Source organism: Brucella sp. HL-2, from assembly GCF_025846885.2.
GTDB classification, from domain to species: domain Bacteria; phylum Pseudomonadota; class Alphaproteobacteria; order Rhizobiales; family Rhizobiaceae; genus Brucella; species Brucella quorumnocens.
This window is the reverse complement of the sequence record NZ_JAOYTK010000006.1, coordinates 114,803-172,473: the sequence shown is the minus strand read 5'-3', so window position 1 is coordinate 172,473 and position 57,671 is coordinate 114,803. Positions and strand designations below refer to the sequence as shown.

Genomic DNA, 57,671 nt, shown 5'->3' with positions numbered 1-57,671 from the left:
CCATGGTCTGACTGTGGTTGAAAATGCCCTCACATCCAATGGTATAGCGAGTTTCTGGTCTGCAACGGCATCCTCAGAATTTGAAAAAACACTCGACACCTTGGAATGGGAGTGGAGCCGTCAGGACATCTGCTTGATTGGCGGAAGAGCTGATGCTTTCCATTACATCTACTTCGTCATTCGGAGTCAGATGTCTGATAATTTCGGCTTCAGAATTGGAGGGAACCGGGAGATCAGACAGATGGTTGGTGTTTAAACAGACCAATTTGGGAGACGGTCTTAAGATCGCCTCCCAAATCCGTTTCCAAAAGAAAATATCGTGCGATCACAACGGTCGTATTCTCGCATGCTCATAGACACTGGCGATCCGCATAGAATGCGGATAAATGCACTTTGATAAATATGAGTATGAGGGGTCTATGTCTTACTTCCCGAAATGGCGTCTTACAAATAACAGCGTAGTTTTGCCTGATGAACGGCTTCCAACGGCTGCGGCTGTGCCGATGGGCATCCAGCATCTGTTAGCAATGTCCGGCTCGACGATCGTCGCACCCCTTCTTATGGGGTTTGATCCGAATGTTGCGGTGTTCTTCTCAGGTATCGGAACATTGTTGTTCTTCCTGATGACCGGTGGCCGGGTTCCGAGCTATCTCGGCTCTTCCTTTGCCTTCATTGCGGTCGTTATTGCTGTGACCGGCTATTCTGGCAGCGGTCCCAATCCTAATATTGGCTTGGCACTTGGGGGCATTATTGCCTGTGGCGCGCTTTATGCCGTCATCGGACTGGTGGTTATGACGATCGGCACAGGCTGGGTTGAAAAACTCATGCCCCCTGCCGTCACGGGTGCGATCGGTGTTGCTATTGGCCTAAACCTCGCCCCTGTGGCAGTTGGTCAGCTCAAGGGCACAGGCGCGCATATGAGCATCGCAATGCTGACGGTCCTCTGCATGGCGATAATTTCGGCCTATGGTCCGCTCGCCACCAAGCGTGTCGCTGTGCTGCTGGCACTTTTGTTTGGCTATTGCCTTGTGTTGATTTTCGGCAATGGCTTGGGCATGGTCCCTGGTATCAATTTTGGGGCTGTGAGTGCAGCCCCATGGTTCGGTCTGCCCGCTTTTGCAAAACCTGTTTTCACCTGGCCCGCTATCACACTGATCGCGCCGGTTGCGATTGTTCTTGTTGCTGAAAACCTCGGGCATATCAAAGCGCTTGGTTCGATCACCGGTCAGAACATGGATCGTTATATCGGTCGAGGCTTTCTGGGCGATGGCCTTGCAACCATGATTTCCGGTTCTGGCGGCGGCACAGGTGTAACCACCTATGCCGAAAACATCGGCGTCATGGCCATGACCAAAGTCTATTCGACGCTGATCTTCGTAATCGCAGCTGTCGTTGCCATTGCGTTGGGCATGTCACCAAAGTTTGGTGCAATCCTGCAGACGATCCCGGCTCCAGTTCTCGCAGGTCTTGCAGTCTCTGTTTTCGGGCTTATTGCCTCCGCGATGGCGCGCATCTGGGTGGTGAACAAGGTCAATTTCGCCGATCCGCGTAATCTCTTCACCGTGGGCGTAGCGCTGATTTTTGGTGCCGGTGATTTCACCGTCAATATCGGAGATTTTGCGCTGGGCGGAATTGGTACGTCCACCTTTGCAGCTCTGATCATTTATCAGCTGCTTAGCATTGGTCGTCTAAGCGGCGACGAAAAAAGCTAAATATAGCGTCGCGCAGAACCGTTATGGCTCTGCGCGACACTCCCCCGCCCGACATCCAGCGCCCCGCTCTTATCAAGCGCGACGCGTACCTGACGAAACGATATCGAGATAAACCGCCAACACCAGAATGCTACCCTTGATGATCTGCTGCCAGAAGGTATCGACGCCCAACATCGACATGCCGTTGTCGAGGCTCGACATGATCAGCGCACCCACCAGCGCACCAATGACCGACCCCACACCACCGCGCATGGATGTTCCGCCGATAAAGCAGGATGCGATGGCATCCAATTCACCGCCGAAACCTGCCGATGGTGTTCCTGCCGCAAGGCGCGCCGTTGTCGTCAACCCGGCGACTGCAGCCATCAAGCCCATCAAAGCAAACACCGCCATTTTGACGAAGTTCACATTCACGCCCGAAAAGCGTGTGGCTTCAAGGTTGGATCCGACCGCATAAATATGCCGCCCGAAAACCGTCTGGCGTGAAATGACTGTGAAAACACCCAGAATGACCAGCAGCACCAGAACCGGCACCGGGACGCCCTGATAACTGTTGAGGATCAGGATAAAGCCCAGGATCAGGATGCCTGTGCCAAGAAGGCGAGCCGTTTCCATCGCGGGTGACAGCGTTTGCAGACTGTGCTTGCGTTTGCTGGCGCGGGTTCGCAATGTGATCAGAATGAGCACTGTAAAGAGCACCATGGCGCAGACATTGCCGAGCCAGCCGGGAAGATATCCCTGCCCGATATATTTGAAATCCGCCGAAATCGGCGCAATTGTGACGCCGCCCATGATGCCCAGCACAATGCCGCGAAACACCAATTGTCCACCAAGCGTGACAATGAAAGACGGTATACCGAGATAGGCTGTGAGCCAGCCGTTAAAGCCGCCCAATATTACACCGAGAACCAGAACCGTGCTGACTGTAGCCCATAACGGCCAGCCATAGACCACGTCGAGCACCGCGGCGACGCCGCCAAGAAGCCCGAGCAGTGCCCCGACAGACAGGTCGATTTCACCGGCGACGATGACAAACACCATGGCTGACGCCAACATACCGGTAATTGCCATCTGACGCAGAAGATTGGAGAAGTTGCGCGCCGTCAGAAACTGCGACCACCCCATTTCCGGATCATAGGTCATCACGGCAAAGAATGCCCAGATAAGGGCAACCACAATCAGCAGCGCCACAATCTTGTATTCTGAAAGGAATTTTCTGAGGCTTTTGCCTGTCAACGTCATGTCATGCACCAGTTCAGATTAGCTGCGGATTGAGCATTTCCAGCAAAAGTGCCAAGCGGCTTTTGCGTTGGAGAATGCGTAAAAACAAATAATTAGAGCCGCTCCAGATTCCAGGAAACTAGGCCGCATTGGTTGCAGGCTTGCCGATTGCAGCGGCAAGAACCTTCTCCTGGGTGAGATTTTCATTCGGGAAATCGCCACGCAATTTGCCCTCGCCAATCACCAGAACACGATCGCTGATGCCAAGCACTTCAGGCATTTCCGACGAAACCATCAAAATCGCGACGCCCTGTTTGGCAAGCGCGAAAATCAGTTTGTAGATTTCATATTTTGCGCCGACATCGACACCACGTGTCGGTTCATCGAGAATGAGAACCTTGGGGTCTGGCAACATCATTTTAGAAAGCACAGCTTTCTGTTGATTACCGCCTGAAAGCGAGGCAATAGCCAACATTGGATCTGCGGTTTTCACTTTAAGCCGCAAAATTTCACGCTGAATCGTTGCGAGCTCCGATTCCTTATCGATCAGACCGCGCAGCGAAAAGCGATCCAGCACAGAGATCGTCATATTATGACCGACCGGCATGATTGGAAGGATGCCGTCACGCTTGCGATCTTCCGGCACCATACAGATGCCCTGTCGCACGGCATCACGCGGCGTGCGGATTTTGATTTCTTTGCCGTCAAGAAAGACCTGGCCTTCATAGGCACCAGGCCACACACCAAACAGGCTCGATACGAGTTCGGTGCGCCCCGCACCTACAAGACCCGCAATGCCCAAAATCTCGCCGCGTCTGAGCGCGAAGGAAACATTATCGACCACCTTGCGGTCGGGATTGGTAACATCCCAGCAACTCACGTTACGGGCTTCAAACATCACCTCGCCAATATCATGCGGCTCACGCGGGAAAAGGTTCTTCATCTCACGTCCCACCATCATGGTGATGATGTCAGGCGTGGTCAGTTCAGCCATTGGCCTCGTCGCGATATGCGCGCCGTCACGAATGACTGTCACTGTGTCGGAAATCTCCGCCACTTCATCGAGCTTGTGCGAGATATATACGCAAGCCATGCCTTGCGCTTTAAAGTCTTTGATCAGATCAAGCAGGACCCGCGTTTCGGATGCAGTCAGCGCCGAGGTTGGCTCGTCAAGGATCAGAAGCTTGGCGTTCTTGTTGATCGCTTTTGCGATCTCGATCAGTTGCTGCTTACCGCCGGAATAATGATAAACGGGGAGCGCAACATTGATGTCGTGAATCTTAAGGCGTGCGAGCAACTCGGTCGCCCGCGCATTCATCTGATCGTAATCGATGAAGCCACCATTGGTTGGCTCTGAACCCAGAAAGATGTTCTCAGCCACTGACAGATGCGGAACCATCATCAGTTCCTGATGAATAATGACGATGCCGGCGGTTTCCGTGTCGCGAATTCCAGCAGCCTTCAGCGCCTCGCCTTCCCAGAATATCTCGCCGGTCCAGGTGCCATAGGGATATACGCCAGAAAGCACCTTCATCAGCGTCGACTTGCCCGCACCATTTTCACCGCAGAGCCCGACACATTCTCCCGCGCGCACTTTCAGGTAAATGCCATCCAGCGCCTTCACGCCGTTGAACTCTTTACCGATGTTTCGCATTTCCAAAAGATATTCGGACATCAACAATGACCTTGCAGTATTTACATAGGAAATTAGCTTCGGGCTAAGCCCTGAAGCGGCTCCTGAAAGCCGCTCATCTGGAGAATTTTAGTCGACAACGCTGTCAGAAGCATACCTGGCTTGCCTTATGTGAGGCCAGACACTGGAAGCATAAGTTTCCAGCATCCGGCCCCGCAATTTATTCTCAAGTCTGCATCACCGAAGGGCTTTATTTTCCTTCGATCTGCTCCTTGGTGTAGAAGCCATCAGTTACATAGATATCGATATTGTCCTTGGTCACGGCCGTAGGCGTGAGCAGAAGCGTATCAACTTCCTTGGAACCATTGTCGATCTTGCCGTTGAACTCAGGCTTTTCGCCCTTGACCATTTGCACGGTAAGCTTTGCAGCTTCTTCAGCGATCAGCTTGAGTGGTTTGTAAACCGTAACGGTCTGCGTGCCATCAACCAAACGCTTAACGGCGGCCAGATCGCTATCCTGACCCGAAACAGCAGTCTTGCCCGCAAGGCCCTGCGCTGCAAGTGCCTGAATTGCACCACCAGCGGTGCCGTCATTGGAAGCAACGACTGCATCGATCTTGTTCTGCGCAGCAGTCAGCGCGTTTTCCATGATCGAAAGCGCTTCAGTCGGGCTCCATTCCTTGACCCACTGCGAGCCAACGATTTTGACCTTACCTGAATCAACAGCTTCTTTCAGCGCCCGTTCCTGACCAGCGCGAAGCAGCTTCGCGTTGTTGTCGGTCGGCGAACCGCCGAGCAGGTAATAATTGCCCTCTGGCTTTGCCTTCAGCACAGCCTCAGCCTGCATGAAACCAACGCGCTCATTATCGAACGAAATGTAAGCGTCGATATCGGCATTGAGGATCAGGCGGTCATAGGAAAGAACTTTGATGCCGGAAGCCTTTGCATCGGCAACCACTGCGTCAAAAACCTTTGAATTCATTGGTACGATCACGATGGCATCAACGCCCTGCGAGATCAGGTTTTCGACCTGCTTGACTTGCTTTTCTTCGTTGCCGTCAGCCGACTGAACGTTGACCTTGGCACCCAGCTTTTCTGCTGCCGCGATGAAATAATCGCGGTCGCGCGCCCAGCGCTCAACGCGCAGATCATCAATGGAAAAACCGATAACCGGATTTTCCGGCGATGCAAACGCTGGTGTTGCGCTCATTGCCCCAATGCCGAGAGCTGCTGCAACCAGCGCGCCAGTTAGAAAATTACGACGTTTCATGCACTGTTCCTCCAATCACCGCCGGCATTATGCCGGTTGATACAAATCCTCGCCCCGAACGAACCCGCCCCCGGAGTCTGGCACGACAAAGCAGCCCCTAACGAAGCTGCTTGATTTCATATCTGGTTGATCCTCCCTGCGGTGCTATGCACCAAGATCACTCCAGTGAGTCTTGCGCATGAAGGTGCAAGATCTCATCCTCGGATACAATTGATACGTGAACAAAAATGAATAGCAAGCATTTTTTGATTTACGTACCTCATTTTTGATCCTATGTTCCGCTCCGAGGAGTGAAAATGAAACCCACCGTGCATGATATAGCCAGAACTGCGGGCGTCAGCCTCGCCACGGTAGACCGTGTGCTGAACGATCGCCCCGGTGTGAGAGCTAAGACGCGCGACCGTGTGACGGAGGCGATGAACACGCTCGGCTATGTGCGAGATGTCGGTGCCGCCAATCTTGCACGCGGCAGGCTTTATCAGTTCGATTTCATTTTGCCGGATAATGAAAACACCTTCATGCAGAGCCTTCGGGCAGAGTTGGAAGCAGCGACAGAGCGCGGACTTTCCGAGCGTGTTCTGATCAATCTCGTGCTGGTTCCGGCATTTGATGAAGCAGCTCTTGTTAGGGCACTGGACGCGAGTGCGGAACGCAAACCCGATGGTGTCGCGTTTGTTGCGGTCGATACCGACCCAGTGCGCGACGCCTGCTTGCAGCTTGCAGAACAAGGTATTCATGCAATTACTCTCGTTTCAGACCTCGGCAATTCATCCCGCGCGCATTATGTCGGCATCGATAACGGCGCTGCCGGACGTACCGCTGCGCGCTTACTGGGCCTTTTTGCAAGCGGCACCAATGGAGCCATTGCCGTTATCGCTGGCTCATTGAAAGTGCACGACCATCAGGAGCGCTTCGAAGGTTTCAAAAGCGCCATGGAAACCGATTTTTCCGGGCGGGAGATTCTGCCGGTTCTGGAAGGTTTCGACGAAGGTGCGCGCGTTGAAAAGCTCGTTCTGGAATTGCTTGAAAAGCGCAAAGACCTCGCAGGAATTTATAGTTTAGGTGCGGGCAACAGTGGGCTTGTACGAGCGCTTGCAGCCTCCCGACATGACAACCAGCCACTTGTCATCGCCCATGAACGTGACGATGTCACATCGCAAGCTCTGAAAGACGGGCTCGTTCACGCAGTCCTTGCACAAGATGCGGGCCATGAAATCCGCAGTGCAATTCGTGTTCTCAAAGCAACGGCGGATCGCCTGGCCATCGTGCCGGGACAGGAACATATCCGCATCGAAATCTTTCTCAAAGACAACCTGCCCCAGCTCGACTGAGGCGCAGGCGAAACGACAACTCCACAGGAGCGACTATGTATCTCGGCCTTGATCTTGGAACATCCGGCGTAAAGGCGCTTCTGATCGACAGCGACCAGAAGTTGGTTGGCTCTGCCCATGGTGAGCTTGATGTTTCCCGCTCTCACCCCGGCTGGAGCGAACAGGACCCGGCACAGTGGATCAAGGCATGCGAAACAGCTATTGACGGTCTGCGCGCGGCGCATCCAAAAGAGTTCGCAACCGTTGCAGGTATTGGCCTTTCCGGCCAGATGCATGGTGCGACATTGCTTGATGAACACGATCGGGTGCTTCGCCCCTGTATCCTGTGGAATGACACGCGCAGCTATAAGGAAGCGACTGAACTTGATGCTGATCCGGCATTCCGCGCGATCACCGGCAATATCGTTTTTCCGGGTTTCACAGCGCCGAAGCTGGTCTGGGTTGCCCGCAATGAACCGGATATTTTTGCACGCACGCGCAAGGTTCTTTTGCCGAAGGATTATCTGCGGCTCTGGCTTACCGGCGAATATGTGTCCGACATGTCGGATTCGGCAGGCACCAGTTGGCTTGATACCGGCGCACGCAAATGGTCAAGTGAGCTTCTCGCAAAAACCAGCCTGACTGAAAACCATATGCCGAAGCTCGCTGAAGGCAGCGATGCAACTGGTACTTTGCGTGCTGAATTGACCGCGCGTTGGGGCCTTACAAATGCGCCTGTCGTTGCAGGTGGGGCTGGTGACAATGCGGCGTCTGCCTGTGGCATGGGTACAGTCCAGCCCGGACATGCCTTCGTTTCGCTCGGAACGTCGGGAGTTCTGTTTGCAGCCAATGGTGCTTATCAACCAAAGCCTGAAAGTGCCGTACACGCCTTCTGCCATGCGCTTCCCGGCACATGGCACCAGATGGGTGTTATCCTTTCAGCGGCCAGCGCGCTTGACTGGTTTTCCCGCATTGTTGGGGCAACTCCGCATGCGCTCGACACGGAACTTGGTGACACACTCAAAGCACCCGGCAGCGTGACATTCCTGCCTTATCTTTCTGGCGAACGCACGCCATATAATGACGCGAAAATCCGCGGTGTCTTCAGCGGCCTTGAGCATGAAACCGACCGCAACGCGATGACTCAAGCCGTGCTTGAAGGCGTGGCATTTGCCATCCGTGACAATCTCGTGGCGCTGCAATCGGCTGGCACAGAGATCAAATCGCTCATTGCCGTGGGGGGTGGCTCGCGCTCAGCCTATTGGCTGAGATCAATCGCGACCGCATTGAATGTGCCAATCTCGCTGCCTGAAGAAGGCGATTTCGGTGCTGCATTCGGCGCTGCGCGCCTTGGGCTGATCGCCGCCAGCGGCGTTGATCCATTCGCAATCTGCTCACCGCCTCGCACAGCCCGCACCGTCGAACCCGAACAAGCGCTGATCTCTTCTTACAACGAGGCCTACCAGCGTTATCACGCACTTTATCCGGCGCTGCACCCACTCGCCTAAAAAGCGAAGCGACAGCGTCACCAGCATCAACATTGGAGGAGCATGATGAGCACCGGATTTTTCGGCGACATCCAGAAAATACGTTACGAAGGACCTGACAGCGACAACCCGCTGGCGTTCCGTCACTATAATCCGGACGAGATCGTCTTTGGCAAACGGCTGGAAGACCACCTTCGCTTTGCTGTCGCCTATTGGCACACATTTGCATGGGAAGGCGGCGATCCTTTTGGCGGACGCACGTTTGATCGTCCCTGGTATAAGGACGGCCTCGAGGCAGCAAAGCTGAAAGCTGATGTGGCGTTTGAATTCTTCTCGCTTCTTGGCGCGCCTTACTATTGCTTCCACGACGCCGATGTGCGCCCCGAAGGCAATAATTTTGCTGAAAACACAAAGAACCTTGAAGCCATCGTCGATGTTTTTGAGCAAAAGCAGGCCCAAACCGGCATCAAGCTTCTATGGGGCACAGCCAATCTCTTCTCGCACCGCCGCTATATGTCGGGTGCTGCGACAAATCCTGATCCGGAAGTCTTTGCTTTTGCAGCAGCGACTGTCAAAACCTGTCTCGACGCAACCAAGCGTCTTGGCGGTGACAATTACGTGCTTTGGGGTGGTCGTGAAGGCTATGAAACCCTGCTCAATACTGACCTGAGCCGCGAACTCGACAATATGGGACGTTTCCTCAATCTCGTGGTTGAGTACAAGCACAAGATCGGCTTCAAGGGAACAATCCTGATCGAACCAAAGCCGCAGGAACCAACCAAGCATCAGTATGATTATGATGTCGCAACGGTTTACGGCTTCCTCAAGCGCTATGGTCTGGAAAATGAGGTGAAACTCAACATCGAACAGGGCCATGCAATTCTTGCCGGTCACTCGTTCGAGCATGAGCTGGCGTTGGCCCGCAGCCTTGGCATTCTCGGTTCCATTGACATGAACCGCAATGACTACCAGTCGGGTTGGGATACAGATCAGTTCCCGAACAACGTGCCGGAAATGGCGCTTGCCTATTATCAGGTGCTGCTCGACGGTGGCTTCAAAAATGGCGGCACCAACTTTGATGCCAAATTGCGTCGCCAATCAATCGACCCGCAAGACCTGCTGATCGGCCATATCGGCGGCATGGATTGCTGTGCGCGTGGCCTCAAAGCTGCCGCTCGCATGTTGCATGACGGCGCATTGAGCAAACCACTTGATGAGCGCTACGCCGGTTGGTCTGGCAATTTCGGCAAACAAGTCGCGACCGGTCTTTCGCTTGAGCAGATTGCGTCTGAAGTCGAAACTAAAGACATCAATCCGCAGCCAAGATCTGGTCGTCAGGAATATCTGGAGAACGTGGTCAATCGCTACGTTTAATTATTATCAAAACACAAAACCCCGCTCAATGAGCGGGGTTCTCATTTTAGTTCAACGCCACACTACGCGGCATCCGACAGGCCGCAAAACGATCCAAACTTTGATCATAGGCCGAAGTCTTTACCGCCATCATGCCAAGCACTGTGTGAAACAGATTGTCGTGGGATGATGGTTCAGCTGTCGTCTTGCGCAGGCAATCGAGATTAAGACCGGTGTCCGCTGCATATTCCGTCCCAAACCAGGTGATGAACGGTATATGGGTCTGCTGCGATGGCGCGATGAAATAAGGTGCCGCGTGAAGATAAAGACCATCCTCACCAAGCGACTCGCCATGGTCAGACATATAGATCATCGCCGATGCAAATTTATTCTCATGTGCTTTGAGAAGATCAATCACCTCAGAGAGAATGTGATCAGTGTAAAGGATCGAGTTGTCATAGGCGTTGACGATTTCTTCCTGTGAACATTTGGCGAAATCATTTGAACGGCAATCCGGTGTGAACCGCGCATATTCAGCCGGATAGCGGCGATAATAGGCCGGGCCATGACTGCCGGTCATATGCAGAACGATGGTTGCATTGCCAGTAACTTCGTTCAGCTCCTTGGACAGACTGTTGACCAGTATCTGGTCAATGCACTCACCGCCTTCGCAATAGCGTTTGTCCTGAGCACCCTGCAAATCAATCAGCTTGATCCGTTCGGCAACGCCCTTGCTGCCGGTATTGTTCTCGTACCAGCTGACCTCAACGCCTGCATGTTTAAGAACGTCCATGAGATTTTCAGACCCACGGAACTTGGTGTTGGAATAGTCCTCGCGAGTGAAGGGTGAAAACATGCAGGGCACGGATACCGAGGTTTCGGTTCCACAGCTGGTCGTATCGGTGAAAGCAACAACGTCGCGTTGCTTCAATTCCGGATTGGTTTCCCGCGCATAGCCATTGAGGCTGAAATTCTGGGCACGCGCTGTTTCGCCTACAACCACCACTGTCACCAGCTTTTTGCCTGCTGGCAATTGCGTCAGCGCTTGCTTGGCATCCAGCCCAAGCGGCTCCATCGGAATGTCGCGGTTTTTGACGATGTGCGAAACATATTGGACCGTGCTGGTGATCGGAGTGCTTGGCATAAGCTTTTGCATGATATCGGCTCCATGCTCACGGAACATGGATGAATAGGCAGCATAGTTCGTGCCGAGTATGGCGATAGCTGCAATCAGACAGGTGAGAATGACGCCTGTGTTCACCATCAGCTTTCCGAGCAACCGGCGGTGTTTGACGCGCACCCATGCGATCAGCAACGATGGAATAACGCCATAAAGCAGTATGTGCCAAAGGAAGCTCGACGTCAGCAATGCACCGGACTCAGCCTGTGTCGTGGTCAACGCTGCCTCAACGACATTCTTGTCGATGATGGTGCCAAATGTGTCGGTGAAATAGGAGCCACCTGCAGCAATGATCACGAAAAATATCAGTATTGGCTTGATGATATATTTTGCCGAGAACAGAATAAACAGAGCCACGTGCAGCAGCAAAAGCGTGGCTACTATGCCCGCGAGTCTCATCGGCGCATCAGCATAATAGGTGCTGATCGCGTGCCAGAAGGACCTGTTTGTGAAAATGAGGATGTAGAGAGTTGTTAAAACGCACAGCGGCCCGCTGGCAATTGTGGGACGAAATTTCTGCATGACACACGCTTTCGAACGCTTTGAATTTGCGCCTTACAGGGCCGACAGATGCGATGGGTCAGCTATATCAGGCACATCTCAGTCAAACATGAAATCATGATGGCTTTTCTACGGCGAACGAATTGGGCCACTTGCAAGCCTTAACGCACAAACAAAACGCCGCCAAAATTGGCGGCGTTTTCGAGTTTGAATTTATTTTAGAGACTAACCCACCCACCATTTTTGTTGGAAGATCTTACGCAAGCATCGATGAACGCGACGCCTTTTACACCGTCGTCCACGGTTGGATAGATGACCGCACCGTCAAGTTTACTGTTATCGCGCTTCGCCTGAATGGCATTAGCGGCTTCCACATAGATAGTCGCGAACGCTTCCAGATAGCCTTCCGGATGACCGCCCGGCACACGTGTAACACGAGTTGCGGCATCTCCAACGCCTGAACCACCACGGGTAATCAACCGCTTCTGTTCTCCAAACGGCGTAAACCAAAGCCGGTTCGGGTCTTCCTGCGCCCATTCGATGCCGCCCTTAGTGCCATAAACGCGAAGACGCAGCGCATTCTCATTGCCCGGTGCGACCTGACTGCACCACAGCATACCCTTGGCACCGCCAGCAAAACGCAGCATCACATGCGCATTGTCATCAAGTCTACGCCCAGAAACAAAGCTATCGAGATCCGCCGCGAGACTGTCGAGCGTCAGACCAGTCACGAACGACGCAAGATTGAAGGCATGGGTGCCAATGTCACCTGTTGCACCACCGATGCCAGACTGGGCCGGATCGGTACGCCAAATGGCGCCCTTGGCACCAGTTTCCTCAACCGCTTCCGTCAGCCAATCCTGCGCATATTCAACCTGAACCACACGCAAATCACCCAGCTCGCCATTCGCAATCATTTCGCGTGCCTGACGAACCATCGGATAGCCGGTATAATTATGGGTCAGCACAAACAGCGCGCCGCTCTCGTCGGCCACTTTCTTGAGCTTCTTTGCGTCAGCGAGTGTCGAAGTCAGTGGCTTGTCGCAAATCACATGAATACCGCGGCGCAAAAATTCCTTCGCTGCATCGTAATGCACATGGTTTGGCGTTACGATGGCCACGGCCTCAATGCCATTCTTGAGGCGCGCTTCGCGAATTGCCATTTCCTTATAGCTCGAATAGGTGCGATCCTCCGCAAGGCCAAGCTCGCGACCCGAGGCTTGCGCTTTTTCAGGTGACGAAGACAACGCCCCCGCCACCAATTCAAAGCGATTGTCGAGCCGTGAGGCCATACGATGAACACCACCGATGAATGCCCCTGCACCACCGCCAACCATGCCTAGCCGAATGCGCGGGTTTGCGGTTTCTTTGGTTTTTGCTTCAATGGTCATAGTGTCTGTTTTCCCTCAGAGCCCCAGCATGCGCCGATTGGCTGCATCATCGGTTCCGCCAGCGGCAAAATCATCGAATGCTTTGTCGGTCACGCGAATGATATGGTGTTTAACAAACTCAGCGCCCTCACGCGCTCCGTCTTCCGGATGCTTCAGTGCACATTCCCATTCGACCACTGCCCAGCCATCGAAATCATTGGCGGCCATTTTCGAGAACACAGCACCAAAATCAACCTGTCCATCGCCCAGTGAACGGAAGCGACCAGCGCGATTAACCCAGCCCTGATAACCGCCATAGACGCCCTGACGTCCGGTTGGATTGAACTCCGCATCCTTGACGTGGAACATCTTGATGCGGTCTTTATAGATATCAATATTGTCAAGATAATCGAGGCATTGCAGCACATAATGCGACGGATCATAGAGCATGTTTGCGCGCGGATGATTTTTAACCCGCTCCAGGAACATCTCAAATGTCACGCCATCATGAAGATCTTCGCCCGGATGAATTTCATAACAAATATCGACGCCATGCTCGTCGGCATGATCAAGGATCGGCGTCCAGCGGCGAGCGAGTTCATCGAATGCCGTTTCAACCAGACCGGCGGGGCGCTGCGGCCATGGATAGATGAACGGCCATGCCAAAGCGCCTGAGAAGGTCGCATGTGCGCCAATGCCCAAATTGCGAGATGCCTTGATGGCCATCTTCACCTGCTCAACCGCCCATACCTGACGCGCTTTGGGATTGCCGCGCACTTCTGGCACTGCAAATCCGTCAAAAGCTTCGTCATAAGCCGGATGCACGGCAACAAGCTGGCCTTGCAGATGCGTCGAAAGCTCTGTCACCTCAACGCCATTTTCGCGCGCGACACCGGCAAGTTCATCGCAATAATCTTTGGATTCCGAGGCCTTCTTCAGATCGATCAGCTGGCTCGCCCATGTCGGCACCTGAACACCGGCATAACCCTTTTCTGCGGCCCATTTGGTGATGCCGTCCCATGTATTAAACGGCGCTTCATCGCCCGCAAACTGCCCGAGAAATATCCCCGGCCCTTTGATCGTCTTCATCAAAAGTCCTCCAACTGAAAATTCGACCCGATATCGGGAATAAGGGCTTAGAGCGTTTTCAATTTTCTTTGAATCAGAGGAAACGCACTAAGTATCTGTTTTAGAGTCATCTTGTCCGAAAACCGTTTCACACTTTTCGGGATGCGCTCTAAATCAAGCGACAAACTACGCGTCCGCCAAAGCGGACGCGTATATGAATATTAGAACGGAGAATCCGGGAAGTAGAACTGCTCGGCGTTATCCTTGGTCACCAATGTGGCGTCGAGGATATAGTTGCCGCTTACTGGAATCTGGTCGTAGAAGTGACCGGCAGCAAGCTGCATAGCAGTTGAAACCATCGCAGGTGGATAAAGAACATCGACAGGCATTAGCTTGTCGCCATCCATGACCTTCTTGATCATATCCTTGGAACCAGCACCGCCGATAACATACTGGATATCTTCACGGTTAGCCTGTTTGATTGCTTCAAGCACGCCAACGGCCATGTCATCATCCTGACACCAGACAACATCGATCTTCGGATATTTCGTCAGGAAGTCCTGCATCACACGGAATGCATCGTCGCGGTTCCAGTTGCCATACTGGCGATCAAGAATCTTGACATTCGAACCCTCGATACCCTTGTCAAAGCCGTCCTGACGCTGCTGATCGATAGGGATCGGCAGGCCGCGAATGACGACGACCTGTGCGTCTGGCGTGGTCTTCTTGATGTATTCACCAGCAACCTGACCAAGCGCGGGATTGTTACCCGCCACATAAAGATCACGGATGGTGTTGTCGTTGTTGCTTGGTGCGCGATCGACCAATGCCACAAACGTACCCTTATCCTTGATCTCCTTGATAGCATTTACCAGTGGATCGGGATCGGATGGCAGAACGACCAGACCGTCCAGGCCCTGAACGGCAAGATCCTGCAATGCGTTTGCCTGACTGGCCGCATCCGGCGATGTCTTGACGATCACGTTGAGGCCCGGATGTTCCTGCATCAGAAGCTTGGCCACACGTTCGGCATGATAGACCACACCAGCAGTCCAGCCATGGTCGGCTGCTGGAATAGATACGCCGATCGTGACCTTCTTGTCCTGCGCGCCTGCAATGCCTGTAAAGGCCAGCGCACCGGCCGCCAATGTTGCAAAAGCAACGCCTAAAAGTTTTCCTCGCATTATTTCCTCCCAAATGTTCAGGGGGCTTTATCCCTCTGTGACCGGACCGCCCCTTCAATCCCGTCAAACTCATTGTCCAAAGCGCGATGAAGTTACCTATCACGCCTTGGATTTTATCGTCGCGACAGCGACCGTTGCACCAGCATGGCTATGATGATGATCGCCCCCTGAATGGCCCCGATCAGATATTCGCTGATGAAGTTGGAAAGCAGCATGATATTGCCGACAATTTCCAGAATGAATGCACCGCAGATCGTGCCCCAGACACGCCCCACACCGCCCCGCAACGCCGTACCGCCGACAACGACTGCCGTGATCGCCTGCAGTTCCCATAACATGCCGGTTGTTGCCGATGTGGACCCCAGTCGCGGTACATAAAGAAGCACTGCAACTGCCACGCAAAGACCCTGCACAATATAGGCAATAGTGCGAACACGCTTGACGGAAATACCGGAATAACGCGCAACATCTTCACTGGAACCCACTGCAATCACATGGCGACCATAGCGGGTGCGGTAGAGTACGAACGCCGCTATCGCTGCCGTTACAAAGATCGCAATAACCGGGATCGGAACACCAAAAACGGAACCGAAATAGACAGGTCTGTAAAGCGCCTGAATGTCAGGATTGCGCAAGGTGATTGCTCCGCCCTGCGACAGCCAAGTCGTCAGACCACGGTAGATACCCATCGTACCCAGCGTAGCGATAAACGGTTCTATACCACCAAGCGTTGTGATCAATCCATTTGTCAGACCGCAAAGCGCGCCCACTACAACGGCCAGAAGCACAGCTGCGATCAGCATCATCACAGGATCGGCAATAACGCCGCTGTTCATGAACATGATCATGATACTGCCAACAAAGGCCGCCATAGCACCGACCGACAAATCCAGCCCACCCGATGAGATTACATAGGTGGCACCAAGCGCGATGATTGCAATGAAGGCGCTACGCGTCGCAACATTCAACAAATTGTCTATGCTGATAAAATTTGGATTGGCAATTGTCCCCAGAACAAGCAGCAAAAGCAGCGCAATAAAAGGCGCAACAGCCCTCAGATCCCAATCTTTGGACGTTTTCGGCACTCTACTTTTATCGGTAACTACGTCAGTCATTTACTCCCCTTTTTTATTTAAGCCGCTGCTTCTGTGCTGACGCCAGTTGCTAAGACAACGATGTCATTTTCGGTCATGCGTTCGCCTGTCACTTCGCCTGCAACTCTGCCCTCGCGCATGACGACGATACGGTCGCATACGCCAATGAGTTCAGGCATTTCAGACGATACGACGATGATCGATTTACCCTCGTCGGCCAAATTGGCAATGAACTGATAGATTTGTTCTTTGGTGCCCACGTCGATGCCTCGGGTCGGCTCGTCAATGATGACGATAGACGGGTTGAGCATCATCATCTTTGCCAACAGAAGCTTCTGCTGATTGCCGCCAGAAAGCTGCCCGGCAAGAATATCCTTGCGGCCAGTGCGGATATCGAACTCTTTGATTGCATCGTCGAGTGCCGTGCGTTCTTTACGCCGATCAATCTGCAAGCCCCGGACGAATTTGCTGATCGAAGCGAGCGTCAGATTGATCCCGAGGTCCTTGGCAAGCAACAGCCCCTTGCCTTTGCGATCTTCGCTCAGATAGGCGATGCCAGCGGAAAGACTTTCTTGAGCATTGCGGAAATTTGCAGGCTTTCCATTATGACGGACCTGACCCTTGCCAGACCGCAGCCCAACAATGCCTTCCATCAATTCCGTTCGACCCGCACCGACCAACCCTGCAAAGCCCAGGATTTCGCCTTTGCTCAACGTAAAACTTGCTGTTTTAACATAGCCAGGAACGCTGAAATCATCGACCTCGAGCACTGGCTCCTGTCCGTGACGTGCAGCGCGATCAGGGTAAAGCTTAGCAACATCGCGCCCAACCATCAGCCGGGCCATGTCGTTTGGCTGCAGCTCAGATGCCATATGCGCAGCCACCAGCGTACCATCGCGCAAGACTGTCACGCGATCCGAAATCTCTTTCACTTCCGGCAGTCTATGCGAAATATAAAGAACCGCGACGCCTTTGGCGCGAATGTCACAAATGACTTTCAGAAGCGCCTCAGTTTCGACCGGAGTAAGCGAAGCCGTTGGCTCGTCAAAGATCACCACACGATGCGGCACGAGCAAAACGCGAGCGATCTGCACAAGCTGGCGCTGTGCGATGGAAAGGCTACCCACGATGGCATCGGGATTGATATCCGCACCAAGATCATGAATAGCTTTGCGTGCGCCTTCGCGCATGGATTTGTCATCAACAACAAGGCCTTTGGAAACTTCGCGTCCCAGATAAATATTCTGGGCGACAGTCAGATCAGGCGCCAACAGGATTTCCTGATGCACCAGAACAATGCCCTGCGCTTCTGCTTCCACTGGACCCGAAAACAAGATCGGTTTGCCATCGATGTGGATTTCACCGCTGGTTGGGCGCTCATTACCCGCAAGCAGCTTCATCAGCGTCGATTTACCCGCACCGTTTTCACCGATAATTGAGTGAACTTCGCCGCCATAAATGCTGAGATTTATACTTTTCAGAACCTGAACAGGTCCGAACGATTTCGACAGCGAAACCGCCTCCAGAAGCGGCACGCCATGCTCGTTTCGGCTCGCGTTCATACGCGCGCACCAGTGCAAGCACTAAAGCTTAAGCGCCTGTCGAGACTTCTGATTGTTTGAATTTCCAATTGCATGTGAACTCCTCCCAAAGCTTCACTGTGCAACCTTAACGTCGGCTTTGAGGTACGTAAAGCAAAATTCTGCACAACATAAAAGTCATTGACAATTAATAGCGGTCCGATTCACGTAAAATGCAAGGCGACAGTTGGAGGCATTCAACTAAAGGGGTATACTCAAATCATAATTTGGGCTGATATTCAGCGTACCGCTCGTCACTCAAAAATGAAAAGACAAAGCGCAAAGCATTATGTTGAAAGGCCGTAAATTCGATGTACGACGTCCCTTGCCGCGTTACAGGACCAATAGAGCGCATTTGATCTGACGCGAATCTTATCCAAAAAACGGTCGCACACTTTTCGGAGTGCGTTCTTAAACGAGTGGTTAATTACGCCTCGGCGATCACCAAATAATACAATCTTAAATTAGCACATACAGCAAGACACGCGCTTTTTTATATACTATGAAGCGGTAACGTCCAAGGCGTGTTGAATTGCGGATACAGACACATGAGCTCCCATTTAGCGCAGTCAAAATGGCGCATGTTAGACATGCTGCCAGCCATAGCCCTTTTCGTGATCGGCCTCACAGCACTCATCTATGCGATGCTTTCCCCAAGTGGCGAGAACGGTCAGTTTGCCGTCCTCATGCAGCCATGGGCGAATGTCTCACAAGTGGCAACGCTGCTTAGCAAAGCCGATGTACAGATCCTGTCCTTCAATGAGCGAATGAACGTTGTGGTTGTACATGCCGCACGACCTGACGCAATCGACGCACTTTACAATGCAGGCGCGTGGCTCGTCTTTGAACCCGCACAGCTGTCCAGCTGTTTTGACCTTGCTGTTACCGGGGCCTAATCCATGATCATTGAGCTTGATGATATTCGCAGACGCTTTGCGCGCTTTCTGGTGATTCTTTTCTGGCTGCATGTTCCGCTGTTCGCGGTCATCGCTTATGGAACCGGTGCTTCCATCCTCGGCGGGGCGCTTGCAGGAGCTTTCCTTGCCGCAAGCTATAATCTGATGTGGTGGCGCGCTGATATCGCGCCCGCAACCCGCTTTTTGTCTGCCGTAGCTCTCGTGGCTGAGCCTGCAATTCTGCTCTATCTGCTTCGTGGGCACATCTGGCAGATGGACATGCATATGTATTTCTTTGCCATGCTCGCACTCACCATTGGCTGGTGCGACCGCAGAGCAACCATCATTGCAGCCGTCGCAGTTGCATTGCACCATCTGACCCTCGACTATCTGCTGCCATCCCTCGTCTTCCCAACGGGCAGCGATATTCGTCGAGTGATGATTCACGCTGTGATTGTAGCCTTTCAGGCAGCCGTTCTTGTCTGGTTCTGCGATATGCTTGTCGCTTGCGTCAACAGCATCAGCAAGATGCGCGATGAGATCATGATTAAAAATGCCGAGATTGAAACACGCTCTGCCCAAGTTGAACAGGCTTACAAGGCCAAGGGCATGTTCCTGGCCAATATGAGCCATGAAATCCGCACGCCGCTCAATGCGATTTTGGGCTTTTGCCATCTGATGCTCCGCACCGACATGACCGAGCGCCAGCGCGATTACCTTTCCAAGATCAATGGTGCCAGTGGCTCGCTGCTGCGCCTGATCAATGACATTCTGGATTTTTCCAAGAACGATGCGGGCAAACTCACATTGGAAAACCGGCCGTTCGAATTGCGTGCCCTCTTTGATCGCAAATTGCAGATTACAAGTGCCGATGCCCGCACCAAGAACGTGGCAGTGAGCCTGCATATTGATCAGGGCGTACCGGAACGCCTTGTCGGCGATGAAATGCGCCTTGGGCAAGTGCTCCTCAACTTGATGAGCAATGCCATCAAGTTCAGCGAGAATGGTTCCGTTACTCTGCGCGTAAGCGGCAAGCCGACGGATAGTGGCGATTACAGCCTGCAGATTGCCGTTGCAGATACCGGCATTGGCATGACACCTGACCAACAATCCAAGCTGTTCAGCTCTTTCTCGCAGGCCGATAGCTCCACCACACGCCGCTTTGGCGGCACCGGACTTGGACTGGTCATCAGCAAGCAAATTGCCGAGCAGATGGGCGGTGACATCACCGTACTCAGCACCCCCGGCAAGGGCAGCGTCTTCACCGTCACAACCACTCTGGGTAATGTGGATCGCGCGCATTCCATTGTCGAAAAGCCACAAGCGCATATCCAGAAGCTTCGGATACTTGTAGCGGACGACAATCCGGCTTCTCGCGAAATTTTACAGAGCATATTCGCGGACTGGTCGATCCAGGTCGATCTGGTCGCATCAGGTACCGAGGTTATTGGCGCACTGGAAACAGCATTCCAGCGCGGCCAGCCCTATGATCTGTTGCTGCTCGACTGGAAAATGCCCGGTATGGATGGCATGGAAACAGTGGGTAGCCTGTATGCCAATGCAAAGCTCGCCAAACTGCCCGAAATCGTTCTGATAACTGCCTATGGTAGTGATGAGTTCAAGGAAAAAGCTTCGCGCGCCGGTATCGCAGCCTATCTGCCAAAGCCAATCGAAGCTCAGCAGATACTGCAAACGCTGAATATGCTTTTCCCGCTATCGAAAGATGCCAAGGAAGCTGCACGGGATTCAGAATTGATTGCAGAGCCGCTGCGTGGCGCGCATGTTTTGCTCGTTGAAGACAATGCGATCAATCGCGAAATCGCTTATCAACTCCTTTGTGATGCAGGCCTTGATGTTGATACCGCCGAGAACGGGCGTATTGCCTGCGAAAGCGTTGCGCGATCTGGTTCGCTCTATTCAGCCGTGCTGATGGACGTTCAAATGCCCGAAATGGACGGCCTGGAAGCCACGCGTCATATTCGTCGCGACTGGAGCCCTGATGCCCTGCCAATCATCGCTCTGACCGCACATGCTTATGAAGAAGAGCGCCGCAGATGTGCCGAAGCTGGCATGAACGATCATGTGGCCAAACCAATCGATCCAAGCGTGCTTATCGGAACACTTGAGCGCTGGATGAAGCCACGCCGGGTGGATCTTACCGTCGCCCAACCGCAGGACAGCCAGATCGAGGTCACTCAGACCGATCTTCCTGACCGCCTTCCGCCATTCGACCTCACACGAGCACTCGTGCGGGTGAACGGAAAACGGGCTCTTCTGCGTCGCCTCATCATAAGTTTCCATGATGATTTTGCGAATGTCATCGAATCCCTGATGGATCAGATTGCCAAGGGTGACCTGACTGGAGCACGACGCCTTGCCCATACGCTCAAAGGTGTTGCAGCATCTCTGGAATTACCAGAAATTGCGCGTATTTCTGCTGAGGTGGAACTGGCAATAGCCAATGAACAGCTGGTCGGTCTGGAGCCAACGCTTTCGGCGCTCAACTCCGCCATGAAGCCCGCCTTGAAGGCTGCAGCCAGCCTGAAGGACAAGGTGACCGCGCCGCAACAGCAGACAAATACGAGCGCTCAGACCGCAGATATTGCATCCGCAGTGACGATGCTGCGCGACCACCTCACGCGCCGGAGCATGCGCGCGCGCAGCAGTTTCGATGCGTTGCTCCAAATGCTCGGCTCAAACGCCGAGCAAGGCAACAAAGCGGAAGCTTTACGCACGGCAAAAGCTGCGCTGGACAAGCTCGATTATGAGCAGGCCCTGCGTAGTCTGGACGAAGCCTTTGCCGAAGAACTTCCTCCAGCAAACTGAAACAGTTCCAGCAAAAGTTCGAAGCAGTTTTCGGGCAAGATGAGCGTTAAAATAAAGAGTTAGAACGTCGATCTGATTGAATCGGATCGACGTTCTAGAATTCGCCCCAGATCATAAAAAACAAGCGGCGATCTAAACACTACCGGAGTAAATTAAATGCCTGATCGTGCAACCGTCCTGATCGTCGATGACGAAGTTTCAAACATCGAGATCATGAACGCGGTGCTGGAAGACCATTATGAAATCTGCTTTGCCACATCTGGTGAACAGGCGCTGGAAGTTGCGCGCTCAGTTTTACCCGATCTGATTTTGTTGGATGTCATGATGCCGGGTGTCGATGGCTATGAAGTCTGCATCCGCCTGAAGAATGATCGCCTGCTGGCTGACGTGCCGGTTATCTTCACGACAGGTCTTGATGATCAGGAAGCAGAGGTTCGCGGCCTTTCGCTGGGTGCCATCGATTATGTAACAAAACCGATCAATCCGGTCGTGTTGCGCGCGCGCGTGTCCAATCATATCGAGCTCAAGCGTCTACGCGACCAGCTGGCCCAGATGGCTGTTACCGATGCTTTGACGGGTCTTAGCAACCGCCGTCAGCTGGAAGTCATTCTTGCAGGAGAAATCTCGCGTCTTGCGCCTGCGGGCGCATGGCTTTCGGTCATCATGCTCGATATCGATTTCTTCAAGCTCTTCAATGACACCTATGGTCATCCTGAAGGCGATCGATGCATTGCCATGGTTGCGGCCGCTCTGAACCGTGCTGTGCATAAGGTTTCGGGTATGACGGCGCGCTATGGCGGCGAAGAATTTGCCTGTGTTCTGCCCGGTGCGGACCCCGAAACCGCTTTAGCCACAGCACATGAAATCCAGTTTCAGATCCAGTCGCTAAATATTCCGCATCCCGGCTCGGAAGTCAGCACGAACGTAACCGTCAGCATGGGGATCGCATCTGCGCGCACCCATCCCGATATGGGCGGATCACTTTGGCTGCAGCACGCCGACCATCAGCTTTACACGAGCAAAAAGAGCGGTCGCAACCAGATTGCAAAGACCGAGTTTTCAACGGCCTGAAACTGATACCAACATCCGATGCGTGCAACTCATTTGATGTTGGTTAAGCCTTTGTAGAGAATGAATATTTGCAAGACACGATGTGTCTATATCTTAGCGCCTTGGTATGCCCGCATCACGTCAAATCGAGATGTGCCTTTAGCGGCATGTCATCATGGATAGACACAGTCTGCCGCTCGATCATGCGATGGACCAGAGGGGGCGTTGTCCCCTTGTGCAGAGCAAGCAGCCTTTCTGACACTTCCGCGTCAGATTGCGTCCGCCGCTGATTGTGGCGCACATATTCCACCCATGTCGGAACGTGATAACTTTCCGTCCATGTTTCCGGATTTTCGAGATCGCGCAGCAAGGCCCATTGTCGTGCGCCATCGCGAATGCGAATGCGTCGCCGCAACGCCATTGCCCCAAGAAACGCCTGCACATCTTCCTGAGCGATTTTATAATCGACCATGATCATGATCGGGCCACTGCGCGACCGTAAGTCTAAGCGCAACTGCGGTTCGCTGAAGCGATTGAGTGGATCGAGATTAAGCGATTCAAATTCCGGCTGCGGCAGCAAAAACCCGACAAGCGCACCGAAGAGCAAAACGCCGGCTGCTGCCAACAAAGCTCCCGGAACGCCGAATTCATCGGCAACCGAACCCCACAGCCAACTGCCCGCCGCCATGCCACCGAACGTGGCCGTCTGGTAGAGTGCCAACGCACGGCCAACCACCCATCGCGGGGTTGAAAGCTGCACAGTCACGTTAAACAGGGAAAGCGCGAGAACCCATGACAATCCTGCAGGCAGCAGGAAAATGCAGCTCATCCAGATGCTGCGGCTCACCGAGAGCAAAAGACAGCTGAGCGCAAAAGCGACAAAAGCGCCCCGCACCAACCACTCATTGCCGAGAAGTTCGCGCAGTCGGGCGCTTGAAAGAGCGCCACCGATCGCACCAATCCCGAAAAAACCGAGCATGATGCCATATGTCAGCGCTGTGCCTTTAACGAGGTCACGTGCCACAAGCGGCAACAGTGCAAGAATGACAATCGCAGACAGACCGAACAGAAAGCCGCGAAACATGACTTTTAGAAGATTTGGCGACATAGCCACATAGCGCAGCCCGGCGACCATTGCAGGCCCTAATGCTTCGCGCGGCAACGTGGATTTCGTCGTCTGAGGTTGCCAGCGCCAAAGCGCTAGAATAAGCGCGCAGTAACTGAAGGCATTGAAGATGAAAGCAAACGCGGCACCCGCTGCCGCAACAATAGCGCCACCAATTGCCGGACCGATGCTGCGCATCAGATTGAAACTCATGGAATTAAGAGCAACGGCTGCAGGCAAATCTGTTCTGGGAACAATGTCGCCCATCGATGCCTGCCATGACGGATTATGCAAAGCACCACCACAACCGATGAGAAAGGTGAAGCCGAGCAACATCCATGGTGTCAGCATGCCCAGATAGGCGAAAGCTGCAAGCGCAACCGAGATAACGAGCAGGAGAATCTGGGCGGTGAGCATGATGCGGCGGCGGTCGAAGTTATCCGCAAGCGCGCCTGCCGCAACCGAGAAGATCATTACCGGCAAAGTAGTGGAGGCCTGAACCAGCGCGACCATATCATCCGAACGCGCAATGGTGGCCATCATCCAGCCCGCACCGACAGTCTGCACAAGACCGCCCAGGTTTGAAAATAGCGTTGCAGACCATAAGGCGCGAAAAGTTCCATACTGAAACGGCGCTAGGGGGGAATTTCTTTGCGGCATTCGGACGACCTCCATCCTCATCCGTTCTTCTAGGCGATACGCGAATCGCGCCAAGGGAACAAGCAGCTTCCAACAAGCGCGACCGGACGACACACTTAAACATTTGAATCAGCATGCAGATAATGAAAGCTGTCACTCCCACTTTATGGCGGGATCATGTAAACAGGCTTAATCCTTTGATAAAAATGCGTTCAAGATGACACAGCTTTCCCGCCCTTCTCTGTTTGGACTTGCCCTTGTTTGTTTCACTGTTGGGCCAATAACCGCGTCTTTCGCTGCGGAGGCATTGCCGCGACTGACGCCGGAGGCGGGTGTCGCAGCGCAAATTGCTAAAACCGAGAATGGTTACGTCATTGTTCAGCCCGATGGGTCGGAACTCACGATGATTGATGCCGAATGGGCCGCAAATTTCGACGGTGAACCAAGCTTCACAGTTGCAGATTTCAATTTCGATGGATTTCCCGATGTGGCGCTTGGCGCAATTACAAGCGAGAGTCCCGATATTGGGTTTGGTCTTTTTCTCTATAAGCCAACAACAAAATCTTATGCGGCGCTCAATTTTACGGAAGATTTCAGCGAGCGGCTTAACTGCGGCGCTCTATGGAATATTGAGTTAATCAAAAGCAGGGAAGCGATCAAAAGCAGCTGTAGTTTTGAGGGCGAAGATGCGCGCATCGATGTTGTGCGGATAGACCCCAACGGCGGTGCAAATTTGCTGGAACAATCGCGCCCGAAGGAAGAAATCTGGCATTGGCCCTATCTCGACCGCCCCGCCCGCATGGTCTCGTATGACCGGCAGGGCAACATCAATCTGGAGACAGTCATTGCCAGCGATGAAGCAGAGAATAGCTGGAAAGTCCCAGTAACTACGCTCGAAATATATAGTGCAGCTGATCTGCAAAGCAGAACGCCTAGCCATCTTGTCAAAGGCGAAAGCGTTCGTATCCTTGCTTTCAGTGGCGACTTCATGAAATTCGCCCGCGAAGGCAGCGACAACCTGCCCGGCGGCTGGGTATTGCTTAAAGAAGCCTATGACCTCGTCGCCCATTATGATGCTGACGGAACCAAACCGCAAACGGCTTCCCTCGGCCTTTCCGACTACAAAGATACAACGGAAAACCCCGATTATTATCGCAACCTCTTCACGCTGACGATGAAGAACACCAGCGATACGGAAATCCAATTGTCGAATGCTGAGCTTTTTCTTCTCTTCAACGGAGATAACGGCACGCGACTAGCTCATAAGCTCTACGATATCTCCGATACGACGCTCACGCCCGGCGAAAGCCATATGCTCGACGACAATCCGATTGAGAAGCGCGACGGACAATTTGTGATTTATCACGATAATGACGGGCAGGACGCCTATCCTTTATTCTTCCCGGCGAACCTTATGCCCGGCAAGTATCGTGTCCGCCCAATAATCACAGGCCCCGGCCTCGGCAGTTTCATCTACGGCGAGAATGAAATCGAACTCGAATATCCGCCGAAGCTCGCCGACAGTCTGGTTAAACCTTAAGCTACCTGCCCCGCACACCAACCGGACGACCAAGCCCACTGGAAATTATAGCCGCCAAGCCAGCCAGTGACATCAACCACTTCGCCGATGAAATAAAGGCCCGGTACGTTCTTTGCTTCCATGTTTTTGGAATCGAGATCGCGCGTATCAACTCCGCCCAAGGTGACTTCAGCCGTCCGATAACCTTCCGAACCGGCTGGCTTCACGTGCCAGTCGTTGACCGCAGCTGCAGCACGCCGCAATACGGCGTCCGACAGATCGGCAAGATTAGTCGCGGGAAAATCTGCAGCGATAAGCTGGGCGAGTTTCTTAGGAATAAAGAACGACAGAGCCGTTTGCAGTGCCTGCTTGCCGTTTTTAGATCGCTGCTCTTTGAGAGCTTCAAACAGATCTGTCTTGGGCAGCATCGAAATGACAATTTCGTCGCCTTCACGCCAGTAAGATGAAATCTGCAGAATAGAGGGACCACTGATGCCTCGATGCGTGAACAGCATCGCCTCGGCAAATTTCGTCTTCTTGCATGAAACGACAGCATCGACGGCAACACCCGCAAGCGGCTTCAAACGCTCGAGCAAATTCGGCTCGAAAGTCAGCGGTACCAACCCGGGGCGTGTTTCGACAATACGTAGGCCGAAACGCGTGGCAACGTCATAGCCAAAACCCGTCGCCCCCATCTTCGGAATGGATTTTCCGCCAGTGGCAATGACCAGCGACTTCGCTGAAACCGTACCGCCGGAATGCCGGACAACAAAACCTCTTTCGGTTTTCTCAACGCTTTCGACAGAAGTTTCGAGCAATAAGCGTGCGCCGTAACGGTGCATTTCATCAAGCAGCATATCGATAATCTGCGTGGCCGATCCATCGCAAAACAATTGGCCAAGTGTCTTCTCGTGATAAGCGATACGGTGCTTGTCTACGAGCTTGATGAAATCACGCTGCGTATAACGACTTAATGCCGAGATGCAGAAATGCGGATTTTGCGACAGGAAGTTCTTGGGGCTCGCATGGATATTGGTGAAATTGCAGCGACCGCCGCCAGAAATACGGATCTTGTCACCGGGCTTTCTCGCGTGATCCAGCACCACCACCGAACGGCCGCGCTTTGCGGCCTCAATCGCACACATCATGCCAGCAGCGCCAGCGCCTATCACCAAAACATCGACGCTCTGCAACATTCAACTCCGATTTAAAAAGATTGCGGCACCATATTGCCGTAAATTGTGAGCGCAAGGCGTGTTTCGGAGTTTTTAAACATATCCGCGTTATAAAGGGTATAACACAGAGCCATTTCAAAGGAGCGGGGGCAGAATTTGAAAGTTTCAGTCTCGTCAGCGCCTGATATAGAGAACAGAAGAACCCGCTTTGTCGGCGGTCCAGTCTTCTGGATGTTGCTTGTACTTGTCGCGTTGATTGGCCTGTTGAGCATTCCGCTGACAGTCCCAATTGGTCCTATGTATTGGGATACGTATCTCTATCTCGACGCAGCGCAACGCATCAACACAGGGCAGATTCCTTCGGTTGATTTTTTCACTCCGGTAGGCCCGCTGGGATATTACCTGTTCTCCTGGGGCATGAAGCTATTTCCACAAGCGCAATCCCTGTTGCTCGTGCAGTGGTCCACACTTGCCGTGGCGGCCCCTCTCATGGCAGTGGTTCTTGCCGAGGTCGGAAGCAGAAACCGCGTCATCGCCTTTGCGCTTCTCATTCCTTTTCTGGCCTTCGCCATATTCCCTGCCAATGTGCAAACCTATACGTCCTATCCCGGTCTCGACGGCTTCGGCATCTATAACCGGCAAGTGTCTCTACTGCTTTATGTACTGACATGCGGTCTGATGTTCATTGCCGACGGCCGCAAGCTCGCAGTCTTTTGCGCCGTTGCAATGCTTGCTTTGTTTCTCACAAAGATCACCGGCTTTCTGGTTGGCGGTCTATTCGGACTGACGGCACTGCTTGCAGGACGCTTGTCCATGAAAACAGTTCTGATTGCTGCCGCCATAACACTGATCGGGTTGGCTGCGCTCGAACTAAACGGCCACATGATCTCGGCCTATCTTGCCGATATCGAGCAGCTTCTGGCTTTGAATGAAGGAGCGCTGCTGCCGCGATTTTTGACGGTCGTATCGGGTAAGCTGGACGTCATTCTGCCAACCGCAATTCTTGTTCTGGCGCTTTTCTGGATTGAAATGACACGCGGCTCGGCCTCTGTTCATTTTTTTGACCGCAACTCCGTATGGCTCGCAGTCATTTTGCTCGGCGGCATCATTCTCGAAACCCAAAACACTGGCAGTCAGGAATTCATCTTCATCTGGCCGGTTTTGTTGATGATCTACCACCGTGTCAAAAATGTTGAAGGCAAGGCTAAGATTGCGTTTCTGGTGCTGGCAGCCTTCTGCGTTATCCCGACCTTTAGCAAGGTCACACACAAGACTTTGCGCGCAATTGCGGTGGCACCCACCTATGTCCAACCACCTGTGACGGAGCTTAAAAACATGCGCCAGGTGTCCGCCAGACCGGACATCATGGATCGTGCGAAATTGCTACCCGTGCATTATGCCGATTATTCCGCACCTTACGAAGCATTGGCGACGCAAGGACAACTGCCAAGCTGGCGGCTTTATTCAGAGCTCGATTATCAGATGTACTGGATCATCTCCGCCGATGAGGCAGTCAAAGCCTTCAAAGAATTCGAGAGCAAGACCGGCGTTTATATCAAAACGCTGATGACACTCGACTTCACCGATCCATTTCCGTGGCTGTTAAACCGCGATGCCACGCGGAAAATCCAGATCGGCGCTGATCCATTCCGCACGGTTCCCGCGATGACGCCTGAAACCAGAGCGGCGGTTGAAGCAACCGACGGCGTTCTAAAACCCAAATGTCCGATGACAACAACCCGTCTGGCCCTGCAGGAAATTTACGCTGACGCGCTCAAAGATCGCCAAGTCGTGCCACTTGATGCATGCTGGGACTTATTGTTGCGTCCCAGAATTTTGCAAAAATAGAGCAAGAAAAGCGAAAGGCCGGATGAACCCACCCGGCCTTTCTTTTTACTTGATTTGCGCTTTCACGAAACCCTTGACGATACCGACGATACCGCGCCCTAGAATCTCATCAAGCGCTGCGATGAACTCATCAACATGCGCGCGACCGCAAATAAGTGGCGGCTCAAGGCGGATCACGTTGCGATTATACTCGGTGAAAGCCACCAGCACGCCATGGTCCCGCAAGAGATGGCTACCGATAAAGCCAGGTAGCGAGCCTTTCAACTTGTCGTCGAGCATGGCGAGCACAGGGCGAAGTACCATTGGCATGGCCTTCGAGAAGTCATGGAACTCAAGTCCCACCATCATGCCCTTGCCCCGGACATCCTTGATAAGCGTCGGATATCGTCCGTGCAGCTCTTTCAAACGATCAAGCAGATAGTCGCCGTTTTCTGCCGAGTTATCGATCAGATGCTCATCGTAAAGCACATTGATCGTTTCAATCGAGGTAATGCAGGCTTCACCGATGCCACCGAAGGTCGCCATGGCATGGATCATCGCCGTTTTCGGCGTTCCGTAAGCTTTCATATAGACGTCGCGCTTGGCAATCATCGCGGCCATCGCTGTCTTGCCGCCTCCCAGCGACTTGGCAAGGGCAGTCACATCGGGAATGACGCCGTAATGCTCAAAGGCATAGAACTTGCCTGTACGGCCAAAACCGCACTGCACTTCGTCCGCCACCCAGATCACGCCATACTGATCGCAAAGCTGACGCAACTTCTGCCAGAAGGCAGCATCGGCCTGAATGATTCCGCCGCCGCCCTGAACGGTTTCTAGCACAATAACGCCAATTTCCGGATCAGAACGGAACGCGCTTTCAATGGCATCAATATCGCCGAACGGTACGCGAACCGTATTATCGACCAGCTTGAACTCACCGCGGTAAAGCCCACCATCGGTGATCGACAGCACGCCCTTGGTCTTTCCGTGGAAAGAGTTTTCAGCATAGACAATCTTCGGCTTCTTAGGGCCTGCGGCACGTTCTGCAACCTTGATCGCAGCTTCCATGGCTTCCGAACCGGACGAGCCTAAGAAGACCATATCAAGATCGCCTGGCGAACAGGCCGCAATGTCATAAGCCAATGCGGCCGCATATTGCGACATGAAGGCGATGGCAATTTCGTGCCGCATTTCTTCCTGAAACTTGCGGCGCGCTTCGAGAATGCGCGGGTGATTATGCCCAAGAGCAAGCGAGCCAAAGCCACCGAAGAAATCAAGTATCTTGCGACCGTTCTGATCAAAGTAATACATGCCTTCGGCACGTTCGATTTTCACCTTGTGAAATCCGAGCAGCTTCATGAAATGCAACTGTCCCGGGTTAAGATGTCCGGTGAAAAGCTCGGTCATGCGCGGCAGATCGAGCGCCTTGGCATCTTCTACAGTCAGAAGCTTGGGCTTGGGCGTGTGGTTGGCAACAGCAACCGTGTCATGTGTCGTAACTGTCTTTGTCATGGTTTGGTCCTCACGCCGCCTTCGATGCATCGGCAAGTTTCTTGCGATATTCGCTATAGGCTGCGATCAGCATGTCCTCATCACGATATTGCGGTATCCAGCCCAATTCCCGTTCGCCTTTTGAAACATCGAGAACGCACATTTCATCGGCAATCAGATATTGCTCCGGGTCCATCAATGGCTTGTTGAGCCAATCGAGGAAGTCCAACGTGCGCTTCACGGCCCATGCGGGGGTCGGCACCAGAATGGATTTTGATCCTGCATGCTTGACCAGATCACCGAGCAGTTTACGCACCGGCGGCGGATTGAGCGAGCCGAGATTATAAACCTCATTTGGAACGCCCGCCTTATAGGCAGCATAAGCCGCCGACGCGCAGTCAAACACCGAAATAAACTGATAAGGGTTCTTGCCCGAGCCGATCATCGGAACCGGCAGATTATTATCGATGAGCTTGAACAGCTTTTCGAGAATGCCAAGGCGTCCCGGTCCGATAATGAGACGTGGACGGAACAGCGAAATATTCATGCCGCGCGTGCGCCACTCAGCGGCCAGCTCCTCGGTCTTGAATTTCGACAAACCATATTCACCAAGCGGATTGCAGGGATGATCTTCTTTCTGCGGCCAGACATAGGTGTGGCCATAGACCATATCTGTCGTGAAATGCACGAGACGTTTTGCGCCCGCTTCGTCCATCGCCTTGATAATGTTTTCCGTACCGTAATAGTTGACCGGGAAGAAGAAATCGTGACGCTTGGCACGCACCTGAAGGGGTGACAGCATCTTGGCAGACAGATTATAGACCATGTCATCGGCGCGAATGCCAAGTTTGCGGATCGCCTCCGGGTCAGTCACATCGGTATGGACAAATGTCACATCGTTATAATGCGCGAGATCGCTTTTCACGATATCCGCGACAATGACTTCATGTCCATCGGCGAAAAGCATTGGAGCTAGATAGCGCCCCACAAAGCCATCGCCACCAAAAATAATATGTCTCATAATCCTGCCCCGACTTTAAAATTAGAGCGCATCCCGAAAAGAGTGAACCGGCTTTCGGATAGGATGCGCGTTAAAGCAAATAGCTAGAACGCCGATCTGATCGTATCAGATCGAAACGCGCTCTAAACTGGTGAGCGGTCGTGAACGGCCGCATTGTGTTCGGCATTCGGCGTCTTACCGCTCTGTGCGATCAGCACTGTTCCGATGCAAATGAAAGCGATGCCCGCGATTTTGTAGACGCCCAGTTCTTCCTTGAACAAAAGCCACGCGAAAACTGCCACGGCAACATAGGCAAGGCTCAAAAAAGGATAGGCAAAAGACAGATCGACTTTTGAGAGCACATACATATGTGATGCCATGGAAATCACAAACATGGTCAGACCAGCGAAAACCCACGGATTAAAGACAATTTGAAATATCCTATAAATCAGCGTATCCGCAGTATAGCTGGCATTACTAAATGACATCATGCCATATTTGAGCAGCAGCTGTGCTGCCGCGTTGGTCATGACTGTAAAGAGAATGAATGGGATATATTTCATCGCCTGTCCCGTGGTTTAATTTTTTAATGCGGTACGCCGCCAGAAATCGGAGCAGAACCGCGCATCGCGCATGTCTTCAAGCTGCTGCCACTCTGGAAAGCCCGCCTTAAGTGTTTCAGAACTCATGCGCTGGTCCTTGTAGGGATTGACGCGCCCACCTGCTTCAATCGTCATGCTGTCGAGCTGCCCAAGCAGTGCAAGCGTCTTCTGCCCTCGATTGGGGAAATCCATCGTCAGAGTATAGCCCGGTTTCGGGAACGACAGGAGCCCCGGCGAACGCAGATCGCCAAACCGTTTCAACACCGTCAGGAAAGACGCCTGACCTGCCGCGCGACTTGCAGCCAGCATGGCTGGAATAACATGTTGAGCATGGTCAAACGGTATCACGCTCTGATGCTGGTACAGCCCTGCAGGGCCATAAAGCCTATTCCAGTTCCTAACCCCGTCGAGCGGATAAAAGAAACTCGCAAAGCTGACCAGATGTGGCGCCTGTTTGCGGCGTTTGGCATGGTAATAAAGATTATTGAACGCAGTCAGGCTCGGCCCGTTCAGCATTGAAAACGGTAAGTCGAATGGCACGCCAAATTTGGCCTCACCGCTCTGCCCCGCACGATTACCGTTGATCGCATGATTACCAATCAACAGCACGCCACGCCCTTCAGATCGACCACTCGCCAATTGATCCACCCAGGCAACCGCATATTCATTGTGGCGGTCGCAATCTTCCGCAATCGCGAAATACTCGGACAGGTTTTGGAACGGCGTAATGCGTTCCTCGACATCGAGAGAGCCAACCGGCATCAGACGGATACGGGCGTTGAGGATCAGCCCGGTCAGGCCCATGCCACCAATTGTTGCTGAAAAGAGTTCGGCATTTTCGGCGCTCGAACAGATGTAATGCACACCATCAGAGCGCAGGAGCTCCAGGCTCTCCACATGGCTACCGAAAGTGCCGCGTAAATGATGGTTCTTGCCATGCACATCATTGGCAATCGCGCCGCCCAGTGTCACAAAACGCGTGCCTGGGGTTACGGGCAGAAAATAACCCTGTTTAGCAACTGCCTCGATAATTTCACTCAACAACACACCGGATTCAGCTTCAAGAATGCCGGTATGGACATCGAAGCTTATTATCCTAGCGTGGGTCCGCATCGATACAAGCAATCCTGCGTCATTATGGCAGCTATCGCCATAAGAACGGCCATTGCCAAAAGCGAGCAGACTTTCCGGGCCTTCCAGGTTGGAAAACACATCATCGAACGCAATGGCGTTTCGCCTGTGACGATCTATGCGTCCAAAACTGTCAAACGATTGGTCCATCATCGCATCCCGGATACGAATAGCAAGACTGCACCAATGGCTATCACTACCTGACTGCGCCAGTCATTGGCGAGAAACACGACAGGATCGTCATCCATTTCCTTGCGATGCGCCAAGATCCATACGCGGATGATGATGTAAAGAACGATGGGCACCAGCGGCCAGATCAGCCATGGATAGGTGTAGAGCTCCTGAACCGCAGCACTGTTGATGTAAAGCGCCAGAACCACCACAGCCGTAAAGCCGGAAGCGACGCCACTTTGGCCAACAATGTCTCTATCTTCGGGACGATAACCGCGACCAGCGATACGGTCTTTTTCTGTAACTGTCGAATGCTGCAATTCGACATAACGTTTCACCAGCGCCAGCGACAGGAAGAAGAACATTGCAAACGCCGTCAGCCAGAACGACTGTGGAATTTCGGTCGCTGCAGTTCCGCCCAACAGCCGCAAAGTATAAAGTGCTGCAAGACAGATGACGTCAACCAGCAATGCCCGCTTCAGCACCAGTGAATAGGCCGTCGTGGCAACCAGGTAGAGACCGATAACCAGCGCAAAAATCGGCGGCAGGAAAAAGCAGGTTGCAGCTGCGATCAACAAAAGCAGCGCTGACACCTTGAGCCCGAATGGAATGCTTAATGCACCACTTGCGAAGGGGCGCGAATGCTTTCTGGCATGCTGGCGATCAAGCGGCAGATCAATGATATCATTAAGAATATAGATCGCCGAGGCAGCCGCAGAAAACGCAATAAACGCGAGGATAGAAGCCAGAAACACCTCGGGAAAGAAGATGGTGTGAGCGAGGATTGCGGGAACAAAAACCAGAAGGTTTTTGAGCCATTGATGAACTCGCAGCATTTTCAAATACGGCTTGATGCCCGCTGCCCTTTTCTCAAAAAGCCGACTACCATTGGCTTTCTGAAAATGCGCAGCTGCGCGATCCGGGGCAACGACAATCACGTCCCGTGCAGCTTCGAAGACGGCTATATCGGCGCGGTCGTTACCCGCATAGTCAAAACCTTTCGGGCCATAATGTTCTGTAAGAGCCTGCGCTTTGCGATGCGAAGAAAGATTGTTTTTGCCTGTCGTGGTCAAAACAGCCTCAAAAATACCGAGCTCCGAAGCAACCGCTTGCGCCAGTGGCTCTGCTGCTGCGGTCGCCAGAACCAGTCTGCGCCCGTTGGCATGTTCCTGACGAAGATAATCAAGAAACTCCTGACGATACGGCAACAATGAAGCATCAATAACGATGCGGCGCGCAATTTGCTGCTTGAGATGGGCCTTGCCGGACAAGAGCCAGATCGGCATCAGAAAAAGATAAAGCGGGTTCTTCTTCAGAAGAACGAAAGCGCTCTCCCAAAGCAAATCTGTAGCGACGAGCGTCCCGTCGAGATCCACCGCCAAAGGCAGTTCCTGGCTCTTTAGCCGCTCATCCATTTTTCGTCATTACCCTCAAACCCGCCCCGGCAACTCTCGTCGACCAAGCCCCCTTGGCAACACAAAAGACGAAAGTACAAATGAACAATGATTAGTCTTCTCTACAATCGATAATTGTTATTGATGGGCTTGTCTCTACCAAACTGCCCTTTAAGCAATCGCTACGAGTTTTGGTTAATAAACGCGCCATCCTACATAATCGCTGGTCTATCTTTTCATCGCGTAATATAAGGCGTTGATTATTTTCCAGCTTGATCTGCGCTTACAGCAGGAACGCCTCAGGTTTAGAGCCGACCATGAATATTGAATCTGCCTTGAATGACGGTTCCAATGTCTTCGAACTGGCACCAATTTCCCTGTGGCTTGAGGACTATAGCGGATTGCGCGCGCAGTTCGAACAATGGCGTGCACTCGGCGTTACGGACCTTAAGTCCTTTCTGAAAGAAGACACTAGCCGCTTGCGCATCTGCACGAGCCTGATCCGTGTCATCAAAGTCAATCGCAAGACCCTGTCTCTGTATGAGGCGCGAGACATCAATCATCTGATTGAAAACCTGGAACGCGTGTTCCGCGACGACATGCTCGATCCGCATATTGATGAAATGGTTCAGCTCTGGAACGGCGGCAACGCGTTCATGAGCGATACGGTAAATTATTCGCTAGGCGGCAAGCGTCTCGACATCCAGCTCAAAGGCGTGGTTTTACCGGGCCATGAGGAAAGCTGGGATCGCGTTCTCTTGTCCATCGAAGACGTGACAGCGCGTGAAGAGGCGCGACGCCAGCAAAACAAGCACAAGCAGCACGCAGAAGGCCTGTTTGAGCATTCGCCTGTCTCGCTTTGGGTGGAAGACTTCAGCCGTATCAAACAGCTGATGAACGATATCCGCGAGCGCGGCATTGTTGATTTCCGTGTTTTCACCGATGTGCATCCGGAATTCGTCCGCCAATGCATGAGCGAAATCCGTGTTTTGGATATAAATCGGGAAACGCTCGAACTGTTTCTTGCACCGGACAAAAAGACACTTCTGCAAAACCTGCCGAATGTTTTCAAAGCCGATATGGAAACCAATTTCCGTGAGCAACTGATTGATCTCTGGAATGGCGTGCTGTTTCAGCGCCGTGAAGTTGTCAATTATGCACTCGACGGAACCGAACGGCATTTGCTTCTACAATTTTCAGTCCTACCGGGCCATGAAGAAGACTGGTCGCTTGTTCAGGTCGCACTTGCTGACATTACGGCACGCAAGAAAGCCGAAGCCTATCTTGAATATCTTGGCAAGCATGATGTGCTGACCAAGCTGCATAATCGTGCCTTCTATGTTGATGAATTGAACCGTCTTGAGCGCAAGGGACACGCACTTGTCTCAATCATCATCATCGATCTCAATGGCTTGAAAGCGGCCAATGACCAACTTGGACATGCGAGTGGCGACGGCTTGTTGCGCCGCATCGGTGAAGTGCTGAATGAGGCCGTCAAGCTGCCAGGCCACGCGGCCCGTATTGGCGGCGACGAGTTTGCAGTCGTGCTGCCCTATGTCGATGAACGCGGTGCAGAGGCCGTCATGGAAGATATTCGTCGGCTGGTCGATATCAACAATCAGTATTATTCACAGCTGAAAATCGAACTCTCGATGGGATCTGCCACCAGCATGCCCGGCGAAAAACTGGAAACAGTCGCCAAGCGCGCCGATCTTCTGATGTATGAGGACAAGCGCAAGCATTACTCGGCGGAAGCTCTGCGAAAGTCGCAGCTGCCGCTGTAGAGCGGTTCACTCTTTTGGCTCAAATGCTCTCATCATCAAACTTGATGACCGTCTTGCCACGCGTGAGATCGGTGACGAGCTGGGCCAGTTCCCCGTGAACAACGAGCGGCATGGCGCCCGTCATTTCCACACCGGTTCCTGTGAAATTTTCGTTCGCAATCGTGACATGCTCGACTGCGGTCAGGCGAGCCTTGAGGAGTGCGTGATCTGAAAAATCACAAGCCAGCGCGAAGCCTATCACCGGGATCACTTCAGTTTTCTCGGCTTGCCGCAGGCACATCGCAGCCGTACCGCCATAAGCCCGCATCAAACCGCCGCTGCCCAGCAGTATGCCCCCGAACCAACGCGTTACGACCACAGCAATATTATCAAGCTGTTGCCCATCAATCGCTTGCAGAATGGGTTTACCCGCCGTGCCACTCGGCTCTCCATCATCGCTGAAGCGATAATTCTGCCCGATGCGCCAGGCCCAGCAATTATGGTTCGCGGCAAGATCGGAATGCTCAGTCAGAAAATCCTTCGCAGCCTGCTCATTCGCCACGGGTGCAGCAATGGCCAGAAACCGGCTCTTCTTGATCTCCTGCGTGACAGTTTCAATGCGGCTGATGGTGAACATGGCTTTCCTGCAAAAGGTATTTCGGGGGCCTAGCATTTTACGTTGCGGATGACGACCCCTTATGCCCGCGTTAGCATTGCACACATGCAAACTTGGGTATAAGGCAATGAAAAATGAGCCGCACTTCCTGCCTGCCGCTCACCCCTGCCGATAATATGAAAGGTCCGCCGATGTTCGAATTGATTGTGAGAAACGCCAATCTTCCCGACGGACGTGAAAAGCAAGACATTCTCGTCAAGGACGGCAAGATTGCCGATATCGTCCCTTCCAAGGGCGAGCATCAGGCAGCCAAGGAAATTGATGCTTCCAACCGTCTGGTGACACCGCCTTTCGTCGATCCGCATTTCCATATGGACGCGACCTTGTCGCTCGGTCTGCCACGCCTCAATCGTTCTGGCACGCTACTGGAAGGCATCGCGCTTTGGGGCGAATTGAAGCCCATGCTAACCGTTGAAGCCATGGTCGAGCGCGCTTTGCGCTATTGCGATCTGGCGGTCAGCCAAGGTTTGCTCGCCATCCGCAGCCATGTCGATGTTAGCGATCCGCGTCTGCTCACTGCCGCCGCGATGATCGAAGTGCGCGAAAAGGTGAAGCCTTATATCGACCTCCAGCTCGTGGCTTTCCCGCAGGACGGTTATTACCGCTCGCCGGGTGCGGTTGATCTGGTCAATCGTTCACTCGATATGGGCCTTGATGTTGTGGGGGGTATTCCGCATTTTGAACGTACCATGGCCGATGGCGCAGCATCACTTGAAGAACTCTGCCGCATTGCTGCCGAACGTGGCCTGCCCGTTGATATCCACTGCGATGAGACCGACGATCCAATGTCACGCCATGTCGAGACGCTGGCGGCGCAGACAATGCGTTTCGGTCTTCAGGGCCGCGTATCCGGCTCGCATCTCACTTCCATGCATTCCATGGACAATTATTACGTCTCCAAGCTCATTCCGCTGATTGCGGAAGCTCAGATGAACGCTATTCCGAACCCGCTGATCAACATCACGTTGCAGGGTCGCGCCGACACTTATCCGAAGCGTCGTGGCATGACCCGTGTACCGGAACTGATCGCGGCAGGCGTGAATGTCGCCTTCGGCCACGACTGCGTTATGGACCCTTGGTATTCAATGGGTTCTGGTGACATGCTCGAAGTCGGACACATGGCCGTTCATGTGGCGCAGATGACATCAATTGAAGGCAAGAAGCAGGTCTTCAATTCTCTCACTGACAATTCGGCGAAGGCGCTTGGCCTCGAAGGTTACGGCCTTGAAAAAGGCTGCAATGCAGATTTCGTGGTGCTTCAGGCACGCGACCCGCTGGAAGCGCTGCGCCTTAAGGCCAACCGCCTGACGGTGGTCAAGCGCGGCAAGATCATCGCCGAGACCCCACAACGGATCAGCACTCTCAACCTCGAAGGCCGTCCGTCTTCGGTTGACGGTGCGGAATACGCGCCCATCGGCTAACAATATCAAGAGTTTCGACCTATCCGACATGTCGCTGGATAAAAGAACCGGAACAGTCGCGGCGGAAAACCCATGCCTAATTTTCAGGCCGCAAGCTAATTCGCTTGAATTCGAGGCAGATTGAGCAAAGATATGAACCGTTGCTCAGTCAATCTACTCACACAAAACGAAGCAACCGGCTGCACTTTCCGGCGCGCTGAAAACACTCAAGAGGGGTTCTCATGAACAGAACATCAAAATTCACTCGCCGCGACATTCTTGCGATGTCTGCGGCTCTCGGTGCGACCGCAATTTCGACGCGCGTTTTTGCTGCAGACGAGAAGCTCAAAGTAGCTGGCATTCACGCTTCGCCGGTCGAAAATGCGTGGAACTCGCGTCTTCACGAAGCGCTCAAGCAGGCTCATGACGAAGGCGTCATCGAGTATGTTTTCTCGGAAGGCGTTTCGGCCAGCGATTATCCCCGCGCGATGCGCGAATATGCCGAACAAGGCATCAAGCTGATCGTCGGTGAATCCTATGCCGTTGAACGCGAGGCGCGTCAGGTTGCAGGCGATTATCCGCAGACCACCTTTATCATGGGTTCGTCCGGAAAGGCACAGGGCGATAATTTCGGCGTGTTTGGCACGTGGAATTTTGAAGCAGCCTACCTCGCTGGCATGCTGGCAGGCGGCATGAGCAAGTCGGGCACATTCGGTTCAGTTGGCGCTGTGCCTATCCCGGAAGTCAACATGCTCATCAACGCATTCCAGGATGGCGTCAAAGAAACACGCCCGGATGCGAAGTTCAATGCCTCGTTCATCGGCACATTCTTCGACCCGCCGAAGGCACGCGAAGCTGGTCTCGCCCAGATCGACGCGGGTGCAGACATTCTGTTTGGCGAACGTATCGGTACAGCAGACGCAGCCAAGGAACGTGGCATTAAGGCAATTGGCTCGCTGATCGACTACACGCCCCGTTATCCAGACACCGTTTTCGCCAATGCGATGTGGTATTTCCGCCCGATCCTCAACGCGGCCATTGCTGATGTGAAGGCAGGAACGCCAACCGGCAAGGATTACACCCCGTTTAGCCTCATGAAGGAAGGCGGCAACGATATCGTTTACGTCAAGGGCGCAGCTCCTGCAGAAGTCGAAGCCAAGATGGAAGCGCGCCGCGCCGAGATCAAAGCTGGCACTTTCAAGATCGAGCCAAATCCGGCTGAGCCTAAGTAATAAACATTCAGGGCAGCAGAAGTGGCACTCGACATGAAGCAACAGGATGCAACGGCGCTCGCCAATGCGATCGCGAAAGGCGTTTTGACTGCGCAAGAGGCCATGAATGCTGCCATTGAAGCCGCAGAAATATGGCGCCCTCTGGGCGCCATTACATATCTCGATGCAGAACTTGGGCGCCGCAATGCGACCGCCGTCGATATCAATCCGGAGAAAGCCTCCTTCGCTGGTGTGCCATCACTGTTCAAAGATCTGGGCGGACCTTGCGCCGGTTTGCCGATCCGTCTCGGCTCACGTGCCTGTATGAATGTATCGCCGGAGCTTGATTCAGAACTGGCAGTACGACTGCGCAAAGCCGGGCTCAATTTCTTCGGAACGACCACAGTGCCCGAGTTTGGCATGGCGCTTTCAAGCGAGCCAATAGACGGGCCTGTCGCACGTCATCCTTTCGATGAGGCACTGTCCCCTGCCGGTTCCTCCGGTGGTGCAGCAGCAGCCGTTGCTGCAGGCATCGTTTCGATAGCCCATGCAACAGATGCAGGTGGCTCGATTCGCGTTCCGGCCGCCACATGCGGACTTATCGGGCTCAAGCCAAGTCGTGGTGCCATGCCTGCGGGTCCGCATTTCGGCAATTATCTTGCAGGTATCGCAAGCGAGTTCGCCCTTTGCCGCTCGATTCGCGATGCAAAAACGCTGTTCCCATTCGTGGCCGGAAATTGCGAAAGCTTCATTCCCGATGTGGCACTCACATCAGGAGCCATGCCTCAAAAATTGCGTATCGGCATCATTTCAGGAGATCTTGCCAAATATCCGGTGACGACTGAACGCAGACAAGTGGTTGCTGACGCCGCACGTTTCATCGAAGCTCAAGGCCATGTGATCCGTAACATCGACGCGGAAACGCTCGCACCACTTATTGATGCCAGCGCCATCGCCTTCGACAGGATCATTTCTGCCAATCTGGCAGCGGCAATTGATGCATTTTCGATTGATGAAGACAAGCTAGAACGGCTGACGCGTGCGGTGGCTTCACGCGGTCGCAAGATGAGCGCTGTCGCACTCTACGACGCCATGAATGGTGGCGTGATGACCGCCTATCAACTTTGGCAGATTTTCCACGATATCGATGTGCTCATCACACCCATGCTGGCGCGTGCGCCGCAGCCAATCGGCTCATATCCAATGGATCACGACGATGTGGATGCGCATTGGCATAAGATGAACGCCTTTGCGCCTTATGCGGCACTGGCTAATATTTCCGGCTTCCCGGCGCTTTCGATGCCTTTTGGAACGGATGCGGATGGTATGCCACTTGCAATTCAGTTGATTGGACGAATGGGAGCAGACAATCTTCTCTTGAACCTTGGCGAGGTGATGGAAGAGGATCATCGCTGGCAGCACAAATTTCCCGTTGCGGGGTTAAACACATGACCACAACAGTTCTTGAACTGCAAAACATAACCAAGCGCTTTGGCGCATTAACCGCCAATGACGATATTTCGCTAAAGCTTGAACGCGGCGAAATCCTCGCTTTCCTCGGCGAAAATGGCGCTGGCAAGACCACGCTGATGAACATTCTCTTCGGTCATTATGTGCCCGATGAAGGCCGCGTTTTCGTCAAAGGTATCGAAATCCCACAGGGCAAGCCACGCGCTGCAATCGATGCGGGCGTTGGCATGGTACACCAGCATTTCACACTTGCACCGAACCTCACAGTGCTTGAAAACATCATCACCGGCACCGAAAACCTCTGGAAGCTGAAATCGTCGCACGGCGCGGCTCATGCCAAGATCGCCCAGATTGCAAAACGTTTTGGCTTGCAGGTCGATCCCGATGCACGGCTTGGCGACCTATCGGTTGGCGAACAGCAGCGGGTGGAAATTCTCAAGGCGCTTTATAACGACGCCGACATTCTCATCCTCGATGAGCCGACCGCCGTTCTGACCACGCAGGAAGCGGAGGGTCTGTTTGCGACGCTTAAAGAGATGGCGCGTCAGGGCCTGTCACTGATTTTCATTTCGCACAAGCTGCATGAAGTCATGTCGGCCGCTGACCGCGTCGTGGTGCTGCGCGGCGGCAAGCTCGTGGCTGAACGCAAGGCCACGGAAACATCCAAGGAAGAACTGGCCGAACTGATGGTCGGTCGCCGTGTTTCCCGCCCTTTGCGCGCCGCTGCAACACCAGGCGAAACATTGCTTGAAGCTAAAACTGTTACCGTCTTGGAAGACGGCGCAACGCGCCTGACCGACCTCGATTTTCACCTGCGCGCTGGCGAAACACTTGGCATCATCGGCGTTTCCGGTAATGGACAGGCAGCGCTTGGGCGTCTGGTTTCGGGGCTCAGTCAACCTTCCAAGGGCACCCTCGTGATGTTTGGGCAACCGGTCGAAAAGTTCGATCCACGGCAGTTTGTGGCGGACGGTGTGGGCCGCATCCCGGAAGATCGCAATGCGGAAGGCGCAATCGGCGATCTCACACTTTGGGAAAATGCCGTGCTTGAACGCGTGCGTGATCCACAGTTCTCCAGTGGGCTTCTGGTCAACCGAACGGCTGCGCGTGAATTTACCGACCGCATTATCAAGGATTTCGATGTGCGCGGCGGAACACCTGACAGTCGCATTCGCCTGCTTTCCGGCGGCAATATGCAGAAGCTCATTTTGGGCCGCAATCTTGAAACTGCGCCGCGCATCCTCATTGCCGCACAGCCGACACGCGGGCTCGATGAGGGCGCCGTCGCAGCCATCCATGCCCGCATTCTGGAAGCCCGCGCCAAGGGTGCTGCCGTGCTGCTGATCTCGGAAGATCTCGACGAAATTATCGGACTTGCCGATCGCGTACAGGCTATCGTCAAAGGCCGACTCTCACCACCGATTGATGCGGAAGAAGCCAATGCGCAAAGACTGGGCCTGATGATGGCCGGTGAGTGGAGCAAAGCATGATCCCGAAAAGTGTGAAGCGGTTTTCGGATAAGATTATGCTCAATCAAGCAAAGGGGCTCAACTGATGCGTATTGAACGACGCGAGACACGGCCCGTGGCTTTGGTGGCAACCGCTCCGGTTATCGCGGTTCTGGTTGCTTTCGTGCTTGCTGGCCTGTTGATTGCCTGTGCTGGCGCACCAGTGTTCGAATCTTTTCGCCAGATCGCCATTGGAGCATTCGGCAACAAGCTCTCGATCACTGAAACATTGACGCGCGCCACGCCTTTGATGCTGACCGGCCTCGCTGCAGCTGTCGCTTTCCGATCCAAGCTCTGGAATATCGGTGCGGAAGGCCAATTTTATATGGGCGCTCTTGCAGTGGTCGCGTTCGGTACGCAATTGCAGCTTCCAGCCCCCTTGCTCATTCCGCTTTTGCTGATCGTTGGCGCGATTGCGGGCATGATCTTTCTGCTGATCCCGCTTGGGTTTCGCCTGCATTTCGGTGTCGATGAAGTCGTGACTACGCTGCTGCTGAACTTCATCGCCGTATTGTTCGTCTCGATGATGATCGAAGGACCGATGAAAGACCCGCTTGCCTTTGGCTGGCCGCAGTCAGAACCAGTTCCCGATGCAGCCGTGCTGCCGAAAATCATGACAGGCATGCGCCTACATATCGGCATCGTGATCGCCATCGCGCTCGCACTCATCATTGCCTATGTGCAGAAGCGTACTGTCTTTGGCCTTGAAACCAAGGCCGCCGGTCTTAATCCACGCGCGGCGCGGTTTGCTGGTGTGCCACTTGGAAAAACACTGGTGAAGGTCGCCTGCATCTCCGGCGGTCTTGCAGGACTTGCCGGCGCGATTCAGGTTATGGGCGTGAAGGGCTATGTAACGACCGATCTGTCGCCCGGTTTCGGCTATTCCGGCATCATCGTCGCCATGCTTGCTAATCTCAACCCTATCGGCGCGATCTTTTCGGCACTCTTTGCTGCCGCCATGTTCGTCGGTGCTGATGGGATGAGCCGTGCTATCGGCATTCCTAGCTTCATTGCCGACGTCACCGTCGCCCTTTCGCTGCTCGCCATGCTGGTCGCATTGTTCTTCACCCAATACAGGATCGCCCGATGAACGAGTTGATGGATATCCTGCTTTCCGCTGGCCTTTGGGTTTCAGTGCTGCGCATCGCAACGCCACTGATTTTCGGCACGCTCGGTGCGCTTTATTGCGAACGCGCTGGCGTTCTCAATCTCGGCATCGAGGGTATCATGACCTTTGGCGCGATGATCGGCTGGCTGACGGTTTATAATGGTGCGGACCTTTGGGTGGGTGTGCTTGCCGCTGCGGCTTCCGGCGCGTTGTTCGGCCTGCTTCATGCAGCGCTCACCGTCCCGCTTGGTCTGTCGCAGCATGTGGTAGGCTTGGGCATCACGCTTTTTGCATCGAGCCTCAGCTATTTTCTGTTCCGTCTTCTGGTGCCCCTTTCTTCGACCCCACCGACAATTACACCATTCCAGCCGGTTAATCCGTCCTGGCTTGCAGATATTCCGTTTATCGGACAGGTTTTTGGCACACAGACCGCGCTCACCTGGCTTGCTATTCCGCTAGCGCTCCTGCTTGGTTATGTGCTGTTTCGCACGCCGCTCGGCCTTGCTATCCGCATGACCGGCGAAAATCCACATGCTGCCGAAGCGCAAGGCATCAATCCGATCCGGGTTCGTATTTTCACGATCATGTTCGGTAGTGCCCTGATGGCCGTGGGTGGCGCGTTCCTAACACTCTCTGCATTCAACTCGTTCTTCCCAACCATGATGCAGGGTCGCGGCTGGGTATGCATTGCACTCGTCGTATTTGCCTCGTGGAAGCCAGCGCGCGCACTTCTGGGCGCATTGCTCTTCGCGCTCTTCGATGCGTTCCAGCTGCGCTTACAAACGGTTTATGGCAAGGCCGTGCCATATCAGCTCTTCCTGATGATCCCATATATCATGTCAATCGTGGCGCTTATCGTCATGGCGCGCCGTGCACGCGTACCACAGGCGCTGATGCAGCCTTATCGCCGCGGCGAAAGATAATCAAAAGGGCGGCTGCAAATTGCAGCCGCCCTTTTGATTTGCGACGTCGATATTATACGCTAAAGCGCTTCTGACCATCCATCCAGGTTTCACTGACTTTAATCTTGCTGATCTTTGTCGGGTCAACCGTTGTCGGATCTTCCTCAAGAATTGCAAAATCGGCACATTTGCCTTCTTCGAGACTTCCGACGATATCATCCATTCTGCAGTGATAGGCTGCATCAATGGTTACACCGCGCAGCGCCTGCTCGACCGGGATACGTTCATCCGGAAAGAACACTTCACCACCGTCATTCATGACACGTGCAACAGCGTCCTCGACATAGCGCAGCGGTTCAATCGGCGTCACGTTCCAATCGGAGTGGAAAGAGATACGCAAGCCTTCGGCCAGTGCGGTTGCGCAAGGATCGTAGAATTTTGCGCGATCAGGCCCTAGAATTTCATCGCGGAACGCCTTGCCCCACCAACGCACATGTCCGATGAGAAATGACGGCTGCAGCCCCAGCTCCTTTGCCTTTTGCATCTGCTCCTGATGGAAGATGCTGCAATGCTCAATACGATGACGATGATCGTCGCGTGGCGTTTCCTTCAACACAGTTTCGTAGGCCGCAATCGTCGCATCGATCGCGGCATCGCCATTGGCGTGAACACCGACCTGCCAGCCACCCTGATGCGCCCGGCGGATCGTAGCGGTCAGCTGTTCAGGCGTGTAATTCATCGCGCCACGATCATCGGTTCCGAGATAGTTTTCGCGCTGATAGCCGGTGCGTGCCTGATTGGAACCGTCCGCCCAGGCCTTGATACCGTCATAACGATAGAGATCGCTGCCACGTCCCGGCTTGATGTTCATTTTCTCCCACTGGTCCATCGCGGTTGAGACCAGCATGCCGCGATATCGGATCGGCGGGTTCTGTGACATAACCTGATCCAGCAATGCCAGATGCTCCGCCGGTGCCATCATTCCTACGCCGCAGTCATGCAGTGATGTGCAACCAACCGATGCGGCCTTATCGAGCATACGTCGGATGCTGGTCGAAACGTCAGCAGCCGTTGGCAGAGGCATCTTCTCAATGAAGGCGTTGAATGCAGGCGGCTCTTCAAGGCGACCGCTCAACTGGCCGGCAGGTGTTCTGACGTAGCGCGCCTCAGCAGGATTCGGTGTCGAATCGGTGATACCTATAAGTGCAAAGGCCTTGCTATTGGCATAAGCGATATGACCATTGCTCTCCATCATGAAAAATGGATTGTTCGGTGCCAGCTCATCCAACTCCGCCAATGTCGGAACATGCGCCCCCTTGGTGATGCTTGGATCGAATTGCTTGGCCCGCACCCATTCGCCTTCACTGGCCTTGCTGACGCCACTGCGTAGCGTGCTCCAGACCTGTTCGAATGTTGGCGTGGTGATAGGGCTGACATCGATCCAGTCGTCCATGACGACAAAGACCGAATGCATATGCGGATCGATCAGACCCGGCATCAGCGTTCTGCCATCCAGTTCTACGATACGCGTGGTTTTATCGCGAAACTTATCGACATGATCTGTCGTGCCGACTGCAAGGATACGGTTTCCACGTACAGCGATTGCCTCGGCCTTCGGTGTTTCACCATTGAGCGTGAGAATGGTTCCACGACGAAAGATCACATCAGCCGGGGCATTGGCGCTCGACAGGTTGCCCTTGGCCATAGCTGGTTCCACGGCGGTTGCAGCAAAGGCTGAAGCAGCAGCACCGCCCATGTACTTAAGGAAGTCGCGTCGTGAAGTGGTATGCTTAAATACAGCTATCAGTCCAGGATTGCAGGCTAAACACATGGGTCGCATTTCCTATAAATGGGAATACTTTGCCTTACCCATCAAAAGGAACAACAAAAAACACAAATACGCAAATAAAATTAGAAAACTAATTTATATTATATTTACCTAATATATTGCCCACTCATTCCATCCCCGAATTTACTTAAAATTAGAAACAAAAACGGCGCCTAAAGGCGCCGTTCTTTTGCAGAATTAAAGCGGATCAAGCAACGCTCGACTTACCGCTCTTTTCAAAGCGCTTGCGCTCATTTGGATCGAGATAGAGCTTACGAAGACGGATCGACTTCGGTGTCACTTCGACGAGTTCGTCGTCCTGAATCCAAGACAGAGCGCGTTCCAGCGTCATACGGATCGGAGGCGTCAGCTTCACGGCTTCGTCCTTGCCCGAGGCACGAACGTTCGTAAGCTTCTTGCCCTTCAATACGTTGACTTCAAGATCGTTATCGCGGCTGTGGATGCCGATCAGCATGCCCTGATAAACCTTGACGCCAGCGTCAATGATCATCGGACCACGATCTTCAAGGTTGAAGAGCGCGTAAGCAACGGCTTCACCCTGATCGTTGGAAATCAGAACGCCATTGTTACGGCCCGAGATTTCACCCTTGTATGGCTGATAATCATGGAACAGGCGGTTCATGATCGCCGTACCGCGTGTATCGGTCAGAAGTTCCGACTGATAGCCGATAAGACCACGGGTCGGTGCGTAGAAGACCATACGAACGCGGTTGCCGCCCGAAGGACGCAGCTCGACCATTTCGGCCTTGCGCTCGGACATCTTCTGAACAACGGTACCGGAATATTCTTCATCAACGTCGATGACGACTTCTTCTACCGGCTCTAGCATTTCGCCGTTTTCGCCTTCTTTCATGACGACGCGCGGACGCGAAACGCCAAGTTCGAAGCCTTCACGGCGCATGTTTTCGATCAGAACAGCAAGCTGCAATTCGCCACGACCGGAAACGAAGAAGGAATCCTTCTCGCTTGATTCTTCGATCTTGAGCGCAACATTGCCTTCGGCTTCTTTCAGCAGACGATCGCGGATAACGCGGCTCGTTACCTTGTCGCCTTCGGTGCCAGCATAAGGGCTGTCATTGACGATGAAGGACATGGTCACTGTTGGCGGATCGATTGGCTGTGCTTCAAGCGGCACGCTTACGGATGGATCGCAGAACGTGTCAGCAACCGTACCCTTGGAAAGACCGGCAATAGCAACGATGTCGCCTGCATGGGCTTCTTCAATCGCCTGACGCTCGATACCACGGAACGCGAGGATCTTGGAAATACGACCGGTTTCCAGAAGCGAGCCGTCCTGACCGAGAACCTTGACGGCCTGGTTGGACTTGATCGAGCCCGAATGAATACGACCGGTGATGATGCGTCCGAGGAACGGATCAGCTTCGAGGATCGTACCGATCATGCTGAACGGGCCTTCGGCGACTTTAGGCTGCGGAACGTGCTTGAGAACCAGATCGAACAAAGGAGCAAGACCTTCGTCCTGCGGACCTTCCGGGTTCAGCGCCATCCAGCCATTGCGGCCTGAACCGTAAAGAACCGGGAAGTCGAGCTGTTCGTCAGTCGCGTCAAGATTTGCGAAGAGGTCGAACACTTCGTTGATGACTTCTTCATGACGACCATCCGGACGGTCGATCTTGTTGATCGCAACGATCGGACGCAAGCCAACCTTGAGCGCCTTACCAACAACGAACTTCGTCTGTGGCATTGGGCCTTCAGCAGCGTCAACGAGAACGATAGCGCCATCCACCATCGAAAGGATACGCTCAACTTCACCGCCAAAGTCGGCGTGGCCTGGCGTGTCGACGATGTTGATACGGGTGTTCTTCCAGACAACAGAGGTCGCCTTTGCAAGAATCGTGATCCCGCGCTCACGCTCGATATCGTTGGAGTCCATCATGCGTTCGGCAACGCGCTGATTGTCACGGAAAGAGCCGGACTGCTTCAGCAGTTCGTCGACCAGTGTGGTTTTGCCATGATCGACGTGTGCGATAATAGCGATATTACGCAATTCCATATGGAGATCACTTCTATATGAGTTGGGAGCCGCGCCAAGATAGATGCACGGAAAATCAATGGGGCGCTCTTACAGGTTTTTTTGCGTTTTAGAAAGGGGCAGCGCGAAACTGCCCCTCAATTAACCCGAAAAGGCCGGATTTATTTGCTTTTTTACACTGCAATTCTGACAGTTTTTTGAATTTCTTTGGCGTGTCGTTATCGAAAAACCGGTTGCCACTTTTTCGCCACATGCCTGAAACTCATAAAAGCGTTCCGGAAAGAATGACCAGCGCGACACTGAAATAGATCACCAGGCCCGTCACATCGACCAAAGTGGCAACAAAGGGTGCCGATGCGCTAGCTGGATCAAAGCCAAGTCGTTTGAGAATGAATGGCAGCATTGACCCCGTTACAGAGCCGAATGTCACGATGCAGACCAGCGCCATACCGACAGTTGCGCCCACCAGAATCCAGTGTTCGCCGTAATCGTAAATGCCGAGCTTTTGCCATAGCGCAATACGCACCATACCAATCAAGCCCAGAAAACTGCCCAGCGCCAGACCAGTCGGCACTTCGCGGATTGCTACCCGCCACCAGTCCTTCAGCCTGACTTCCTGAAGTGCAAGCGCGCGGATGATCAGTGAAGTTGCCTGCGAGCCGGAATTACCGCCTGAAGACATGATCAATGGAATAAACAGTGTCAGAACGAGTGCTTTTTCCAGCTCCAGTTCAAAATGCTGCATGGCACTTGCGGTTAGCATTTCTCCCAGGAACAGAATGCCGAGCCAGCCGGCGCGCTTCTTCAGCATCTCGCCAAAGCCGATACGCATATAAGGCTTGTCGAGCGCTTCCATACCGCCGAAACGATAAGCGTCTTCGCTTGCTTCTTCTGTCATGGCATCCAGCACATCATCGACAGTGACAATGCCGATGATGTGGCGGCTGTCATCGACAACAGGAACAGCAAGCAGATCGTGTTTACGGAACAGGCGCGCCACATCCTCGCGATCCGCATGCGGCGAGATCGTGATTGGATCATCATCGCGAGCGAGCGACAGGATAGGCTCGTCCAGCTCGCGAATGATAAGACGACGCAAACTGACGACACCCATCAGAACCCGGCTTTGCGGATCAACCACATAGATCGCGTAAACCGTCTCACGCGTGCGCTCGACCTTACGGATATGATCGAGCGTCTGCCCGACATTCCAATTCGAAGGCACAGTGATGAATTCGATGGTCATCAAGCTACCAGCCGTGTTTGGCGGATAGCCCATCAGCTTTTTCAGCGCGGCCTTGGTTTCTGGCGCGAGAATAGGAAACAAGCTTGCGCGGTCGGCATCTTCGAGTTCTTGAAAGACGTCAGTAGCGCGGTCAGCCGACATTCCATCCAGCAACTGGCTGGCAATGTTGGGTGGAAGTGTGGCCAGAATTTCGGTTGCACGTTCCAGTTCCGGCTGATCAAGCAGTCGGATGGCATCTTCGTGCGAAAGCTGGGCGATAACTGCGACCGCATCATCGGCATCCAGTTCATTGACGATCTCGACCGCGTCGCCTGTACGAATATCGGCGATGCGGCTGGCAATTGCTGCAGCAGGGAGGTCGGCAACATTGAGCACTTCAGAGACGAAGTTGTTGTCGGTCATAAGGGCTTGCCTTTCTGTCGATCCGCCGTCAAAGACAGACCGTGCAAGCCGACCTCAAGCGATCAGATCACGAACTGCCTTGACGGCTGAAACAATCGACTGTGACTGTCGCTTGGCATAAGAGAATAAAGCTCCGGTTGAAATGCGGCCAGATAAATGCGGCTGCGAGCGTGATGTGCCCCCGACAGCCCTCAAAGTCAAGCCCCGGCAAGCAATGATGAAAGCTTTTTCATGCTCGTTTCAGCTTGCCTGCTGCAAACGTAACCACAACACGAAAGCAATCGCAGCGATGAAACCAAGAGCCGGGATCAGCGTTGCAAAAGCAATCACCGGATCACCCATAAGAGCTGCGATTGCACCACCCGCGAGCCCGCCGCCCATTTGAAAGAAGCCCATCATTGCTGACGCGGCACCCGCCATTTTGGGAAACGGTGCCATGCCCGCTGATGTCATTACAGGCATCACCAGTGCAACGCCAAAAGCAAAGAGCGCCATCGGCAGCATGACAAGCAAATAGGACGGCTCGAAAATGCGCAGCAACGTTGCGATAAGAATACTGGCAATGACCATAGCCACATATCCTGCTGCTGTAAGCTGGCGCGGCTGATAGACCCGCATCAACCGCCGAAACAGCAGGCTGCCCGCAAAGTAGCAACTCGTTTGCAGAAGAAGTCCCATGCCAAATTGCGTAGCCGTCATGCCCACACGCCCCATCAGAATGAAGGGCAGAATGGTCGCCGCTGTATAAAGCCCGCCCGTCGTGCCACCGACCCCAAGGCTCGCATAAATGAACTGACGGCTGGTCAGCAATGTGCGGTAAGAGCGCAGCAATTCCTTCGGTCTAATACGGCTAAGATCGCGAGTGACCGTTTCCTTGATGATAAAGATCGCCATCAGGACAACCAGGATGCCCAGACAGACCATCACGATGAAAATCGCCTGCCAGCCGAAAAGCTCCATCGTAAAACCACCCAGTGTCGGCGCGACAGCGGGCCCCACAGCAATCACAATGCCGATGAGATTCATCACGCGAGCCGATGCGTCATGAGTGAAAATATCGCGCACGATTGCGCGTGAAATCGTAACGCCGACAGCCGCTCCCACGCCTTGCAGGAATCGTGCCACCAACAGCTTATCGATGGTGGTCGAGAACAAGGCCATGATGCTTGCGGCCAGATAAATCATCATAAAAGCGATGGTGATGGGCCTGCGTCCAAAACCATCGGATAGCGGTCCGCAGATAAGCTGCGAAAAGCAGAAGCCCGCGAGATAGACAGATATGGTGAGCTTGACCAGCGCTTCGGTTGTGCCGAATGCATGGATTATTTCAGTCATGGCGGGCGTATAAAGCGCCATCGACATCAGACCCAATGCAGCCAGAAGACCGCCGATAACGCCGACCCTCAATTCGCTCATCACGGGTTGTGCGTTTTGAGTACTGCGAGGATCAGGCGCCACATTCATGGATTGCAACAATCGCTCTCGGCCCGACAGCGCGAAAAACCGCAACCAGAAAGCCTAATCTTCGAGGAATTTATAAGCGCTCGCGTTTTCATGGGAGCAGGATGTCGTTCATCCCTATTATCTGCGGCGAACAGGGTCAAGCCAAGGCTTTATGTCGAGGCAAAGATCGGCAAACGCCCTTGCCCCAACGACACTGAACTCCTAAGTCTGGTGCATATCGAATTCATTTGATCCGGAGTTTTCTCATGTCCGCCAAGCCCACCTACAATCACGCACTGACCGAATGGAATGGACCTCTGGGGCTGCCGGATTTCGCCGCATTCAAGGATGATGATTTCGCACCGGCTTTTGATGTAGCACTTGCGGAAGATCTTGCCGAGGTGGAAGCCATTGCTAATGAAACCACTGGACCGACTATTGAAAATACGCTGAAGGCTCTGCAGCTGACCGGCAAATCTCTCGACCGTGTATCTTCGATTTTCTGGATGCGTGCTGGCGCGCATAGCAACGACGATATCCAGACGCTGGAACGCGAAATCGCACCAAAAATGTCGCGCCATTACTCGCGCATCATGATGGACCCGGCGCTGTTTGCCCGCATCGATACGCTCTATGACAATCGCGACCATCTTGATCTTGATGTCGAAACCAAGCGCGTACTGGAAAAGACTTGGAAAGGTTTTGTCCGTTCTGGTGCCAAGCTTGATGAAGTTGGCAAGAAGGAACTGGCAGGCATCAATGAAAAGCTTGCCGGGCTTGGTGCGCGCTTTGGCCAGAACGTGCTGAAGGATGAATCCAGTTGGGCGCTCTTCATCACCGATGAAGCCGACCTTGCAGGGCTTCCGGATTTTCTGAAGAACGCGATGCAGAGTGCCGCCGCTGAACGTGGTCAGCCCGACGCATGGGCGGTTACGCTGTCACGCTCGATTGTTGAGCCATTCCTTTCCTTCTCGGAAAACCGCGAACTGCGCGAACAGGCCTTCAATGCGTGGGGCAAGCGCGGCGAAAACGGCGGCGATACCGACAATCGCGAGATCGTGCGCGAGATGGTGGAATTGCGCGAGCGCAAGGCGCATCTGCTCGGCTACGCCAACTTCGCAGCTTACAAGCTCGATGACACCATGGCCAAGACACCGAAAGCCGTTATGGATCTGCTGGAACCTGTCTGGGACAAGGCCCGCGCCAAAGCGCACGAAGAAGAAATCGAGCTAGAGCGGCTGATTGTGACCAATGGCGGCAACCACAAGGTTGCGCCATGGGACTGGCGTTTTTATGCCGAAAAGCTCCGCGCCGAGCGTTTTGCTTTCGATGAAGCAGAATTAAAGCCATATTTGCAGCTCGAAAAAATCATCGAAGCAAGCTTTGATGTTGCCACCCGTCTTTTCGGCATTCGCTTTGAAGAGCAGAAAGGCATTACCACCTGGCACCCCGATGTGCGGGTGTTTCAGGTGCTGAATGCCGATGGCAGCGAACGTGGCCTTTTCCTTGGCGATTATTTTGCCCGTACCTCCAAGCGTTCTGGTGCCTGGATGAGCGCATTGCAATCGAGCCATAAACTTGATGCCGGACAGAAGCCGTTCATCTACAATGTGATGAACTTTGCAAAGCCAAAGGCTGGTGAACCTGCCCTGCTTTCGCTGGATGATGCGCGAACACTGTTCCACGAATTCGGCCACGCGCTGCATGGGCTTTTGTCAGATGTGACATGGCCCGCAGTGTCCGGCACTGCCGTTTCGCGCGACTTTGTCGAACTGCCGTCGCAGCTTTATGAGCATTGGCTGACTGTGCCAGCCGTATTGGAAAAATATGCCGTGCATTATCGCACCCGTGAGGCCATGCCAAAGGCCTTGCTCGACAAGGTACTTGCAGCGCGATCCTTCAATGCGGGCTTCAACACGGTTGAGTTCACCTCGTCAGCGCTTGTGGATATGGCTTTCCATACGGGCAATGAAAAGATCGCAGATCCGCTGGCTTTTGAGGCGGCAACGCTGAAAAAGCTGTCGATGCCTGATGCCATCATCATGCGCCACCGTACGCCGCACTTCACCCACGTCTTCTCCGGTGATGGCTATTCAGCCGGTTACTATTCCTACATGTGGTCAGAAGTGCTGGATGCTGATGCATTCGCGGCATTTGAGGAAACCGGAGACGCTTTCAACCCTGAACTGGCGGCAAAGCTCAAACAGTATATCTATTCGGCTGGTGGCAGCCGCGATCCAGAAGAGCTGTACAAAGCATTCCGCGGCAAGATGCCGACACCCGATGCTATGATTGAAAAACGTGGATTGAATTAGGAACATGTCTCCAAAAAGTGGGCACCGGTTCTGGGATAAAAACACGCATTTTCAATGGAAAGGCCGGGAAACTGGCCTTTTCAGTTCTTATGGCTGAGAATGTTCACAAGGCGCCCGTAAGGATCACGCACAAAGAAACGGCGCACGTCCCATTCTTCATCACTCGGTCCATATTCGACAGCAAACCCAGCAGCAGTCATCCGCTCAAGCACTGCATCAACATCATCGACTTCGATGGAAAGATCGGGCACTGGCGTGCCCGATCCGCCTTCAGTGGCAAAGCTGATCTGCACCCGCGCTTCCGCATCGGCGGCATAGGTCACGATCCAGCCGTGGTCCATCACCACATCGAGTTCCAGCACGTCTCCATAGAAACGCTTCGCGGCCGACAGATTATCAGCCGCTATATTGGAAACGATGCGGCGGACGGCCATCAATATTCGCCGAGCTTGATGTCTGGCGTGTAATCGACGCCGTCGACTTCTTTCACCACTGGCTGACCGCAATGCAGAACCCCCGTTGCCGCGTTGAATGCATAGGTCGGGGAGCCGTAAAGCTGCCAACCCTTGTTCAGCGCTGCGGTAACGCGGTGGCAGAATGCAGAATCGTCCGGGCCAGTGATGAAACGATAGAGCTTCATAGTCTTTCTTCCTTTGTCATGATTATGAATTGGATTTCGCGAGCAGACGCTCAGCCATTTCGAGATGCAGGCGCTCGACCATCTGTCCGTCCAGCGACACCACGCCCTTATCCGCATTTTCTGGCTGCGCGAAGGCGGCAATCACTGCGCGGGCATGCGCAACATCTTCGTCTGATGGTGAAAAGGCCCGGTTGGCCGCTTCAATTTGCGAAGGATGAATGAGCGTCTTGCCGTCGAAGCCCATTGAAGCCGCCTGTATGCACTCGGCTTCATAGCCAACGCTGTCGCGAAAGTCGTTATAAACGCCATCAAGCACATCAATACCGCCAGCGCGTGCCGCGAGAATGATCTGCATGAGCCATGGGGTAAGATACGGCCGCCCGGCCTGCGGGCGTACACCAGTCGCCCGCGCAATATCGTTCGGCCCAACCACAAAGCAACCGAGCCTTGCTGCGGAACGATGTCCGAGAACTGCAATTTCATCTGCATTGAGAATGCCACGGGGCGTCTCGATCATTGCCCATACACGCACATCTAGATCCGCATCGTTGCGATCAAGCCGGTTCGCCGTATCGATAACATCCTGCGGTCGTTCCACCTTCGGCAGAAGCACAGCATCAGCCCCGATTTTAGCCGCAGCAGCCACGTCAGCCTTGCCCCATTCAGTATCGGCTGCATTGACCCGCACAACCCGTTCGAAACCAGCCCTCGGATGCTCTGCAAAATGCGCAGCAAGCGCGTCGCGTGCAGTCGTTTTAGCTTCGGGCGCGACAGAATCTTCCAGATCGTAAATCACGCAATCAGCTGCAAGCGTCAGTGACTTTTCAAGCGCACGGCTATTGGAAGCAGGCACGAACAATACAGAACGACGCGGACGAGCAATTGTTTTCATACACAATTTGTGCACTGAACGGCGTCAAGGTGCAAGCGCCATCCCCACACATTCATGGGACTTGAATTCCGCCTCATGGCCGCCTATTTTCAAGCCATCGGTTGGAATGCACCTGCCGTCCGCAGCCTTAGGCCATGGTAAAGCATTCTGGTTTTCGTTTTTGTTCCGGTGACGGCAGAAACGGCAATGCGGGCACCCGTTCATGAAAACGCCGCTCACAATCAGGAGCGAAAACAATGACCACAGCAACTGCTGGGCAAATGACGACTGACTTCAAGCATCAGGCCCGTAGATTACGTCAGGCTTTAGGCGAAGAAGGTATCACCATCAGCCACGGAAAGGCGCTCGACCTCGTCGCCCGCCAATCGGGTACGCGTGACTGGAATACGCTTGCTGCCACAAGCCACGAAAACGAAGCAGCGACGCCCGCTCAGGACGACACAGCACCTTATCGCGTTGGGCAACGTGTCTCTGGCATGTTCCACACTACGCCTTTCGATGCCCGCATCGTTGGTGTGGAAGAAACGATCAAGCGTGACTTGTGGCGCATCACACTGCAGTTTGAACCTGCGATCAATGTCGCAGTTTCACCGAACCTGTCGATGCTGCGCAGACGCTTTACCGTTGTGGTGGGTGCTGACGGCAAGTCGCGCCGCCTCACAGGTGTCGAGGCTGGTGGTATTGCGCTCAAGCTTTAAACACATGGCGGCCCGTTCCAAGAACAGGCCGCCAAAGCATGTTGCAGTTAAATGGCTCATTTAGCGTTCGCGAGCATGCGCCAATTAAATGAATCTAGAGCGATGGGGGCGATAAAACGCGACATGCTCTAGGTTGCGACCTATTGGGCACTTGTGGCCAGAAACATTGACTCTGTGTCATGCTGATGTAAACCAGTCTTCAAATTTGCAAATACCAAACTGACAGGCTCCAGATATGGATAAGTTCACCAAGCTCACGGGCGTTGCCGCCCCCCTGCCGATCGTCAATATCGATACGGACATGATTATCCCTAAGGATTATCTGAAGACGATCAAGCGCACGGGTCTGAGCAAGGGTCTGTTTGCTGAAATGCGCTTCAACGAAGACGGAACCGAAAACCCGGATTTCGTGCTGAACAAGCCTGGCTATCGCAATGCCCAGATTCTGGTAGCAGGCGATAATTTTGGTTGTGGCTCTTCGCGTGAACATGCGCCATGGGCACTGCTTGATTTCGGCATTCGTTGCGTAATATCGACTTCTTTCGCCGACATCTTCTACAACAACTGCTTCAAGAACGGCATTCTGCCGATCAAGGTGAGCCAGGAAGATCTCGACAAGCTGATGGACGATGCATCGCGCGGTGCCAACGCAACGCTGACGATCGACCTTGACGCCAAGGAAATTCACGGCCCCGATGGTGGCACGATTTCCTTCGACCTCGACGACTTCAAGCGTCACTGCCTGCTCAATGGCCTCGATGACATCGGTCTGACCATGGAAAAGGCAACCAGCATCGACACGTTCGAGGCACAGAACGCCCAACAGCGTCCCTGGGCATAATGGCTTTTAGTATTACAAGCTCATTGCCAGAGAGCCCGGCGGCCTGAATCATTGAATAGGACCCGGTTGGCTGAAATGGCCCGAGAAGATCAAAGCGGCGACTGGGCGGGACGTCTCTCGCCCTCGCTTGATGAAGTCGAATCCATTGCGATCGAAGCGTTAGCGCATCTTCCGCAGGAATTCCGCGCGCTTTGCGGTGACATCATCATTCAGATCGCTGATTTCCCTGAAGAACAGATCATCGAAGACCTTGGGCTGGAAACGCCTTTCGATCTTCTTGGCCTGTTTGAAGGTGTGGGCATTGGTGAGCGTTTCAGCCTGCAAACGGGTGATAGCCCGAACCGCATCACACTTTTCCGTCGCGCCATTCTCGACTACTGGTCTGAGCACGAAGAAACGCTCGGCGATATCATCACCCACGTGCTCATTCACGAAATTGGCCACCATTTCGGCCTTTCAGATGACGATATGGAAGCGCTCGAAGCGCATGCTGATTAGAGCAACGCGGACGTGATGAATGGTTGC

The 57,671-nt window shown here is 53.6% G+C and carries 45 protein-coding genes (1 of these 45 cut by a window edge); 21 read left to right on the top strand and 24 right to left on the bottom strand.

Annotated elements, in window-relative coordinates; translation table 11 throughout:
• On the top strand, positions 1 to 256 hold the 3' portion of the coding sequence (locus tag OIV19_RS10790; protein ID WP_191793373.1) for a spermidine synthase. It extends 479 nt beyond the left edge of the window; only the last 256 of its 735 coding nucleotides appear in the window; its start codon lies beyond the left edge, outside the window; it ends in the stop codon at positions 254 to 256.
• A 163-nt stretch (positions 257 to 419) separates the two neighbouring features.
• Positions 420 to 1,712 (top strand): solute carrier family 23 protein, encoded by a 1,293-nt coding sequence (locus tag OIV19_RS10785; RefSeq protein WP_264231629.1) that lies wholly within the window; start codon positions 420 to 422, stop codon positions 1,710 to 1,712.
• Between the two features lie 72 nt (positions 1,713 to 1,784).
• Here OIV19_RS10785 and OIV19_RS10780 read toward each other — a convergent pair whose 3' ends face one another.
• From OIV19_RS10780 to xylF, 3 genes are all read right to left on the bottom strand, one after another.
• Entirely contained in the window at positions 1,785 to 2,954 is a 1,170-nt protein-coding gene (locus OIV19_RS10780; protein WP_264231628.1) for a sugar ABC transporter permease, read from the bottom strand.
• 118 nt (positions 2,955 to 3,072) lie between these two features.
• Positions 3,073 to 4,608 (bottom strand): xylose ABC transporter ATP-binding protein, encoded by a 1,536-nt coding sequence (locus OIV19_RS10775; protein ID WP_264231627.1) that lies wholly within the window; start codon positions 4,606 to 4,608, stop codon positions 3,073 to 3,075.
• A gap of 208 nt (positions 4,609 to 4,816) precedes the next feature.
• Entirely contained in the window at positions 4,817 to 5,836 is a 1,020-nt protein-coding gene (gene xylF / locus OIV19_RS10770) for a D-xylose ABC transporter substrate-binding protein (RefSeq protein WP_151091080.1), read from the bottom strand.
• 296 nt (positions 5,837 to 6,132) lie between these two features.
• Between xylF and OIV19_RS10765 the strand changes: the two genes are divergently transcribed.
• The 3 genes from OIV19_RS10765 to xylA are packed head-to-tail and all read left to right on the top strand — an operon-like array spanning position 6,133 to position 10,007.
• Positions 6,133 to 7,167: a LacI family DNA-binding transcriptional regulator gene (locus OIV19_RS10765; RefSeq protein WP_264231626.1), complete on the top strand. Its 1,035-nt coding sequence runs from the start codon at positions 6,133 to 6,135 to the stop codon at positions 7,165 to 7,167.
• Positions 7,168 to 7,202: 35 nt separating this feature from the next.
• Positions 7,203 to 8,654: a xylulokinase gene (gene xylB / locus OIV19_RS10760; protein ID WP_264231625.1), complete on the top strand. Its 1,452-nt coding sequence runs from the start codon at positions 7,203 to 7,205 to the stop codon at positions 8,652 to 8,654.
• Positions 8,655 to 8,699: 45 nt separating this feature from the next.
• Positions 8,700 to 10,007: a xylose isomerase gene (gene xylA / locus OIV19_RS10755; RefSeq protein ID WP_264231639.1), complete on the top strand. Its 1,308-nt coding sequence runs from the start codon at positions 8,700 to 8,702 to the stop codon at positions 10,005 to 10,007.
• A 46-nt stretch (positions 10,008 to 10,053) separates the two neighbouring features.
• On the opposite strand, the gene OIV19_RS10750 is transcribed toward xylA, so the two are convergent.
• The 6 genes from OIV19_RS10750 to OIV19_RS10725 form a co-directional block, all read right to left on the bottom strand.
• Complete coding sequence (locus tag OIV19_RS10750; protein WP_264231624.1) at positions 10,054 to 11,688, bottom strand: phosphoethanolamine--lipid A transferase; 1,635 nt, start codon at positions 11,686 to 11,688, stop codon at positions 10,054 to 10,056.
• A gap of 197 nt (positions 11,689 to 11,885) precedes the next feature.
• Positions 11,886 to 13,058: a Gfo/Idh/MocA family protein gene (locus OIV19_RS10745; RefSeq protein ID WP_264231623.1), complete on the bottom strand. Its 1,173-nt coding sequence runs from the start codon at positions 13,056 to 13,058 to the stop codon at positions 11,886 to 11,888.
• A gap of 15 nt (positions 13,059 to 13,073) precedes the next feature.
• A complete protein-coding gene (locus tag OIV19_RS10740; protein WP_264231622.1) occupies positions 13,074 to 14,126 on the bottom strand; it encodes a sugar phosphate isomerase/epimerase family protein in 1,053 nt (350 codons plus the stop codon).
• A 200-nt stretch (positions 14,127 to 14,326) separates the two neighbouring features.
• Positions 14,327 to 15,289, bottom strand: coding sequence for a substrate-binding domain-containing protein (locus tag OIV19_RS10735; protein WP_264231621.1), 963 nt, complete (start codon positions 15,287 to 15,289; stop codon positions 14,327 to 14,329).
• A 113-nt stretch (positions 15,290 to 15,402) separates the two neighbouring features.
• Entirely contained in the window at positions 15,403 to 16,404 is a 1,002-nt protein-coding gene (locus tag OIV19_RS10730) for an ABC transporter permease (RefSeq protein ID WP_095445010.1), read from the bottom strand.
• A gap of 17 nt (positions 16,405 to 16,421) precedes the next feature.
• On the bottom strand, positions 16,422 to 17,945 hold the full coding sequence (locus tag OIV19_RS10725; protein WP_264231620.1) for a sugar ABC transporter ATP-binding protein: 1,524 nt from the start codon (positions 17,943 to 17,945) through the stop codon (positions 16,422 to 16,424).
• A 566-nt stretch (positions 17,946 to 18,511) separates the two neighbouring features.
• On the opposite strand from OIV19_RS10725, the gene OIV19_RS10720 reads away from it, so the two are divergent.
• The 3 genes from OIV19_RS10720 (at position 18,512) to OIV19_RS10710 (ending at position 22,756) form a co-directional block, all read left to right on the top strand.
• Complete coding sequence (locus OIV19_RS10720) at positions 18,512 to 18,859, top strand: hypothetical protein (protein WP_264231619.1); 348 nt, start codon at positions 18,512 to 18,514, stop codon at positions 18,857 to 18,859.
• Between the two features lie 3 nt (positions 18,860 to 18,862).
• Positions 18,863 to 21,685: a response regulator gene (locus tag OIV19_RS10715; protein ID WP_264231618.1), complete on the top strand. Its 2,823-nt coding sequence runs from the start codon at positions 18,863 to 18,865 to the stop codon at positions 21,683 to 21,685.
• 156 nt (positions 21,686 to 21,841) lie between these two features.
• Positions 21,842 to 22,756 (top strand): diguanylate cyclase, encoded by a 915-nt coding sequence (locus OIV19_RS10710; protein WP_151091091.1) that lies wholly within the window; start codon positions 21,842 to 21,844, stop codon positions 22,754 to 22,756.
• Positions 22,757 to 22,871: 115 nt separating this feature from the next.
• Here the strand turns inward: OIV19_RS10710 and OIV19_RS10705 are convergent, their stop codons facing one another.
• Positions 22,872 to 24,500 (bottom strand): MFS transporter, encoded by a 1,629-nt coding sequence (locus tag OIV19_RS10705; RefSeq protein WP_151091092.1) that lies wholly within the window; start codon positions 24,498 to 24,500, stop codon positions 22,872 to 22,874.
• A 196-nt stretch (positions 24,501 to 24,696) separates the two neighbouring features.
• On the opposite strand from OIV19_RS10705, the gene OIV19_RS10700 reads away from it, so the two are divergent.
• Entirely contained in the window at positions 24,697 to 26,019 is a 1,323-nt protein-coding gene (locus OIV19_RS10700) for a hypothetical protein (protein ID WP_264231617.1), read from the top strand.
• Here OIV19_RS10700 and OIV19_RS10695 read toward each other — a convergent pair.
• The gene (locus OIV19_RS10695) at positions 26,016 to 27,191 is read right to left on the bottom strand and encodes a BaiN/RdsA family NAD(P)/FAD-dependent oxidoreductase (RefSeq protein WP_264231638.1); all 1,176 of its coding nucleotides are present in this window, start codon (positions 27,189 to 27,191) and stop codon (positions 26,016 to 26,018) included. The genes OIV19_RS10700 and OIV19_RS10695 overlap by 4 nt on opposite strands.
• Before the next feature lie 168 nt (positions 27,192 to 27,359).
• On the opposite strand from OIV19_RS10695, the gene OIV19_RS10690 reads away from it, so the two are divergent.
• Positions 27,360 to 29,021 carry a hypothetical protein gene (locus OIV19_RS10690; RefSeq protein ID WP_369698103.1) on the top strand — a complete coding sequence of 554 codons (1,662 nt, stop codon included), beginning with the start codon at positions 27,360 to 27,362 and terminating at the stop codon, positions 29,019 to 29,021.
• Positions 29,022 to 29,066: 45 nt separating this feature from the next.
• On the opposite strand, the gene OIV19_RS10685 is transcribed toward OIV19_RS10690, so the two are convergent.
• The 5 genes from OIV19_RS10685 to OIV19_RS10665 all read right to left on the bottom strand — a co-directional run bounded on the left by OIV19_RS10685 (position 29,067) and on the right by OIV19_RS10665 (position 34,810).
• The gene (locus tag OIV19_RS10685) at positions 29,067 to 30,512 is read right to left on the bottom strand and encodes an aspartate aminotransferase family protein (protein ID WP_264231616.1); all 1,446 of its coding nucleotides are present in this window, start codon (positions 30,510 to 30,512) and stop codon (positions 29,067 to 29,069) included.
• A gap of 10 nt (positions 30,513 to 30,522) precedes the next feature.
• Positions 30,523 to 31,512, bottom strand: a complete 990-nt coding sequence (locus tag OIV19_RS10680) for an NAD-dependent epimerase/dehydratase family protein (protein ID WP_095445018.1) — start codon at positions 31,510 to 31,512, stop codon at positions 30,523 to 30,525.
• A gap of 122 nt (positions 31,513 to 31,634) precedes the next feature.
• Positions 31,635 to 32,054 (bottom strand): EamA family transporter, encoded by a 420-nt coding sequence (locus tag OIV19_RS10675; protein ID WP_264231615.1) that lies wholly within the window; start codon positions 32,052 to 32,054, stop codon positions 31,635 to 31,637.
• A gap of 15 nt (positions 32,055 to 32,069) precedes the next feature.
• Positions 32,070 to 33,374 (bottom strand): FAD-binding oxidoreductase, encoded by a 1,305-nt coding sequence (locus OIV19_RS10670; RefSeq protein WP_264231636.1) that lies wholly within the window; start codon positions 33,372 to 33,374, stop codon positions 32,070 to 32,072.
• A complete protein-coding gene (locus OIV19_RS10665) occupies positions 33,374 to 34,810 on the bottom strand; it encodes a UbiA family prenyltransferase (RefSeq protein ID WP_264231614.1) in 1,437 nt (478 codons plus the stop codon). Before OIV19_RS10665 ends, OIV19_RS10670 begins: the two co-directional genes overlap by 1 nt.
• A gap of 296 nt (positions 34,811 to 35,106) precedes the next feature.
• Here OIV19_RS10665 and OIV19_RS10660 point away from each other — a divergent pair, with 296 nt between their 5' ends.
• Entirely contained in the window at positions 35,107 to 36,573 is a 1,467-nt protein-coding gene (locus tag OIV19_RS10660; RefSeq protein WP_151091097.1) for a sensor domain-containing diguanylate cyclase, read from the top strand.
• Between the two features lie 19 nt (positions 36,574 to 36,592).
• On the opposite strand, the gene OIV19_RS10655 is transcribed toward OIV19_RS10660, so the two are convergent.
• On the bottom strand, positions 36,593 to 37,189 hold the full coding sequence (locus OIV19_RS10655; protein ID WP_264231613.1) for an IMPACT family protein: 597 nt from the start codon (positions 37,187 to 37,189) through the stop codon (positions 36,593 to 36,595).
• A 170-nt stretch (positions 37,190 to 37,359) separates the two neighbouring features.
• Between OIV19_RS10655 and OIV19_RS10650 the strand changes: the two genes are divergently transcribed.
• From OIV19_RS10650 to OIV19_RS10625, 6 genes are all read left to right on the top strand, one after another.
• Positions 37,360 to 38,649 (top strand): amidohydrolase family protein, encoded by a 1,290-nt coding sequence (locus tag OIV19_RS10650; RefSeq protein WP_264231635.1) that lies wholly within the window; start codon positions 37,360 to 37,362, stop codon positions 38,647 to 38,649.
• Positions 38,650 to 38,870: 221 nt separating this feature from the next.
• Entirely contained in the window at positions 38,871 to 39,860 is a 990-nt protein-coding gene (locus tag OIV19_RS10645) for a BMP family protein (RefSeq protein ID WP_264231612.1), read from the top strand.
• Positions 39,861 to 39,893: 33 nt separating this feature from the next.
• A complete protein-coding gene (locus tag OIV19_RS10640) occupies positions 39,894 to 41,291 on the top strand; it encodes an amidase (RefSeq protein ID WP_264231611.1) in 1,398 nt (465 codons plus the stop codon).
• A complete protein-coding gene (locus tag OIV19_RS10635) occupies positions 41,288 to 42,799 on the top strand; it encodes an ABC transporter ATP-binding protein (protein WP_264231610.1) in 1,512 nt (503 codons plus the stop codon). The genes OIV19_RS10640 and OIV19_RS10635 overlap by 4 nt, the downstream gene beginning before the upstream one ends.
• Before the next feature lie 64 nt (positions 42,800 to 42,863).
• Positions 42,864 to 43,907 carry an ABC transporter permease gene (locus OIV19_RS10630; protein WP_264231609.1) on the top strand — a complete coding sequence of 348 codons (1,044 nt, stop codon included), beginning with the start codon at positions 42,864 to 42,866 and terminating at the stop codon, positions 43,905 to 43,907.
• Entirely contained in the window at positions 43,904 to 44,848 is a 945-nt protein-coding gene (locus tag OIV19_RS10625; protein ID WP_151091103.1) for an ABC transporter permease, read from the top strand. The genes OIV19_RS10630 and OIV19_RS10625 overlap by 4 nt, the downstream gene beginning before the upstream one ends.
• 52 nt (positions 44,849 to 44,900) lie before the next feature.
• Here the strand turns inward: OIV19_RS10625 and OIV19_RS10620 are convergent, their stop codons facing one another.
• The 4 genes from OIV19_RS10620 to OIV19_RS10605 all read right to left on the bottom strand — a co-directional run bounded on the left by OIV19_RS10620 (position 44,901) and on the right by OIV19_RS10605 (position 51,733).
• Positions 44,901 to 46,658 carry an amidohydrolase gene (locus OIV19_RS10620; protein ID WP_264231608.1) on the bottom strand — a complete coding sequence of 586 codons (1,758 nt, stop codon included), beginning with the start codon at positions 46,656 to 46,658 and terminating at the stop codon, positions 44,901 to 44,903.
• A 205-nt stretch (positions 46,659 to 46,863) separates the two neighbouring features.
• The gene (typA, locus tag OIV19_RS10615; RefSeq protein ID WP_151091105.1) at positions 46,864 to 48,690 is read right to left on the bottom strand and encodes a translational GTPase TypA; all 1,827 of its coding nucleotides are present in this window, start codon (positions 48,688 to 48,690) and stop codon (positions 46,864 to 46,866) included.
• 241 nt (positions 48,691 to 48,931) lie between these two features.
• A complete protein-coding gene (gene mgtE / locus OIV19_RS10610) occupies positions 48,932 to 50,317 on the bottom strand; it encodes a magnesium transporter (RefSeq protein ID WP_151091106.1) in 1,386 nt (461 codons plus the stop codon).
• 240 nt (positions 50,318 to 50,557) lie between these two features.
• Complete coding sequence (locus OIV19_RS10605; RefSeq protein ID WP_264231607.1) at positions 50,558 to 51,733, bottom strand: multidrug effflux MFS transporter; 1,176 nt, start codon at positions 51,731 to 51,733, stop codon at positions 50,558 to 50,560.
• Positions 51,734 to 52,026: 293 nt separating this feature from the next.
• Between OIV19_RS10605 and OIV19_RS10600 the strand changes: the two genes are divergently transcribed.
• Entirely contained in the window at positions 52,027 to 54,075 is a 2,049-nt protein-coding gene (locus OIV19_RS10600) for a M3 family metallopeptidase (protein WP_264231606.1), read from the top strand.
• Between the two features lie 80 nt (positions 54,076 to 54,155).
• Here OIV19_RS10600 and OIV19_RS10595 read toward each other — a convergent pair whose 3' ends face one another.
• From OIV19_RS10595 to OIV19_RS10585, 3 genes are read right to left on the bottom strand one after another with little or no spacing between them, the layout of a single operon-like run.
• Entirely contained in the window at positions 54,156 to 54,509 is a 354-nt protein-coding gene (locus OIV19_RS10595; RefSeq protein ID WP_151091109.1) for a VOC family protein, read from the bottom strand.
• Complete coding sequence (locus OIV19_RS10590) at positions 54,509 to 54,715, bottom strand: DUF1737 domain-containing protein (RefSeq protein WP_007877777.1); 207 nt, start codon at positions 54,713 to 54,715, stop codon at positions 54,509 to 54,511. Before OIV19_RS10590 ends, OIV19_RS10595 begins: the two co-directional genes overlap by 1 nt.
• Before the next feature lie 22 nt (positions 54,716 to 54,737).
• On the bottom strand, positions 54,738 to 55,607 hold the full coding sequence (locus tag OIV19_RS10585) for an HpcH/HpaI aldolase/citrate lyase family protein (RefSeq protein WP_264231605.1): 870 nt from the start codon (positions 55,605 to 55,607) through the stop codon (positions 54,738 to 54,740).
• 236 nt (positions 55,608 to 55,843) lie between these two features.
• Here OIV19_RS10585 and OIV19_RS10580 point away from each other — a divergent pair, with 236 nt between their 5' ends.
• The 3 genes from OIV19_RS10580 (at position 55,844) to OIV19_RS10570 (ending at position 57,644) form a co-directional block, all read left to right on the top strand.
• A complete protein-coding gene (locus tag OIV19_RS10580; RefSeq protein ID WP_151091111.1) occupies positions 55,844 to 56,305 on the top strand; it encodes a glyoxalase superfamily protein in 462 nt (153 codons plus the stop codon).
• Positions 56,306 to 56,540: 235 nt separating this feature from the next.
• Positions 56,541 to 57,146, top strand: a complete 606-nt coding sequence (leuD, locus tag OIV19_RS10575) for a 3-isopropylmalate dehydratase small subunit (RefSeq protein ID WP_095445035.1) — start codon at positions 56,541 to 56,543, stop codon at positions 57,144 to 57,146.
• Between the two features lie 75 nt (positions 57,147 to 57,221).
• Positions 57,222 to 57,644 carry a metallopeptidase family protein gene (locus OIV19_RS10570; protein ID WP_095445036.1) on the top strand — a complete coding sequence of 141 codons (423 nt, stop codon included), beginning with the start codon at positions 57,222 to 57,224 and terminating at the stop codon, positions 57,642 to 57,644.
• Positions 57,645 to 57,671 lie beyond the last annotated feature (27 nt).

Coding starts and splice junctions, on each gene's coding strand:
- OIV19_RS10625 (WP_151091103.1), top strand. CDS start 43,904: ATGAACGAGTTGATGGATATCCTGCTTTCCGCTGGCCTTTGGGTTTCA.
- OIV19_RS10730 (WP_095445010.1), bottom strand. CDS start 16,404: ATGACTGACGTAGTTACCGATAAAAGTAGAGTGCCGAAAACGTCCAAA.
- typA (WP_151091105.1), bottom strand. CDS start 48,690: ATGGAATTGCGTAATATCGCTATTATCGCACACGTCGATCATGGCAAA.
- OIV19_RS10660 (WP_151091097.1), top strand. CDS start 35,107: ATGAATATTGAATCTGCCTTGAATGACGGTTCCAATGTCTTCGAACTG.
- OIV19_RS10670 (WP_264231636.1), bottom strand. CDS start 33,374: ATGGACCAATCGTTTGACAGTTTTGGACGCATAGATCGTCACAGGCGA.
- leuD (WP_095445035.1), top strand. CDS start 56,541: ATGGATAAGTTCACCAAGCTCACGGGCGTTGCCGCCCCCCTGCCGATC.
- OIV19_RS10640 (WP_264231611.1), top strand. CDS start 39,894: ATGAAGCAACAGGATGCAACGGCGCTCGCCAATGCGATCGCGAAAGGC.
- OIV19_RS10725 (WP_264231620.1), bottom strand. CDS start 17,945: ATGAACGCGAGCCGAAACGAGCATGGCGTGCCGCTTCTGGAGGCGGTT.
- OIV19_RS10680 (WP_095445018.1), bottom strand. CDS start 31,512: ATGAGACATATTATTTTTGGTGGCGATGGCTTTGTGGGGCGCTATCTA.
- OIV19_RS10600 (WP_264231606.1), top strand. CDS start 52,027: ATGTCCGCCAAGCCCACCTACAATCACGCACTGACCGAATGGAATGGA.
- OIV19_RS10645 (WP_264231612.1), top strand. CDS start 38,871: ATGAACAGAACATCAAAATTCACTCGCCGCGACATTCTTGCGATGTCT.
- OIV19_RS10665 (WP_264231614.1), bottom strand. CDS start 34,810: ATGGATGAGCGGCTAAAGAGCCAGGAACTGCCTTTGGCGGTGGATCTC.
- OIV19_RS10740 (WP_264231622.1), bottom strand. CDS start 14,126: ATGAAGACGATCAAAGGGCCGGGGATATTTCTCGGGCAGTTTGCGGGC.
- OIV19_RS10780 (WP_264231628.1), bottom strand. CDS start 2,954: ATGACGTTGACAGGCAAAAGCCTCAGAAAATTCCTTTCAGAATACAAG.
- OIV19_RS10745 (WP_264231623.1), bottom strand. CDS start 13,058: ATGACCATTGAAGCAAAAACCAAAGAAACCGCAAACCCGCGCATTCGG.
- OIV19_RS10700 (WP_264231617.1), top strand. CDS start 24,697: ATGACACAGCTTTCCCGCCCTTCTCTGTTTGGACTTGCCCTTGTTTGT.
- OIV19_RS10620 (WP_264231608.1), bottom strand. CDS start 46,658: ATGTGTTTAGCCTGCAATCCTGGACTGATAGCTGTATTTAAGCATACC.
- OIV19_RS10655 (WP_264231613.1), bottom strand. CDS start 37,189: ATGTTCACCATCAGCCGCATTGAAACTGTCACGCAGGAGATCAAGAAG.
- xylB (WP_264231625.1), top strand. CDS start 7,203: ATGTATCTCGGCCTTGATCTTGGAACATCCGGCGTAAAGGCGCTTCTG.
- OIV19_RS10605 (WP_264231607.1), bottom strand. CDS start 51,733: ATGAGCGAATTGAGGGTCGGCGTTATCGGCGGTCTTCTGGCTGCATTG.
- OIV19_RS10595 (WP_151091109.1), bottom strand. CDS start 54,509: ATGGCCGTCCGCCGCATCGTTTCCAATATAGCGGCTGATAATCTGTCG.
- OIV19_RS10585 (WP_264231605.1), bottom strand. CDS start 55,607: ATGAAAACAATTGCTCGTCCGCGTCGTTCTGTATTGTTCGTGCCTGCT.
- OIV19_RS10650 (WP_264231635.1), top strand. CDS start 37,360: ATGTTCGAATTGATTGTGAGAAACGCCAATCTTCCCGACGGACGTGAA.
- OIV19_RS10635 (WP_264231610.1), top strand. CDS start 41,288: ATGACCACAACAGTTCTTGAACTGCAAAACATAACCAAGCGCTTTGGC.
- OIV19_RS10705 (WP_151091092.1), bottom strand. CDS start 24,500: ATGCCGCAAAGAAATTCCCCCCTAGCGCCGTTTCAGTATGGAACTTTT.
- OIV19_RS10775 (WP_264231627.1), bottom strand. CDS start 4,608: ATGTCCGAATATCTTTTGGAAATGCGAAACATCGGTAAAGAGTTCAAC.
- xylA (WP_264231639.1), top strand. CDS start 8,700: ATGAGCACCGGATTTTTCGGCGACATCCAGAAAATACGTTACGAAGGA.
- mgtE (WP_151091106.1), bottom strand. CDS start 50,317: ATGACCGACAACAACTTCGTCTCTGAAGTGCTCAATGTTGCCGACCTC.
- OIV19_RS10710 (WP_151091091.1), top strand. CDS start 21,842: ATGCCTGATCGTGCAACCGTCCTGATCGTCGATGACGAAGTTTCAAAC.
- OIV19_RS10720 (WP_264231619.1), top strand. CDS start 18,512: ATGAGCTCCCATTTAGCGCAGTCAAAATGGCGCATGTTAGACATGCTG.
- OIV19_RS10765 (WP_264231626.1), top strand. CDS start 6,133: ATGAAACCCACCGTGCATGATATAGCCAGAACTGCGGGCGTCAGCCTC.
- OIV19_RS10785 (WP_264231629.1), top strand. CDS start 420: ATGTCTTACTTCCCGAAATGGCGTCTTACAAATAACAGCGTAGTTTTG.
- OIV19_RS10715 (WP_264231618.1), top strand. CDS start 18,863: ATGATCATTGAGCTTGATGATATTCGCAGACGCTTTGCGCGCTTTCTG.
- OIV19_RS10735 (WP_264231621.1), bottom strand. CDS start 15,289: ATGCGAGGAAAACTTTTAGGCGTTGCTTTTGCAACATTGGCGGCCGGT.
- OIV19_RS10570 (WP_095445036.1), top strand. CDS start 57,222: ATGGCCCGAGAAGATCAAAGCGGCGACTGGGCGGGACGTCTCTCGCCC.
- OIV19_RS10675 (WP_264231615.1), bottom strand. CDS start 32,054: ATGAAATATATCCCATTCATTCTCTTTACAGTCATGACCAACGCGGCA.
- xylF (WP_151091080.1), bottom strand. CDS start 5,836: ATGAAACGTCGTAATTTTCTAACTGGCGCGCTGGTTGCAGCAGCTCTC.
- OIV19_RS10750 (WP_264231624.1), bottom strand. CDS start 11,688: ATGCAGAAATTTCGTCCCACAATTGCCAGCGGGCCGCTGTGCGTTTTA.
- OIV19_RS10580 (WP_151091111.1), top strand. CDS start 55,844: ATGACCACAGCAACTGCTGGGCAAATGACGACTGACTTCAAGCATCAG.
- OIV19_RS10685 (WP_264231616.1), bottom strand. CDS start 30,512: ATGACAAAGACAGTTACGACACATGACACGGTTGCTGTTGCCAACCAC.
- OIV19_RS10590 (WP_007877777.1), bottom strand. CDS start 54,715: ATGAAGCTCTATCGTTTCATCACTGGCCCGGACGATTCTGCATTCTGC.
- OIV19_RS10630 (WP_264231609.1), top strand. CDS start 42,864: ATGCGTATTGAACGACGCGAGACACGGCCCGTGGCTTTGGTGGCAACC.